50 protein-coding genes and 2 pseudogenes (2 of these 52 cut by a window edge) are annotated in these 57,324 nt (G+C 67.6%); 19 read left to right on the forward strand and 33 right to left on the reverse strand.

Annotation, left to right across the window (positions count from 1 at the left end; genetic code table 11):
* From ACWZHB_RS11895 to ACWZHB_RS11915, 5 genes are all read right to left on the reverse strand, one after another.
* A protein-coding gene (locus ACWZHB_RS11895) for a TetR family transcriptional regulator (RefSeq protein WP_427907994.1) crosses the window boundary here: on the reverse strand, window positions 1-171 show its 5' portion. The gene continues 498 nt to the left of window position 1, outside the view; only the first 171 of its 669 coding nucleotides appear in the window; its start codon is at window positions 169-171; the stop codon falls past the left edge of the window.
* 93 nt (window positions 172-264) lie between these two features.
* Window positions 265-1,590, reverse strand: coding sequence for a lipase family protein (locus ACWZHB_RS11900; protein WP_427907995.1), 1,326 nt, complete (start codon window positions 1,588-1,590; stop codon window positions 265-267).
* A 215-nt stretch (window positions 1,591-1,805) separates the two neighbouring features.
* Complete coding sequence (locus ACWZHB_RS11905; protein WP_427907996.1) at window positions 1,806-3,296, reverse strand: carboxylesterase/lipase family protein; 1,491 nt, start codon at window positions 3,294-3,296, stop codon at window positions 1,806-1,808.
* Entirely contained in the window at window positions 3,296-4,381 is a 1,086-nt protein-coding gene (locus ACWZHB_RS11910; protein WP_427907997.1) for an acyl-CoA dehydrogenase family protein, read from the reverse strand. The genes ACWZHB_RS11905 and ACWZHB_RS11910 overlap by 1 nt, the downstream gene beginning before the upstream one ends.
* Window positions 4,382-4,390: 9 nt before the next feature.
* Complete coding sequence (locus ACWZHB_RS11915) at window positions 4,391-5,536, reverse strand: acyl-CoA dehydrogenase family protein (protein ID WP_427907998.1); 1,146 nt, start codon at window positions 5,534-5,536, stop codon at window positions 4,391-4,393.
* Window positions 5,537-5,836: 300 nt separating this feature from the next.
* On the opposite strand from ACWZHB_RS11915, the gene ACWZHB_RS11920 reads away from it, so the two are divergent.
* Both ACWZHB_RS11920 and ACWZHB_RS11925 read left to right on the forward strand, forming a co-directional pair.
* Window positions 5,837-6,823 carry a lipase family alpha/beta hydrolase gene (locus ACWZHB_RS11920; RefSeq protein WP_427907999.1) on the forward strand — a complete coding sequence of 329 codons (987 nt, stop codon included), beginning with the start codon at window positions 5,837-5,839 and terminating at the stop codon, window positions 6,821-6,823.
* A 17-nt stretch (window positions 6,824-6,840) separates the two neighbouring features.
* Window positions 6,841-8,142, forward strand: a complete 1,302-nt coding sequence (locus tag ACWZHB_RS11925; protein WP_427908000.1) for a QsdR family transcriptional regulator — start codon at window positions 6,841-6,843, stop codon at window positions 8,140-8,142.
* Window positions 8,143-8,144: 2 nt separating this feature from the next.
* Here ACWZHB_RS11925 and ACWZHB_RS11930 read toward each other — a convergent pair whose 3' ends face one another.
* Complete coding sequence (locus ACWZHB_RS11930; protein ID WP_427908001.1) at window positions 8,145-9,713, reverse strand: MFS transporter; 1,569 nt, start codon at window positions 9,711-9,713, stop codon at window positions 8,145-8,147.
* Window positions 9,714-9,830: 117 nt separating this feature from the next.
* On the opposite strand from ACWZHB_RS11930, the gene ACWZHB_RS11935 reads away from it, so the two are divergent.
* Entirely contained in the window at window positions 9,831-10,841 is a 1,011-nt protein-coding gene (locus ACWZHB_RS11935) for a glutathione S-transferase family protein (protein WP_427908002.1), read from the forward strand.
* 107 nt (window positions 10,842-10,948) lie between these two features.
* Here ACWZHB_RS11935 and ACWZHB_RS11940 read toward each other — a convergent pair whose 3' ends face one another.
* From ACWZHB_RS11940 to ACWZHB_RS11955, 4 genes are all read right to left on the reverse strand, one after another.
* Window positions 10,949-11,869 (reverse strand): D-alanyl-D-alanine carboxypeptidase family protein, encoded by a 921-nt coding sequence (locus ACWZHB_RS11940; protein WP_427908003.1) that lies wholly within the window; start codon window positions 11,867-11,869, stop codon window positions 10,949-10,951.
* A gap of 164 nt (window positions 11,870-12,033) precedes the next feature.
* A complete protein-coding gene (gene rph, locus ACWZHB_RS11945) occupies window positions 12,034-14,628 on the reverse strand; it encodes a rifamycin-inactivating phosphotransferase (RefSeq protein WP_427908004.1) in 2,595 nt (864 codons plus the stop codon).
* Window positions 14,629-14,986: 358 nt separating this feature from the next.
* Window positions 14,987-15,409 carry a YybH family protein gene (locus ACWZHB_RS11950; protein ID WP_427908005.1) on the reverse strand — a complete coding sequence of 141 codons (423 nt, stop codon included), beginning with the start codon at window positions 15,407-15,409 and terminating at the stop codon, window positions 14,987-14,989.
* A 103-nt stretch (window positions 15,410-15,512) separates the two neighbouring features.
* Window positions 15,513-16,457, reverse strand: coding sequence for an RNA polymerase subunit sigma-70 (locus tag ACWZHB_RS11955; RefSeq protein ID WP_427908006.1), 945 nt, complete (start codon window positions 16,455-16,457; stop codon window positions 15,513-15,515).
* Between the two features lie 292 nt (window positions 16,458-16,749).
* Between ACWZHB_RS11955 and ACWZHB_RS11960 the strand changes: the two genes are divergently transcribed.
* A complete protein-coding gene (locus ACWZHB_RS11960; protein ID WP_427908007.1) occupies window positions 16,750-17,040 on the forward strand; it encodes a hypothetical protein in 291 nt (96 codons plus the stop codon).
* A 150-nt stretch (window positions 17,041-17,190) separates the two neighbouring features.
* Window positions 17,191-18,171 (forward strand): fatty acid desaturase family protein, encoded by a 981-nt coding sequence (locus ACWZHB_RS11965; protein ID WP_427908008.1) that lies wholly within the window; start codon window positions 17,191-17,193, stop codon window positions 18,169-18,171.
* A gap of 43 nt (window positions 18,172-18,214) precedes the next feature.
* Here the strand turns inward: ACWZHB_RS11965 and ACWZHB_RS11970 are convergent, their stop codons facing one another.
* Window positions 18,215-18,805: a TetR/AcrR family transcriptional regulator gene (locus ACWZHB_RS11970; RefSeq protein WP_427908009.1), complete on the reverse strand. Its 591-nt coding sequence runs from the start codon at window positions 18,803-18,805 to the stop codon at window positions 18,215-18,217.
* Window positions 18,806-18,912: 107 nt separating this feature from the next.
* Here ACWZHB_RS11970 and ACWZHB_RS11975 point away from each other — a divergent pair, with 107 nt between their 5' ends.
* Window positions 18,913-20,199, forward strand: coding sequence for an MFS transporter (locus tag ACWZHB_RS11975; protein ID WP_427908010.1), 1,287 nt, complete (start codon window positions 18,913-18,915; stop codon window positions 20,197-20,199).
* Here the strand turns inward: ACWZHB_RS11975 and ACWZHB_RS11980 are convergent.
* Window positions 20,177-21,436 carry a hypothetical protein gene (locus ACWZHB_RS11980; RefSeq protein ID WP_427908011.1) on the reverse strand — a complete coding sequence of 420 codons (1,260 nt, stop codon included), beginning with the start codon at window positions 21,434-21,436 and terminating at the stop codon, window positions 20,177-20,179. The genes ACWZHB_RS11975 and ACWZHB_RS11980 overlap by 23 nt on opposite strands.
* A 59-nt stretch (window positions 21,437-21,495) precedes the next feature.
* Between ACWZHB_RS11980 and ilvD the strand changes: the two genes are divergently transcribed.
* Both ilvD and ACWZHB_RS11990 read left to right on the forward strand, forming a co-directional pair.
* Window positions 21,496-23,187, forward strand: a complete 1,692-nt coding sequence (gene ilvD / locus ACWZHB_RS11985; RefSeq protein WP_427908012.1) for a dihydroxy-acid dehydratase — start codon at window positions 21,496-21,498, stop codon at window positions 23,185-23,187.
* A gap of 219 nt (window positions 23,188-23,406) precedes the next feature.
* On the forward strand, window positions 23,407-24,699 hold the full coding sequence (locus tag ACWZHB_RS11990; RefSeq protein ID WP_427908013.1) for a DUF1576 domain-containing protein: 1,293 nt from the start codon (window positions 23,407-23,409) through the stop codon (window positions 24,697-24,699).
* A gap of 2 nt (window positions 24,700-24,701) precedes the next feature.
* Here ACWZHB_RS11990 and ACWZHB_RS11995 read toward each other — a convergent pair whose 3' ends face one another.
* From ACWZHB_RS11995 to ACWZHB_RS12020, 6 genes are read right to left on the reverse strand one after another with little or no spacing between them, the layout of a single operon-like run.
* Window positions 24,702-25,388, reverse strand: a complete 687-nt coding sequence (locus ACWZHB_RS11995) for an urease accessory protein UreD (RefSeq protein WP_427908014.1) — start codon at window positions 25,386-25,388, stop codon at window positions 24,702-24,704.
* 40 nt (window positions 25,389-25,428) lie between these two features.
* A complete protein-coding gene (ureG, locus tag ACWZHB_RS12000) occupies window positions 25,429-26,151 on the reverse strand; it encodes an urease accessory protein UreG (protein ID WP_427908015.1) in 723 nt (240 codons plus the stop codon).
* Complete coding sequence (locus tag ACWZHB_RS12005) at window positions 26,144-26,800, reverse strand: urease accessory protein UreF (RefSeq protein WP_427909143.1); 657 nt, start codon at window positions 26,798-26,800, stop codon at window positions 26,144-26,146. Before ACWZHB_RS12005 ends, ureG begins: the two co-directional genes overlap by 8 nt.
* Window positions 26,801-26,805: 5 nt before the next feature.
* The gene (locus ACWZHB_RS12010; RefSeq protein WP_427908016.1) at window positions 26,806-28,515 is read right to left on the reverse strand and encodes an urease subunit alpha; all 1,710 of its coding nucleotides are present in this window, start codon (window positions 28,513-28,515) and stop codon (window positions 26,806-26,808) included.
* Window positions 28,512-28,796: an urease subunit beta gene (gene ureB, locus ACWZHB_RS12015; RefSeq protein WP_427908017.1), complete on the reverse strand. Its 285-nt coding sequence runs from the start codon at window positions 28,794-28,796 to the stop codon at window positions 28,512-28,514. The genes ACWZHB_RS12010 and ureB overlap by 4 nt, the downstream gene beginning before the upstream one ends.
* Window positions 28,793-29,095, reverse strand: a complete 303-nt coding sequence (locus ACWZHB_RS12020) for an urease subunit gamma (RefSeq protein ID WP_427908018.1) — start codon at window positions 29,093-29,095, stop codon at window positions 28,793-28,795. The genes ureB and ACWZHB_RS12020 overlap by 4 nt, the downstream gene beginning before the upstream one ends.
* A 292-nt stretch (window positions 29,096-29,387) precedes the next feature.
* Between ACWZHB_RS12020 and ACWZHB_RS12025 the strand changes: the two genes are divergently transcribed.
* Complete coding sequence (locus ACWZHB_RS12025) at window positions 29,388-30,389, forward strand: AraC family transcriptional regulator (protein WP_427908019.1); 1,002 nt, start codon at window positions 29,388-29,390, stop codon at window positions 30,387-30,389.
* On the opposite strand, the gene ACWZHB_RS12030 is transcribed toward ACWZHB_RS12025, so the two are convergent.
* Complete coding sequence (locus tag ACWZHB_RS12030) at window positions 30,379-30,570, reverse strand: hypothetical protein (protein ID WP_427908020.1); 192 nt, start codon at window positions 30,568-30,570, stop codon at window positions 30,379-30,381. The genes ACWZHB_RS12025 and ACWZHB_RS12030 overlap by 11 nt on opposite strands.
* 164 nt (window positions 30,571-30,734) lie before the next feature.
* Here ACWZHB_RS12030 and ACWZHB_RS12035 point away from each other — a divergent pair, with 164 nt between their 5' ends.
* Window positions 30,735-31,430, forward strand: coding sequence for a hypothetical protein (locus ACWZHB_RS12035; protein ID WP_427908021.1), 696 nt, complete (start codon window positions 30,735-30,737; stop codon window positions 31,428-31,430).
* Window positions 31,431-31,459: 29 nt separating this feature from the next.
* On the opposite strand, the gene ACWZHB_RS12040 is transcribed toward ACWZHB_RS12035, so the two are convergent.
* On the reverse strand, window positions 31,460-33,061 hold the full coding sequence (locus tag ACWZHB_RS12040) for an MDR family MFS transporter (protein WP_427908022.1): 1,602 nt from the start codon (window positions 33,059-33,061) through the stop codon (window positions 31,460-31,462).
* Entirely contained in the window at window positions 33,045-33,695 is a 651-nt protein-coding gene (locus ACWZHB_RS12045) for a TetR/AcrR family transcriptional regulator (protein ID WP_427908023.1), read from the reverse strand. Before ACWZHB_RS12045 ends, ACWZHB_RS12040 begins: the two co-directional genes overlap by 17 nt.
* Window positions 33,696-33,832: 137 nt before the next feature.
* Between ACWZHB_RS12045 and ACWZHB_RS12050 the strand changes: the two genes are divergently transcribed.
* On the forward strand, window positions 33,833-34,978 hold the full coding sequence (locus ACWZHB_RS12050; RefSeq protein ID WP_427908024.1) for an AI-2E family transporter: 1,146 nt from the start codon (window positions 33,833-33,835) through the stop codon (window positions 34,976-34,978).
* A gap of 15 nt (window positions 34,979-34,993) precedes the next feature.
* Here the strand turns inward: ACWZHB_RS12050 and ACWZHB_RS12055 are convergent, their stop codons facing one another.
* Window positions 34,994-35,677 (reverse strand): TetR/AcrR family transcriptional regulator, encoded by a 684-nt coding sequence (locus ACWZHB_RS12055; RefSeq protein ID WP_427908025.1) that lies wholly within the window; start codon window positions 35,675-35,677, stop codon window positions 34,994-34,996.
* 203 nt (window positions 35,678-35,880) lie between these two features.
* Here ACWZHB_RS12055 and ACWZHB_RS12060 point away from each other — a divergent pair, with 203 nt between their 5' ends.
* The 5 genes from ACWZHB_RS12060 to ACWZHB_RS12080 all read left to right on the forward strand — a co-directional run bounded on the left by ACWZHB_RS12060 (window position 35,881) and on the right by ACWZHB_RS12080 (window position 42,073).
* The gene (locus ACWZHB_RS12060) at window positions 35,881-37,290 is read left to right on the forward strand and encodes an NAD(P)/FAD-dependent oxidoreductase (protein WP_427908026.1); all 1,410 of its coding nucleotides are present in this window, start codon (window positions 35,881-35,883) and stop codon (window positions 37,288-37,290) included.
* Complete coding sequence (locus ACWZHB_RS12065) at window positions 37,283-39,073, forward strand: hydroxysqualene dehydroxylase (RefSeq protein ID WP_427908027.1); 1,791 nt, start codon at window positions 37,283-37,285, stop codon at window positions 39,071-39,073. Before ACWZHB_RS12060 ends, ACWZHB_RS12065 begins: the two co-directional genes overlap by 8 nt.
* Window positions 39,074-39,439: 366 nt before the next feature.
* Window positions 39,440-39,634 (forward strand): hypothetical protein, encoded by a 195-nt coding sequence (locus tag ACWZHB_RS12070; protein ID WP_427908028.1) that lies wholly within the window; start codon window positions 39,440-39,442, stop codon window positions 39,632-39,634.
* Complete coding sequence (locus tag ACWZHB_RS12075; protein ID WP_427908029.1) at window positions 39,631-40,470, forward strand: oxygenase MpaB family protein; 840 nt, start codon at window positions 39,631-39,633, stop codon at window positions 40,468-40,470. The genes ACWZHB_RS12070 and ACWZHB_RS12075 overlap by 4 nt, the downstream gene beginning before the upstream one ends.
* A 73-nt stretch (window positions 40,471-40,543) precedes the next feature.
* Window positions 40,544-42,073 carry an aldehyde dehydrogenase family protein gene (locus ACWZHB_RS12080; protein ID WP_427908030.1) on the forward strand — a complete coding sequence of 510 codons (1,530 nt, stop codon included), beginning with the start codon at window positions 40,544-40,546 and terminating at the stop codon, window positions 42,071-42,073.
* Window positions 42,074-42,155: 82 nt separating this feature from the next.
* On the opposite strand, the gene ACWZHB_RS12085 is transcribed toward ACWZHB_RS12080, so the two are convergent.
* From ACWZHB_RS12085 to ACWZHB_RS12105, 5 genes and pseudogenes are all read right to left on the reverse strand, one after another.
* Complete coding sequence (locus ACWZHB_RS12085; protein WP_427908031.1) at window positions 42,156-42,830, reverse strand: TetR/AcrR family transcriptional regulator; 675 nt, start codon at window positions 42,828-42,830, stop codon at window positions 42,156-42,158.
* 70 nt (window positions 42,831-42,900) lie between these two features.
* The gene (locus ACWZHB_RS12090) at window positions 42,901-43,785 is read right to left on the reverse strand and encodes an oxygenase MpaB family protein (RefSeq protein WP_427908032.1); all 885 of its coding nucleotides are present in this window, start codon (window positions 43,783-43,785) and stop codon (window positions 42,901-42,903) included.
* A gap of 116 nt (window positions 43,786-43,901) precedes the next feature.
* Window positions 43,902-44,648 (reverse strand): annotated as a pseudogene (locus ACWZHB_RS12095) (AMP-binding enzyme); the annotation flags it as partial.
* Between the two features lie 66 nt (window positions 44,649-44,714).
* Window positions 44,715-44,933, reverse strand: a pseudogene (locus ACWZHB_RS12100) (AMP-binding protein); the annotation flags it as partial.
* A gap of 34 nt (window positions 44,934-44,967) precedes the next feature.
* Complete coding sequence (locus ACWZHB_RS12105; RefSeq protein WP_427908033.1) at window positions 44,968-46,452, reverse strand: flavin-containing monooxygenase; 1,485 nt, start codon at window positions 46,450-46,452, stop codon at window positions 44,968-44,970.
* A gap of 107 nt (window positions 46,453-46,559) precedes the next feature.
* On the opposite strand from ACWZHB_RS12105, the gene ACWZHB_RS12110 reads away from it, so the two are divergent.
* Together ACWZHB_RS12110 and ACWZHB_RS12115 are read left to right on the forward strand one after the other, a co-directional pair.
* Complete coding sequence (locus ACWZHB_RS12110; RefSeq protein WP_427908034.1) at window positions 46,560-47,618, forward strand: AraC family transcriptional regulator; 1,059 nt, start codon at window positions 46,560-46,562, stop codon at window positions 47,616-47,618.
* 91 nt (window positions 47,619-47,709) lie between these two features.
* On the forward strand, window positions 47,710-48,858 hold the full coding sequence (locus tag ACWZHB_RS12115; protein WP_427908035.1) for an acyl-CoA dehydrogenase family protein: 1,149 nt from the start codon (window positions 47,710-47,712) through the stop codon (window positions 48,856-48,858).
* Between the two features lie 63 nt (window positions 48,859-48,921).
* On the opposite strand, the gene ACWZHB_RS12120 is transcribed toward ACWZHB_RS12115, so the two are convergent.
* Together ACWZHB_RS12120 and ACWZHB_RS12125 are read right to left on the reverse strand one after the other, a co-directional pair.
* Entirely contained in the window at window positions 48,922-51,087 is a 2,166-nt protein-coding gene (locus ACWZHB_RS12120) for a 3-hydroxyacyl-CoA dehydrogenase NAD-binding domain-containing protein (protein ID WP_427908036.1), read from the reverse strand.
* A gap of 37 nt (window positions 51,088-51,124) precedes the next feature.
* A complete protein-coding gene (locus tag ACWZHB_RS12125; RefSeq protein ID WP_427909144.1) occupies window positions 51,125-52,339 on the reverse strand; it encodes an acetyl-CoA C-acetyltransferase in 1,215 nt (404 codons plus the stop codon).
* A gap of 76 nt (window positions 52,340-52,415) precedes the next feature.
* Between ACWZHB_RS12125 and ACWZHB_RS12130 the strand changes: the two genes are divergently transcribed.
* Window positions 52,416-53,087: a TetR/AcrR family transcriptional regulator gene (locus tag ACWZHB_RS12130; RefSeq protein WP_427908037.1), complete on the forward strand. Its 672-nt coding sequence runs from the start codon at window positions 52,416-52,418 to the stop codon at window positions 53,085-53,087.
* Between the two features lie 2 nt (window positions 53,088-53,089).
* On the opposite strand, the gene ACWZHB_RS12135 is transcribed toward ACWZHB_RS12130, so the two are convergent.
* The 4 genes in view from ACWZHB_RS12135 to ACWZHB_RS12150 are tightly spaced (at most 46 nt apart) and all read right to left on the reverse strand, a layout consistent with a single transcriptional unit that may run on beyond the window.
* Window positions 53,090-54,007, reverse strand: coding sequence for a TAXI family TRAP transporter solute-binding subunit (locus ACWZHB_RS12135; RefSeq protein WP_427908038.1), 918 nt, complete (start codon window positions 54,005-54,007; stop codon window positions 53,090-53,092).
* Window positions 54,004-55,467, reverse strand: a complete 1,464-nt coding sequence (locus ACWZHB_RS12140; protein WP_427908039.1) for a sensor histidine kinase — start codon at window positions 55,465-55,467, stop codon at window positions 54,004-54,006. Before ACWZHB_RS12140 ends, ACWZHB_RS12135 begins: the two co-directional genes overlap by 4 nt.
* A 16-nt stretch (window positions 55,468-55,483) precedes the next feature.
* Window positions 55,484-56,143: a response regulator transcription factor gene (locus ACWZHB_RS12145; RefSeq protein WP_427908040.1), complete on the reverse strand. Its 660-nt coding sequence runs from the start codon at window positions 56,141-56,143 to the stop codon at window positions 55,484-55,486.
* Window positions 56,144-56,189: 46 nt separating this feature from the next.
* Window positions 56,190-57,324: the 3' portion of an MFS transporter gene (locus ACWZHB_RS12150; RefSeq protein ID WP_427908041.1), read on the reverse strand. Its footprint extends 236 nt past the window's final position; the window shows 1,135 of its 1,371 coding nt (coding positions 237-1,371); its start codon lies off the right edge, out of view; its stop codon occupies window positions 56,190-56,192.

Genomic DNA, 57,324 nt, shown 5'->3' on the forward strand with positions numbered 1-57,324 from the left:
GAGGACGAGCTCGTCACGGGTGGGGTACAGCTTGTAGACCGTGGTCAGCGAGACCTGGGCGACGCGGGCCACCCGGCGCAGTTGAACCGCGTCGTACCCTTCCGACTCGAGTAGCGCCAGAGTGGTTTCGGTGATCTTGCGCGCGGGTTCACCTTCGCCCTTTCTAGCCACTCCGCCACAGTAGTCCATCGGCTGGTGCTGCCACCGAACCGATTCGGAGGCGAGTTCCCACGTCCTCGCCGACCAGATTGTCCATGGCCCGGTTCAGTCGATGCTGCAGCCGGCGACCGGCTTGTCCTCGAGGCGGTCGAGAAGGTAGGTGAACGCATTGTCCGGACCGAAACCGTCGATGATCTCCGGCCCGAAATGATTCGGGATGGTGGTTCCGGGCAGGATCGGCGGAAGGTCGTTCGTGCGGAAGGTGACGGTCGCGCCCTTGCCGCACCAGTCGTCGGCGAGCTTGCGGGCCTGGCCGTACGGGACGGTGTCGTCGTTGAGGCCGCTGGTGATCAGGACCGGGGTGCGGGGGGTGGAGTTGCCGATGCGCAGTTGCTCGAGCACCGGTGCGGCTTCGGGCAATTCGGCGAGATGGGCGGACAGCGATCGACCGTCCCTGGTCAGCGACTCGGTCTTCATGAAGGGGTGATAGGTGATCACGTCGGCGATGCAGGAGTCGCTCAGCTTCTCGAGCATGGCGCGCCCGGCCGGACTGGTGACCTGATCGACCGCGCGCTGCAGTTCGGGGTAACGCGCCAGCATGCCGTTGACGGCGAACCCGATCGCGCCGCCGATCAGCGCGCCGTCGATCTTCTCCAGGATCGCGGCGAGATCGGCGACCGGTCCCCCCGCCCAGGTGCCTTTGAGATTCAGTTCCGGCGCGTAGGCCGGCTGCATCTCCGCGGCGGCCGCGGTGGCGCCACCACCCTGGGAGTAGCCCCAGAGCACGACGGGCGTCTCCGGTCCGACGCCTGCCAGGTTGTTGGCGGCGCGAACACCGTCGAGGATGGCGTGCCCGCTCTCGAACCGGTTGGCGTAGGTGTGGATGCCAGGCGTGCCGAGGCCGATGTAATCGGTGACCAGCACCCGTGCGCCAAGGCCGCTCCACACCGTCGACGAGGGCAGCTCCTGGTTCGCCGACACCCCCAGCGGCTCGGCGGACACCGCCACGCCCGTCGAGAATGCCCTCGACATCGCGCAACGGTCGCCCTGCCCCGAAGTCCCGGGTCCGATGACGACGGTCGGCCGTGGACCGGCTCCGCGCCACGGACCGGTCGGTTCGATGTAGGTCCCGCTCACCGCGACCGGCGACCCGTCCTGCAGCCGCGAGGTGTACATCACGTGCTGTGCCCGCCCCGGCCAACCCTGTTCGGTGGGCGGGGTCACGAACAAGGTCATCGGCGCGGTCTTGATGATCGCGCCCGGTTCCTGCGGAATCCGGTCCGGCGGCGTGTAGAACGAGCTCATCGGCTCGGCCGCGACTTCCCGCGCCTGGGTCACCACACCGGCCACCGCCGTCGTGGCAGCCATCACCAGCACCGCGACGATGCGCCCGGCACGCGGCCGCGCGCGTCGAAGATCTTGCCGCTCCATCGAGAACCTCTCCGTCGACATCACTGCCGGCATCGTCGCCGTAGTGACACAGGTCGCTGGGGTCGGCGGATCATGAGGCCTGTCACACCAGCGCCGACAGAGAGTAACACGGTTACTGGCGGGTTCAGATGCAGGGTCTCCGGTCGATTGCCCGCTCGAGGATCTTGCCCGTGGTGCCCTCGAGGGATGCCCGATCATAGCGGCGGCCTCATGGATCAGTCCTGTCGTCCTGGGTAGCGGGTCGCGCGCTCATCGGCGCGCGGATCGGCGACCAGCTCCGAGACGGGGTCGTCGAAGGTCATCACCAGCCGGTCCTCGGCGTACGGTGGCCAGCCCGGGTTGCCATCGGTGGCGAAACCGACCCAGGCCGAGTGCATTTCATCAGCGATCCGCTGCGGCGGATTCGGACCGGTGAGGGTGGTCGCGGCAGCCAAGGTATCGAACACGAAGGGCACTTCGAGTGCATGTATCGCGCCCAGATCAGCTCGCTGCCAGCCGAACTCGTACACAAAGGCCGCAGTGCCGACTGCTGCCTGCGATTCGGCGAGTTCCCGTGTCGGGCCGCGGAAGACGGCGTCGGTGACAATCGCCGCCAGCAGATCCCCCGCGGTTGCCTCCGGCCGGTTGGCTGCATACGGCATGATCGCCGAAGCTCCGATACCGAACCGTGCGAGCGCGAACGGTAGTGCGTCGACGGTGATCGTGTCCCCGAGTCCGGTAGGCACCGTGAACAACCGGAACTCCTCGGCGGTGCAGCCGGCGAGCAGGCCGATCCCGCGGGCTGATCCCGCCGCGATCGCCTCGGCGGGTACCGCGGAAAGAACGTCTCCGTCCACGACCGGAAAGAAGGCCATCCCAGCACCTGCCGCCAGCACCGACTCACCCCAGCGCGCCGGGTCCGGTTCGCGGGCGAAGTCCGCGCGCACCGACTCCTGCGCGGCCAGCAGCACCGACGGCGGCACTGCCGCAAACGCTTCCGCTGTCGCGGGCACTCCCAGCGCCTTGCCGAGTTCGCCGCTGAGCAAGCGCGCATCGTCGACCGTTGCCGCGACGCCACCGTTGCCGCTCTGCATGATCGCGCGAGCGAACAGACCGCTCGCCGCCGGCGAACCGAGCAGCGCGGCGACACTCATCGCACCAGCCGATTCACCGAAGATCGTGACATTGCCGGGATCACCGCCGAAGGCCCGCGCATTGTCGCGCACCCATTCGAGCGCGGACAGCTGATCGAGCAGGCCGCGATTGGCCGGCGCTCCGTCGAGTACCGCGAAACCCGACGCCCCGAGCCGATAGTTGATCGCCACGAGTACCACGCCGTCACGGGCGAAGGCGGCGCCGTCATACGCCGGTACCGCGTTGGAACCGTGCACGAACGCACCACCGTGGATCCACACCATGACCGGCAGGCCACCACCACCGGGGTCGGGCGTCCACACGTTCACGTTCAAGCACTCGGTGCCCGCCACCAGCGTGGTGCCCAGGATCTGTTCGATACCGGGCGGATACGGGCCCTGCAGGCATGTCGGTCCGAGCGCGGTGGCCTCGCGAGTCCCCACCCAGCCCACGACCGGTCCCGGCGCGCGGAAGCGGGCCCGGCCTACCGGGGAGGCAGCGTAGGGCACTCCGAGAAACGCACTGACACCGCCGACGGTCCGGCCCCGCACCTTGCCACCGGTGACCTCGACCACCGGCCGACCGGCGGGCATCACAGGTCGACCAAGTCGTACTCGGCGACCCGGTCGACCAGGTATCGCAGGTGGTCGTCGGAATTGCCGAGGGTCTGCTCGATGGCGGTGAGCCGTGCGAAGTAGCGCGATATCGGATGCTCCTTCGTCATTCCGATGCCGCCGTGCAGCTGGACAGCCTCTTGACCGACGAACCGCGCCGACCGTCCGACCCGGAGTTTCGCGCGCGAGGCCACCGTCGGGTCGATCAGGCCATCGGCCAACGCCGTCGAGGCGTACACCGACATACCACGGGCGAGTGAGACCGCGATGTACATGTCGGCGGCGCGGTGGGTCAGCGCCTGAAAGTTCCGCAGCGGTACATCGAATTGTTTTCGGGTGCACAAATATTCGGCGGTGATCCGCAATGCCTCGGTCATCGCGCCGACCGCTTCGGCGCACAGTGCCGCCTGGGCCGCGATCTGGGCGGCTTCGATCGCGTCCTCGGCCCTGCGCGAAGCGAGCGGTTCGGCCGCGGCCTGCTCGAGGACGATATCGGCCACGCGACCACCGTCGTGGGCCGCGCTGCCGCGCCGGGTCACGCCCGCGTCGGCGGGGTCGACAAGGAACAGCCCGATGCCATCGGGTCCTGTCGCGCTGACGACCAGCAGATCCGCTTCGTCACCGTGGAGCACAGGCGACTTGTACCCGCTTATCCGCCACGCATTGCCCTGTCGCACCGCAGATGTCGAGACTGTGTGCAGCGGCCACCGCGAGCCCCGCTCCTCGTGTGCGAATGCGAGCCGTAGCTCTCCGGCCGCGACCTTCGGCAGCAGTTCACGTCGTTGCGCAGGACTTGCGGCTTCGACCAGCAAGCCCCCTGGCAGGTAGGCGCAGTCGAGCACCGGGATCCGTGCCGGGGCGGCGCCGAGTTCGGACATCACGATCATCGCCTCGATCGGACCCGCACCCTGGCCGCCGTCGGATTCCGGGAAGGTCAGCCCGAGCAGTCCGAGGTCGGCGAAGGTGGCCCATAGGTCATCCGGCGCCCCGGGAACATGATCGGCCAGAACGTTACTGACGGTGTCGCGCAACATCGTTTGTTCCGCGGTCGGTTCGAAATTCATGGTCCGGGCTCACAATCCGAGGATCGTCGAAACGATGATGCCGCGTTGCACCTCGGTCGATCCCCCGTAGATGGATGTCTTACGGCAGTTGAGGTAGGCGGCGGTGCTGCGCCCGGCCCACTGGTCGACGTCGGACAGCAGCGCGGCCGGGCCGGCGACTTCCATCATCAGTTCGGTCGCGGCCTGCTGAAGTTGGCTGCCACGGAGTTTCAGAATCGATGACGTCGGGGCCTTCACTCCGGATGCTGCGCCGATCTGGATCAATTCCAGTGCGAGCGTCTCGTTTTCGAGTTCAGCCAGACGGGTGGCGAACAATGGATCGTCGAGCAGCGTGCTCTCGCCCACCCGGGTCTGCCTGGCGCGCGCTTTGATCGTCGACAGCGCGACCTTGGTGCGTCCCACGGCGGCCATGCCGGTGCGTTCGTTGCCGAGCAGGAACTTCGCGTAGGTCCAGCCCCGATTCTCCTGCCCGACACGATGTTCGACGGGTACGCGGACGTCATCGAGGAATACCTCGTTGACCTCGCGACTGCCGCCGATGAGCTCGATCGGCCGCACCGTGACACCGGGTGCGTGCATCGGGATCAGGAGCAGCGATATCCCCGCTTGCTTCTTGGCCGCGGCGGGGTCGGTGCGGACGAGGCAGAACATCCAGTCCGCGTGCTGTGCCGCGCTGGTCCAGATCTTCTGCCCGTTGACGACGTAGTGGTGACCATCGCGAGCCGCGGTGGTGCGCAGAGAAGCCAGATCCGATCCGGCTTCGGGCTCGGAAAACCCCTGGCACCACCAGATGTCGAGGTTCGCGGTGGGTGGCAGGAACCGAGCCTTCTGCTCGTCGGTGCCGAATCGGGCGATGACTGGGCCGACCATGTCGACGTTGAAGGTCAGCGGTTCCGGTACCGAGGCCAGGGCCATCTCGTCGTGCCAGAGATGGCGTTGAATCGGGGTCCAGTCCCGGCCGCCCCACTGCTGGGGCCAATCCGGCACCGCGATGCGGTGGGCGTTGAGAATGCGTTGCGTGGTGATGAGTGCCTCGCGGCCGAGTTCGCGGCCTTCCCGCACGCCATCGCGGATCTCGGACGGGATTTCGTCGCGATAGACGGACCGCAGCTGATTGCGGAATGCGAGCTCATCGCCGGTCAGTGCACATTGCATTGTCGGTATTCACTTTCTGCGCTGGTGGTCACAGGCCGGTAGCGGTGGCCACCACAACGGCGAGGTCGACGAGGTGATCGATCTGTGCGGTCGGTCGGCAGCGCTGCCGGTGTTGTGCGCTGATACCGGGTACACGTCAGAAGACTCCTGCGATGGAACGAATATGGATAAACGTTCCACTAGGTCGCAGGATCTGTCAATCATTGCCTGCAATTCTCCTGAACATTGCCCAAATCGGCTTTACCGTCGGTAATGCTGTGCTAGAACTCCTGGCAGAACAACGATGTCCTAGGAGTGCTCATGTCTTCTCCCACCCGAACCGCCGCTCTCTCCCGACGCCCCGGCTCCCTGAAGCGGCTGGTCCTGGCCGCGATGCTGGCCGGGGCCGCCGCCGCAGGCACACCCGCCTCCGCGCACGCCGCACCGCAATACCCCGTCCCCTACGGGCTGATTCCCGGAATCGTCCATTTCGTCGACCGGGCCTCTCCGCCCGGAGCCAACGACTGGAACTGCCGCCCGAGCGTCGAACACCCGGAGCCGGTTGTCCTGGTTCACGGTCTCACCGCCACGATGGCCGCCAATTGGACGACCCTCTCGCCGCTGCTGGCAAACAACGGCTACTGCGTGTTCGCCCTGAACTACGGGCTCGACCCGGACGCACCGCTGCCGTTGAATCTGATTCCGGGCACCAAGTCGATGCGGGAATCCTCGGCCGAGGAGCTTGCGCCGTTCGTGGATCGCGTGCTCGCCGCCACCGGGGCGCAGAAGGTCGATCTGGTCGGCCACTCGGAAGGGACCGTGATGCCGCGCTGGTACATCAAGTACCTGGGCGGGGCGGACAAGGTCGCCAAGTCGGTGAATCTGACCCCGCTCAACGACGGCACCAGAGCCGGCGGACAGGCACTGATCGCCCGCGCCCTCGACGCACTCGGAGTATGGGACGACCTCCAACTCCGTGCCGAGGCATTCGGATTCGGCGCGAGTCTGCAGATGACGAGCGGCTCCGACTACCTCGACGCGGTGAACTCCGGCAACGCTTACCCCGCCGATATCGCCTACACCTTCATCATGACCCGCTGGGATCAGGTGGTGGCTCCGCATACCAGCGGCATGGGACCGGCGGCCCCGAACGTCACCAATATCGTCGTCCAGGACCAGTGCCCGCTGGCGATATTCGAACACGCGGGCGCGGCCTCGGATCCGGTTGTCGCACAGCACGTTCTCAACGCGCTCGATCCGGCCGACCACGTACCCGTGAACTGCTTCGCCCACCCCCGCAACGGCTGACGGTAGTCTGCTGCATCATGACCAGGTCCGATCCGGAGCCGGCCGAGCCCCGGCCGCGCCGCCGATCCACGGCGGTGCGGCCGTCCGACGACACGCTGCTCGACGGAGTTCTGTCGGTATTCGCCACGCTCGGCTTCGACGACGTCACCATGGAGCAGCTGGCCGTCGCGGCCGAAACCTCCAAACCGACGCTGTACGCGCATTTCGGAACCAAGGAGCAGCTCTTCGACGCGTGTGTGCGCCGTGAGGCGTCGCGCCTGCTCGAGTGGATGCGGGAAAGCTACCGGCGCGCACAGGGTTTCGATCTCGACCGGCACGTCGCGACCACGACGCGCGCGCTGTTCGACTTCGCCGCCACCCACGCCGAGGGCTTCCACGTGCTGTTCGGGGCGCCGACGGCGGGGCGTTCACACGAAGTGCGGGCCGCCACGATCCGATCGGTGACCGACACCGTCGCCGAATTGATCCGGCACGAATACGGTGGCGCCGACCTGGAGTGGGGCGCAAGCGCCGATTTCTGCGCGGCGGCGATCACCGATATCGGCGTGCGTGGCGTGCAGCAAGCGCTCGCACAAGACCTCGACTTCACGGCGGCCGCGAATCTGACGATCTCGATCATCGTCGCGGCGATGCGCCACCTCGACCCCGCTGCTGTGCGAGCCGTCGATGCCGACGCCGAACCCGCTGCACCGTCGCGCCCTGCTGAGCCGACTGCGCCGACCGCCGACCGAACTCCGCCACAGCCCTCCCCCGCAACCCCTCGCAATGACGTGCTCGATACGGCGATCCGCATGTTCCTCCGCGGCGAACGGCTCGAATTGCACGCGGTGGCCACCGAGCTCGGAATCAGCCGTACCACGATCTACCGCCGATTCGGCACCAGAGAAGACCTGCTCGGCGTCGTCATCGCCCGCCAGTTCGAACACGTGATCACCACCATCGACAGCCGCTGCACCAGCCGCGGCGCCCACCGTATCTCCGAGATCTTCGATCGGACGCTACGCCGCTTGGCCGCCGACCCGGCGCTGCGCACCTATCTCCAGAACGAAGCACCGGCCGCCCTCCGCCTCGTCACGCAGACAGACGGACCGGTCCACCGCGGCAGCGTTCGGCTGGTCGAACGGCTCATCCAGCGCGCCCAGGAACAGGACGGATATCGACCGCCGATCGACCGAACCACTTTGGCTTTCGCCCTCGTGCGACTCGGCGAGAGCTTTCTCTACAGCAACGCTGTCGCTGATGTCGAAGGCGACATCGACCACCTCCTGCAAGTGCAGACGACCCTGCTCGGCGTCGCCGCCCCGGTTGGCGGTCCGTGAGTTCAGACCGCTTCGCTCGTGGGACGGGCGGGTGAGTCCTTCCGGCCGCGCGGCGCATCGAGTGCGGTGAAAGCCGCCGCGGCGAGGATCATCAGCGCCGACACGAGCAGGGCCACGTCGAGGCCGTGATGGAAGGCGACCTTGCCGGTGTTGAGGACCTCGGACACCTTCGACAGATACTTCAGATACGGGCCGATGTCGACGCCCTCGGGTATCTTGCCGAGTTCCACGGCTTGGATGGCGTCGGGCTGGAGTGACGTCGGCAGACCCAACTCGTTCATCCGCGCCTTCAGGTCCGCGGAGAGGAATCCGCTCACCAGCGCACCGAGCACCGCCACGCCGAAGGCCGAGCCGACCTGGCGCATCGTGTTGGTCACGGCGGCGGCCATTCCCGAGTGTTCGGCAGGGACACCCGACATCACCGCCGAGGTCAGCGGGACCACCGCGATGCCGAAGCCGAAACCCGCCACCCCCATCGCGGCCGCGATCGACGGGTCGTGCAGTTCACCGGACAACATGTAGCGGGTCAGCAGGATCCCGCCCGCACCGACGACACAACCGAGGATCATGGGGGCACGGGCTCCGCGCCGCCCCACCCACCAGCCCGCGACCAGTGACCCGATCACGATCGTGGCGGCCATCGGGGCGAAGATCGCCGCGGTACGCGCACCCGAATACGACTGCATCACTTGCAGATACAGCGCGGTGAAGAAGAAGATCGAGAAGATTCCGAAGTAGACGGCGAAGGCGACCACCAGCGCACTGCGCACCGCGGGCAGTCGCAGGTAGCGGAAGTCGAGCATGGGTGCGCGTGCTCGCGTTTCGACGGCGACGAAGGCGGCCAGCGCCACGGCACCGAACACGAACAGCGCGAGCACCGCGGGCGCGGCGTAGCCCTGATCCTGACCGAGGATCGCGGCATAGATCACCGAGCCGAAGGCCGCCGCGCCGAGCACGGCACCGGCCCAGTCGATCGGCTCGGGACGTGGGTCGGCGCTTTCGGGGATCGACCACAGCGCGGCGACCAGCGCCACCGCGGCGATCACCAGGTTGAACCAGAAGATCGAGCGCCAGCCGTACGCGTGGACCAGCACGCCACCCAGCACCGGCCCCGCCGCGAGCGCGAGACCCGACACCGCCGCCCACACGCCGATCGCCTTGGCGCGAGCGCGATCATCCGGGAAAACGTGGCGCAGCACCGACAGGGTCCCCGGCTCCGACGCCGCGGCCCCCAGGCCCATGATCGCGCGCCCGGCGATGAGCACCGCGACGCTGCTCGCCAGCGCCGAAACCACCGACCCCACGCCGAAGATCACCAGCCCGACGATCATCACCCGCTTGCGTCCCCACCGGTCGCCGAGCGATCCGCCCGCCAGCATCAGCCCGGCGAAGACGACGGTGTAGGCGTTGACCACCCACTGCAGCATGGTCACATCGGCACTCAGATCGCGCCGGATATCCCCCAGCGCCACACTCACGACCGTGGTGTCGAGGAACGTCACGAACACCACTACAGCAACGGCCGTCAGAGCGATGCGCGGACGCGCCGCCCCGCCCGGCGCTTTGTCCATCGGTATCACCGGGCACACGCTACTGGTGGGTTCACCGGCGCGCCAGACGTAAGCCGACCACCGCCAGGTGAACGCTCGCCCAACGAATTCGGTCCGCGAATATGCGAGACTGGGATGGTGAGCGATGCCGGTGCGGGCACTTATGTCGAGGCGGGCGAGTTTCGCCGCGACACCAACTACATCACCACGCGGATCACCGCCGATGGCCGTGACGGCTACTCCGTCGAGCCCGGTTGGTACCGGCTCGTCGCGGCGAGAGCCTGTCCTTGGGCCAATCGCACGTTGATCGTGCGCAGGCTGCTCGGGCTGGAATCGGTGTTGTCGCTCGGACTGTGCGGGCCCACGCATGACAAGCTCAGCTGGACTTTCGATCTGGATCCCGGCGAGGTCGATCCGGTCCTCGGCATTCCTCGGCTGCGCGATGCCTATCTGGCGCGGTTCCCGGACTATCCGCGCGGGATCACCGTGCCCGCGGTGGTCGACATCGCGACCGGACAGGTCGTCACCAACGACTACGCGCAGATGACCCTCGATTTCTCGACCGAATGGACCGCCTACCACCGGCCGGGAGCGCCGCGGCTGTATCCCGAATCGCTGCGCGGACAGATCGACGAGATCAACCGAGAAGTGTTCCGCGACATCAACAACGGCGTCTACCGGTGCGGTTTCGCCGGTGATCAAGCGGCCTACAACGCTGCCTACGTCCGGCTCTTCGCGGCGCTGGACCGACTCACCGTACGGCTGCGTGGCCAGCGCTACCTCGTCGGCGACACCATCACCGAGGCCGACGTGCGGCTGTTCACCACGCTGGTCCGGTTCGACCCCGTGTATCACGGTCATTTCAAATGCAACCGCACCAAACTCAGCGAGATGCCGGTGCTGTGGGCTTACGCTCGCGACCTGTTCCAGACCCCCGGCTTCGGCGACACCATCGACTTCGGCCAGATCAAAGAGCATTACTACGTCGTGCACCGCGACATCAACCCCACCGGAATCATCCCGGCGGGTCCTGACCTGTCGAATTGGCTGACCCCGCACCACCGCGAGGAACTGGGTGGCCGCCCATTCGGCGACGGCACACCGCCACCACCGCCGTTGCCCGCCGAACAGGTTCCCGCGATCGACTGACGCAGTACAGCGGGTAATCGGTCGAGGTGCCTTCGGAGTCCTGCGGCAACGCACTCATCAAAGCCCCACCGCGCGTTCGCATCTGATTCTCGAACTCCGCGCGATCCTCAGCCGCCGGCCGGTTGCAGGACACGCAGGATGGGGTCGTAGGCCCAGTTCAGCATGCGTGCCGCGTCGTCGCGCGCCGCGGCGCTGCTGTGGTCGGAACTGTGCAGCACCACGCCGATCAGCGGGATGCCCGCGCGCACCGTCTCGAACAGCAGGCAGTGGCCCGCGGCGTTGGTGTTGCCGGTTTTGATCCCGATGGTGCCGGGATACTCATCGAACATCCGGTTCGTTGTTTCCCAGTGGTGCTCGCGGTTGGCGGGTCCGGCGGGCACGTGGAAGTTTCTCGAACCGACGATCTCGCGGAACACCGGCAGGTTCATCGCGCGCACGCCCAGTGCCACGAGATCCGCCGGGGTGGAATAGGTGGAGTGATCGGTGGGGTACGGCATACCGGCCGGGTCACTGAAATGCGTTCCCGCCAAGCCCATCACGCGCGCGGTGTCGTTCATTCTGGCGAGGAAACCGCCCTGACCGGGGCCGAACGACTCGGCGACGGTGTAGGCGGCGTCGCAGCCGGACGGCAGGAGCAGCGCGTACAGCAATTGCCGGGCCGTGAGCACCTCGCCGGGAACCAGCCCCGCGGTGCTGCCGTTCTCCCTGGCGCAGTAGGCGCCTGCCTCCTGCGGCACCGTCACGGGCCGCTCGAGGTCGCCGGAGACGATCACGACCACTGCCGTCATCACCTTCGCGATACTGGCGATCGGGACCGGGGTGTTCGCCTCCCGTGACCACACCACCGTCCCGGTCAGCCCCTCCGCCAACGCCGCACCCGACGCCTGCACCCCGTCCGGCCCCGCGGCCGCCCACGGCAGCAGACCATCAGCACTCCCGGTGGGCGCGGCCGCCGCAACGCCGTGACCAGCAGCGACGATCAGAACCCCAGCAGTGACGGCATGCAACGTCTTCACGAGTGTCCGCATGGCGACATTCTGGCGCACAATTTCGCCGACCTGCGGGATTGAACCGCCGACATTCGGCAGAACCCTCGATTTCGGCCAACTATTGAGGAGGGACTGGTGGCTCCAGCCCACCGCGTCGAGGTCGCTACTCATCAGTGCGCCTCAGTCGTCGAACACGGCCACCCCTACTGTGGCGCGAGAATCTCGACGTAGCCGTCGGTGCCGTTCACCCGGATGCGCTGGCCGTCGCGGATCAGGTCGGTGGCGTGTTCGACGCCGACCACGGCGGGGAGGCCGTATTCGCGGGCGATCACCGCGCCGTGGGTCATCAGGCCGCCGACTTCGGTGACAAGGCCCGCGATGCCGACGAACAGTGGCGTCCAGCTCGGGTCGGTATAGGCGGTGACCAGGATGTCACCGGATTCGAGCGTGGCCTCGGCGATGTCGGCGAGCACACGGGCGCGGCCTTCGATCGTCCCGGCCGACACCGCCATACCGGGCAGTGCGCCGGCGGGCAGGTCTTCGCGACGGTACGCGCCGGTCAGGGCCTCGCCGTCGGAGGTGAGCACGCGCGGCGCGGTGAGGTGCTGATACGAGCGGAAGGCGTCTTTTCGTTCGTCGACGAGTGTCTGGTCCGCTCGCTGTGCGCGAACGAGCTCGTGCAGTTCATCGAACCGCAGGTAGTAGATGTCGTGGGGTTCGCTGAGCACACCGGCTTGCACCAGTCGTTCGGCCTCGCGGAGCAATGCCTGTTTGTAGACGAAGTAGCGGCTGACCATGCCGTACTTCGGGTACTCACGATATCCGGCGAACGTGCGGACGCGCGCGATCAATCGCTCGGTCTCGGCGGCTTTCTCGTCCCCGTCATGGAGTGCGCGCAGGCGTTGCAGGATTCGTTGTTTCTGCTGCTCGGCGTCACGTAGCCCGTCTTGGAAGCGCTGTGTGCCCGCGCCCGGCCCGAAGTTCTCGATATTGCCGAGGATTGCCGGCACGAGGGTGGCCGGGCTTTCGCTCCACCGCGGCCTGGTGATGTCGATTTCACCCGCGCAACGCATTCCGTATTTGTCGAGAAAGTCTTCGATCGCGGTCCGGACCTCGCCGGGACAGCCGGTCGACTCGTTCAGGACATCGTCGTCCTCGATCTGCTCCAGGTAGGCCACCATCTCGGGGTGCGGGCGGATCGCGTCGGCGACGTCCAACAGGGCCAGGCCCATTTCCGCAGTCACGTTACCGGGGATCGACTGACTGAGCGCGTCGGCGGCGTTCTTCTCCCCCAGCCATTCCCGGAGCCGATCGTTGAGCTGTTCCGTGGCGTCCATCGCGGCCATGATCACCTGTAAACCCCGCGGCGCGAACAGGACCCGCCGTAGCTCGCCTTCGATATCGGACCGGATGAAATCGAGCAGCGCCGGCCCGGACAGGTCGCCGATGTCACGCTGCAGCGCCGCGAGCGAAGCCTCGCTCTCGGCGATCAATTCGGTGACGATGCCGGGATCGGTCTCGATCGGCACCGGCGCGTTGCCCGACGACGCGGACGGTGCGCCCGAATCATCTTCTGGCACTTGATGAACGAAGCCGGCGCGGTCGAGCACGGTCCGCAGGGCGTCGCCCATCAGCGGATCGGACTTGCCGAGTCCGGCTGCCAGGGCGGCGCCGGTGGCGGGCGAGGACACCATCGCGGTGACGTCGACGAACAATCGCCCGCCCGCGTCGCGCATGGGCGCATTGCTCGTCAGCTGCCAGACCGAGATCCCCAGCGGCTTCATCGCGTCGGTCATCATCTGCTGATGGCCGACCGACACGTAGACGTGGTTCTGCCCGTCGGTGGCCACGGGAATCGGGAACAGGGTGGTGATCGGCCTGCTCTGGACGATGCGGAACTCGGTACCGTCGCAACACCATTCGATGTCCTGTGGGCGACCGAAATGCGCTTCGATGCGGCGGCCGAGTTGCGCGAGTCGCAGCACCTCGGCATCGGCGAGCACCGGCTCGTTGCGTCGCTCCGGTGCGATCTCGCACACCCGCGTGCCGCCCGTCGACATCGGCTCGATGGCGATCTTCTTCGTGGCGATCACCTTGGTGAGGATCTGGTCGGCACGAACCTGGTAGACGTCGGCGTTCACGAGTCCGGAGACGAGCGCCTCCCCCAGACCGAAACCGGCGTCGATGGAGACGACGGTCCGGTCGGAGGTGACCGGATCGGCCGTCATCATGATGCCCGCGGCGCGCGCGAAAACCATCCGCTGCACGACGACACCCATCTGAATCTTCTTCTGGTCGATGCCATTTCGCAGCCGGTAGGTGACGGCCCGTTCGGTGAACAGCGAACCCCAGCACCGGCGTACCTGCTCGAGGATCGCCGCCGATCCCACCACATTCAGGTAGGTGTCCTGCTGCCCCGCGAACGACGCGGTCGGCATGTCCTCGGCCGTCGCACTCGACCGCACGGCGTACGCGCCGTCGATACCGAGCCGAGCGTGCGCGGCGAGGATCGCGGCCGCCACCTCGTCAGGAATCACCAACTCCTCGACCGTGCGCCGCAGCTCCGCGCTCAGTGCGGAAATCCCCGCCCGATCCCCCGGCTCGAGCCGCGACAACTCCTCGATCCGCTCATCGAGCGCCGCCGCCACCGTCCGCGCGAATGCCGCCGTCGTCACACAGAATCCCGCAGGCACCTCGACACCACCGACGCGCGACAGCTCACCGAGGTTCGCTCCTTTGCCCCCCACGACCGCGACCTGCGCGGAATCGACCTCCCCGAACCCGAGTACATAAGCCATCCCGCTGCTCCTCACCTGGTGGTTTCGGTCTTTCGCGAGCGATTATGGACCACGAATCAATCTCTCATGATGGCCCGGAATCGTGTATACAGTGAAGGGGGAAGCACCTCGTAGCTGGTCATCTGCCGATCTGTGTCACCCTTCGGGCTGTGGTCGGGCGCCCACGTGCATTCGTTCATCGTGTTTGCCGAAGAGGCTGAGTATTTCAGCCGCCGGCTGCGCCGGACCGGTGGCGGGAGCCGCGCTCACCTCCGTCTGCGTGATCAGAGCAGTCCTCGCGGCGGCGGCTGTCCCGCTGATCCGGCTCGACAGCACCTGGCAGACCCGCGGGTAGCCCCGTCCGGTGCGGCGCGCGCGTCTACTCGACCGCAGTTGCCGGGTCGACGGCCCGGTTCGGGAACGAATGGTGTTCGTGGGCGATCACCCATCGTGTGCCTTCCTTGCGCAGGCCGAGGGTGAGGCGCAGACGGGTATCCGGTTCCGCGGCAAGCTCTTCCGGTGAGCCGCACCGGAGCAGGGCGTGCGCGAAGGCGACGTCGGCGCCGGCTCGCACCTCCAGTTCGACGATGTCGAAGGCCGCGCCGCCCGCGAGCCAGGTGAAGAACGGTGGCCACGTCCGGCGGTAGGCGTCGATGCCGCGGACGCCGTTCTGCGGTGGCGGTACGTCGAACATGACGATGTCGGCGGTGTGATCGGCCAGCACGGCGTCGAGGTCACCGGCGCGGACGGCCGCGGCCCACTCGTGGATCAGGGTGCGGATCTGGGCTTCAGCATGCGACATGACGGTCTCCTTCGGTGTGCCGAGCTCGGCGCTCGGCAGGTGGGGATATCCCACTACCGGTATGACCCCGCGATAGGTGCCGAAGTAATCGTCGGGCGGGAAATCAGCCGGCTACGGCGGCGGGCAGTGCGAATCGGCGAAACAGTGCCGGGTCGAGGAACGACACCACCTCGGTGATCGCGCCGTCACGCACTGTCAGCACGTCGAGCGCCACCGCGGCGAACACCGAGCGCTCGGCATCCCAGCCGTAGGTGCCGAACGCGGGTTGGCCGTTCGCCACGGTCGGCAGAAAGCGCCAGCGCCAGTGCAATGGGCCTGCCACCAGAAAGTCCCGGATCGCGGCGTGCCCGGCATACCATTCGGGCCGCGGTGGCATCGCGTATCGGGCGTCGGCGGCGAGCAGCGCGACGATGCCGGCCACATCGGCATCCTCCCAGGCAGCGGCATAGCGCTCGCCGAGTCGACGAACGTCCTGATCGTCGGGCGCCTGCGACGGTGTGCTCCCTTCGAGGCGGGTGCGGGCGCGTTGCAAGGCGCTGTTGGCCGAGGCGACGGTCACGTCGAGCAGCTCGGCGGTCTCACTCGCGGTGAATCCGAGAACATCGCGCAGCAGCAACGCACCGCGCTGCACCCCCGGCAGTTGCCCGACCATCGCCACGAACGCCAATTCCACCGACTCGCGCGCCGTATAGCGGGCTTCCGGTCCGGGCTCACCCACGCCGATGCCTGGATACGGTTCGAGCCAGACCCGTTCGGCCGCAGGCGAATCCGGTGCGGTGTCCATCGGGAGTTCGCGTCGGCCGCGCCGGTCGAGCATGGTCAGGCAGCGATTGGTGGCGATCTTGTACAGCCACGGCCGGAACTTGCGCGGATCGACAAGATTCTCGCGTGAGAGCCACGCGCGCAGCAACGCTTCCTGCAGCGCGTCGTCGGCGTCGTGGACCGAGCCGAGGAATCGGTAGCAGTGCACGTGCAATTCCGCGCGCAGCGGGCCGACGAGACGGTCGAACTCGGCGCGAGCGGAGGCGGAATCATCGACGCTGCCCACCCTCCCGATCATTGCACAGCCGCCCGTCCGGCATCGGTGGCAAACCCGAACCGCTGTCGGCTCCCGGTCCGCCGGTACTCCGATCCGTGTCGAATCGCGAGGGTTGCTGCTTTGTGGGACAACAGATCTCGACCACCGAGAGGCCGCCTGACGGGCCGCCCTGTTCATGTTGCCGACAGATTGCGGATGCCGAAGTTTTCACTTCCCGGGCCGATCCGAGCCGCCTGCGACCTCGAATAAGTGACAGATCAGCAAGTAGGCAGCATCCACCGGCACTGCCCGTGAGGACACTATGGCCACCGAGAATCACTGCGATTCCCCGCTCGCGCCGACTCCAGTCGAGAGCGAGCGTCCCATCGCCCCGGCACCGCCCTCGTGGGCCGCCCCTGCCCTGCTCCTCTCGATCCTGATGCTCGGCCTCGACCTGGTGGCGTTGATTCCGCTCGGCGCGTGGATGCGCGACTACGGCATCGGCCCGGTGTGCTCGGCCTATCTCGTGCACGTACTCGCGTCCACCGCACTGGCGGCCTGGACCGTGAGCCGACTGCCGATTCTCGCGCTGGATACCGACGAGCAGGACTAGGGCGAACTGCGCAACCCCGTTGCCGTCCGGCAAGAACGGCCCGACAGCCCTGCCGGGCATCGGGTGGGCGCCCGCTCGCGGAGCCGATTCTGAATTCTCGGCCAATTCCCGGTACAGCGCGCCTTCGGGCCTGTCGCCGACCGTGCGGTGATGGCACGATCGAGGTGTTGGCTGATCTACACGGAGCGGCGCTGCACCATGACCGAAACCCGCAGACCGGGCTCCTCCGGTGCCTCGCGAACGGTCGGCGGCGACCTGATGAATATCCGGCTCATTGTGCTGGCGTTGACAATCGCCGCGATCCAGCTGTTCGTGATCCCGCTGGTGTTGCTGCCGCGCGACATCGATGGGGGCTGGCTCCTGGTGCCGCTGGCGCTGACCACCACACCGTTCTGGTCGTTGATCCACGAGGCCGTGCACGGGTCGCTACTGCGGAATCGAACGCACAACGACCGGATCGGACGCGTTCTGGCAGTGGTGTACGGGTCACCGTTCGCGATGCTGAAAGTCGGCCACCTGCTGCACCATCGCTACAGCCGGGTCCGTGAGCGCAGCGAGATCTATGATCCGGCGAAAACCAGCAGGCAGCGCGCGGCTGTCCCGTTCTATCTCACGCTGTTCGGCGGCCTCTACCTGCTCGAGGTGATCGCGCTGCTGCTCGCGGCGCTGCCCGAACGCGCCATTCGCGCGCTGGGACGCCGCGCGGAGGCACCCGATTCGATCGGCGGTCTGGTGCTCGAACGCGTCGCCCGGCCGGTGGTGCTGGGGAAATTCCGCACCGATGCCGCCGCGATCATCGTCGTCCACACCGCCGCGTTCCTCGCCTACGGCGCCCACGGCTGGATGCTGCTCGCCGCGCTCGGCGCCCGCGCGCTCATCATCTCGCTCTCCGACAACGCCTACCACTATGGCACCGACCTCGAATCACCCAGGGCAGCAATGAATCTGCGCCTACCCCGGATCCTCGAACGTTTCGCTCTCAACTTCACCCTGCACGACGTGCACCACCGCCACCCCGGCCTGCGCTGGTACGAACTGCGCTCCCGATTCGACGCCGAGGGCGGCCGCTACCACCTGGGCTGGTTCAGCGCCGTCGCCCGCCAGCTCCGCGGACCGATCGAACTGACCTGATCTCGCCGGGTCGAACGGTCAGCCGCCATGACGCTGGTCGTCGTCAGCGCAGACTGGCGACGAGAAGCCGGACACTGTCGCAGGACTGGACGAGTCGGGCGCCCTGTTCGTCTCGGTCGGCGGCGGCGACCCAGCGAGAAGCGTCGACGAGCGCACCGTTGAGCAGTACCGCCAGTGCTGACGGCGACACCGACGAGGAGAGCAGCCCCACGCTCCGGCACCGGTCGATCAGCGCGGCGATCGAGGCGATGCAGACCGCCGTGGCGGCCGCCGAGTCCTGCGGCAGCACCGAGGGCGCGTCCTGGAACAGGATCTGCTGCACGTCGGTTCGCTGAGTGAGCTCGATGTAGGCCACGCTGCGGTGGGCCAGCTCATCGAGCGGATCGGCGGCGCGTTGGCCGATCTCCTCGAGCTGGGCATCGATCTCGGCATCGACGGCCGCCACCACAGCGGCGAACAAGCCGGTCTTGCCGCCGAAGTGGTGATACAGCGCCCCGCGCGTCAGACCCGCCGAGGCGGTCAGCTCGTCCATCGAGGTCGCGGCGTATCCGACGGTGCCGAAGTGTTCCCGCGCAGCATCCAGTAGCAGTCGGCGGGTCTCGTCGAGCATCTGCGCGCGCGATCGCCTGGTCATGACACCACCATAATTGACATACGCGGCGTATGCCAATTACGTTTCATTTGCATACGCACCGTATGTGAATGAATGCATGTGTGCCGCACCGACAGTGAGGACCTGCCATGTTCCACCGTTACCGAACCCTGTTCGCCAGACCCGGCACAGCGCCCATGATTTTTGCCGGAGTGCTGGCGCGCATGCCGCTGTCGATGGTGGGGGTCGGCGTGATCGCGACGATCGCCCAGACCCACGGCAGCTACACCCTCGCCGGTGCGGTCGCCGCCGTCTACGCGCTCGCCGCGGCGGTGGCCACTCCGCAGGTCGCGCGTCTGATCGACCGGTATGGGCAAGGTCGGGTGGTCCTGCCGGTGGCCCTGTCGAGCGCCGCCGCGATCACTGCCCTGGTAGTGACCTCTGTTGTCGGTGGACCGGATCTCCTACTGTTCGTGTTCGCGCTCCTCGCCGGGATAACCCCGAGCGCCCCGGCCCTGGTGCGGTCCCGGTGGAGTCATCTCCTCGACGACGCGCAGGACGTGCACACCGCGTACTCGTGGGAGACCGTCCTCGACGAAGTGTCGTTCATCCTGGGTCCGCCGGTGGCGATCGGGCTCAGCGTGGCGATCTTCCCGCAGGCGGGTCTGCTGGCCGCGGCGATATCGCTGCTCGCCGGGACCATCTGGTTGACCCGGCAGCGGACCACCGAACCCCCGGTCGCCACCTCGGATCCCGGCGACCGCGGCTCGTCCGCGTTGCGCGTGCTGACGCATCCGACGGTCGCCGCGGTCGTGGCCGTCATGACCGCGATGGGCGTGATCATCGGCACCGTCGACGTGGTGTCGGTGGCGTTCGCCGAACATCAGGGCGACACCGCGCTGGCAAGCGTGGTCCTGTCGGTCTACGCGGCGGGGTCGTGCCTGTCCGGGTTCGTCTTCGGCGCCCGGACCCTCACCTGGCCACTGGGTCGGCTGTTGCGGATCGGCTTGGTCGCCACCGGTCTGACCACCGTGCCGCTGCTGTTCGTCTCCTCGATCGCCGGCCTGTCCGTCGCGGTGTTCTTCGCCGGCGCGTTCTTCGCGCCCACCATGATCATGGCGGCTCAACTCATCGAACGGAACACGCCCGCGGCCTCGCTCACCGAGGCGTTGACCTGGTCCACCGCGGGTCTCGGGCTCGGCACCGCGATCGGGCCCGCCGTCGCCGGACCGATCATCGACACCTATGGCGCCGACAACGGCTTCTCGGTCGCGGTCACCGCGGGTGTGGTTCTGCTGCTGCTCGCCGCCGCGACCCGCCGTGCGCTCAGCCAACATTCGCCCGCGCCGATCCCGGAAAATCCATACACCCCCGCACGCCGGGTGCACAAGGTCGACCGCGCCCCCGAAGTGGTCAACGTAGGTCGAGGTCAGTGACGGTTTCGGGGCCGAGGGCGATGCGGGCGTGCCAGGTCGGCGGCTCCCACGGGTCCGGCTTCCCGCCCTGATAGTGGGCCTCGAGGTCGATGTAGCGGGCACCGTTCACCTCGGCGGCGACGAACCGGTAGTCGTACCAGGTGAGGGTCGATCCGGTCGGCACGTGAAGTTCGGTGCTGTCGCTGGTGCCGCTCGCGTCCTCGATATCCGCTCTGCGCTCGAGGTCGCGGATCAGAATCGGTACCGCGGCATAGAGTTCCAGGCTGGTGGCGGCGGTGAATCGGTCGGCCGGGTACGGGCCGTTCCAGGTTGCCGGATCGGCGAGCATCACGTCCTGAATCGGTTCGACGACAACGCGATTCGCCGGTGAAGCCGATTCCGCTGTGCTGCAACCGGATTGACCGCGCAGCAGCGCGTTCGGTGTCACGAAGACCGAGGTGGGTTGCCCGGTCCCCGGTGCCGCACCGGTCGACCAGTGGGGGCGGGTGTCCTCGTCTTGCCGGGACAGCAGCTCGATAACGGTGGCCACTTCGTGGCCGTCGATCGTCGCGCACAGCACCCGCCCGTAGCCGCCGACACCCAAGGGGCGCTGCGTCAGTGGCGTAGGGAACGGCCAACCGGTCGGGGCGGGCAGTGGTTCGCCGTCCTCCGGTGCCGCGGGCTGGAATGTGAGGTCGATGGCGGTCGGCGTGTACGGCGCACGCCGCTGCTCGGTGAGCTGTTCGTCGTCGGGCAAGGCGCGTAGGCGATCGAGCACGTCGGCCAACCTGCGCACCTCACCGTTGCCGGATCGCGACCCGGTCTCGGTGTCCAGGCCATAGACCGACACGCCGACCGGCCCATCGAAGTTCGCGTACACCGACGTGGTCGGCTGGTCCGTCGGCGGCGAGAACTCCTCGTAATGGACGTCGTTGAACGACAGGTCGTCGAACCACGTACGAACCTGTTCGATACCTTCCCCGGTGAGCCGCGCCCAGTAGACACCGAACAGGCTCTGCTCGGCGCCGTCGTCGACATCGGTGAAAACCGTACCGTCACGGCGCAATTCGAAGAACGGTACGCGCCGACTTCCCACTTGCCGGACATCCAGGAACCCCGGCGACTCGCCGACGGACACCAGCACATCCGCATCTCGCGCGGCAGGTGGGTCGCTCTCGCCACGGCCGAACAGCGTGCACGCGCACAGCAACGACATCGCGCTGAACATCGCACCGAGAACAACGGACCGCCGGGCCATATCCGAGCCTAACGCAGCCGTCGTAGCGATATCGCCGCCCGGGCTCGTAGGCTGGCGCTATGGCACACGACTCCGATCAGCCCGTGGACATCAAGCCGCGCTCGCGCGATGTCACCGACGGACTCGAGAAAACTGCCGCTCGCGGCATGCTTCGCGCGGTGGGGATGGGTGACGAGGACTGGGTCAAGCCGCAGATCGGCGTGGCCTCCAGCTGGAACGAGATCACCCCGTGCAATCTCTCGCTCGACCGGCTGGCCAAGGCGGTCAAACGCGGCGTCCACGCCGGCGGTGGCTACCCACTCGAGTTCGGCACGATCTCGGTGTCGGACGGGATCTCGATGGGGCACGAGGGGATGCACTTCTCGCTGGTCAGCCGCGAGATCATCGCCGATTCGGTCGAGACCGTGATGATGGCGGAACGCCTCGACGGTTCGGTACTGCTCGCAGGCTGCGACAAGAGCCTGCCGGGCATGCTGATGGCCGCCGCGCGCCTCGATCTGGCGAGCGTCTTCCTCTACGCGGGCTCGACCTTGCCGGGCAATATCGACGGCAAGGACGTCACCATCATCGACGCTTTCGAGGCCGTCGGCGCCTGTATCAAGGGCCTGATCACCCCGGCGGAGGTCGATCGCATCGAGCGGGCGATCTGCCCGGGTGAAGGCGCGTGTGGCGGCATGTACACGGCCAACACCATGGCCTCGGCCGCCGAGGCTCTCGGCATGAGCCTGCCGGGATCGGCTGCCCCGCCTGCCCCGGATCGTCGCCGCGACGACTACGCCGAGAAGTCCGGCGAGGCTGTCGTCGGGCTGCTGCGCAAGGGGATCACGGCCCGCGACATCATGACGATGGAGGCGTTCGAGAACGCCATCACCGTCGTCATGGCGCTCGGCGGGTCGACCAACGCCGTACTGCATCTGCTGGCCATCGCGCGCGAGGCCGGTGTCGGCCTCACCCTCGCCGACTTCAACCGGGTCGGTGACAAAGTGCCGCACCTGGGCGATCTCAAACCGTTCGGCCGCTACGTGATGAACGATGTCGACAAGGTCGGCGGCATCCCGGTCGTGATGAAAGCCCTGTTGGACGCGGGTCTCATGCACGGCGACGTCATGACCGTCACCGGCGCGACCATGGCCGAGAACCTCGCCCATATCGAACTCGGCCTCGACGGTGATGTCATCCGGCGCCTCGATCGGCCGATCCACCGCACGGGCGGACTCACCATCCTGCACGGCTCGCTCGCACCCGAAGGCGCCGTGGTGAAGAGCGCCGGTTTCGACTCCGACGTCTTCCGCGGCACGGCGCGGGTGTTCGACGGGGAACGGGCGGCGATGAACGCACTCGAGGACGGCACGATCGTGGCGGGCGATGTGGTCGTCATCCGCAACGAGGGCCCCAAGGGCGGCCCCGGCATGCGCGAGATGCTCGCCATCACCGGCGCGATCAAGGGCGCAGGTCTCGGCAAGGATGTCCTGCTGCTCACCGACGGCCGATTCTCCGGCGGCACAACAGGTTTGTGTGTCGGGCATGTCGCGCCCGAAGCCGTGGACGGCGGGCCGATCGCCTTCGTCCGCGACGGCGATCCGATCGTGCTCGACGTCGCCAATCGCGTCCTCGACGTCGAGATCGACGAGAACGAACTCGCCGCGCGCAAGGTCGGCTGGGAGCCGCTGCCACCCCGGTACACCTCGGGCGTGCTGTCGAAGTACCGCAAGCTCGTCAGCTCGGCTGCGCACGGCGCCGTCACCGGCTGACCCGCTCGGCCAGGGCGATCGCGTCCGCGGGCACGGTCTCGGTGCGCGGCCCCGTCCACCAGCCTGGGCAAGACTGCTGCTGTCGATATCTCCCGCGACCGCGCGATGATCGCGGCCGCGCGAAAGCCGCGTCGGTTACCGCAATGTGGCGTCCGAGCAGAGAGGATGAACGGGCTGCGACACGCGAGCAGGCGTGCTGATGCGGAGGAGGACCCAGTCATGGAGCTCACGGCCGGTCACCGCGACCAACGGGTGTTGTTCTGTGTCGTCGCGGGAATGTCGCTCGCGTTCGTCCTGTTCGGGTTCCTTGCCGACCCGCCGGGGCAGGTACTGCGCGGCGTCGGTGACATCGTGTTCGCACGCGATCTGGTGATCACCGATTTCGTCGGTGTCGGTGGGCTCGGTGGGGCGTTCGTCCAAGCCGGACTGGTGTCCTTGGTGGCGTGTGCGATCTATCGGGTGACAGGTGCGCCGGTGGACGGGCCCGCGGTGGCGTGCCTGCTGCTGGTGCTCGGCACCGCGCTGTACGGCAAGACCCTGGTCAATATCTGGCCGATTCTGGCGGGTGTCGCCCTGTACGCCTGGGTTCGCGGTGATCGATTGGCCGACCACGTCTCCACCGCGTTCTTCGCCACAGCGCTGTCACCGATCTTCTCGGTGCTGGCTTTCGGCACGTCGCTGCCCACCTGGGCCGGACTCGTCCTCGGCGTGGCGACCTCGGTCCTGATCGGGTTCGTGATGCCGCCGGTCGCGCGCAGGCTCTTCGAGGCGCATGCCGGATTCACCCTCTACAACATGGGTTTCGTGGCCGGAGTGGTCGGCGCGGTGATCGTCTCGGTCTACCGTGCGTTCGGACTCGGGCCGCAACCGGAGATGGTGTGGACTTCCGGCCACGACACGCCGTTGCTGATCCTGCTTGCCGTCCTCCTGGTCGGCGTGCTCGCCGCCGCGTTCGTCGGTGACCGCACACCATGGCGCAACCTCGGTCGACTCCTGCGCAGCGACGGGCGGGCACCGTCGGACTTCCTCGCGAGCGACGGAGCGGGCGCGGTGCTGCTCAATATGGCCGTGATCGGCACGCTGGCAACGGCGTACGTCCTGGTCATCGGCGCGCCGCTCAACGGGCCCGTCGTGGCGGGAATTCTCAGCGTGGTCGGGTTCGGCGCGTGCGGAAAACACGCGCTCAACATCGTTCCGATCGTCGCCGGTGTCGCCTTGGCCGGACTGCTCAAGCCGTTCGAGCTGACCGATCCGGGGCTGATCTGGGCAGCGCTATACGGCACCTGTCTGGCGCCGATCGCCGGGCGGTTCGGCCCGCACTGGGGTGTGATCGCGGGCTTCTTCCACGCCTCGACCGCCCAGGTCACCGGTGCGCTGGTGGCAGGACTCAACCTCTACGGCAACGGGTTCGCCGCCGGCTTCGTCGCGGCCGTGGTTGCCCCGGTCGCGGCGTTCCTCGCGCACCCGCGGCGGGCCGCCGACACACCCGACACACCCGTCCCCGCGGCCTGAGGTCAGACCCGCCACGCCTGCCACAGCGAATTCATCTCGTCCTCGATCGTGTGCGCCGTCGCGCCGAGCACGCGGGCCAGCGCACCGGGTCCGGCGAGCGAGGTCGCGCGCGGCCCCGGCAGTACGGCGGGTCGACGCCCGAGCACGGCGACGGTTCCGACCACGCGCAGCCCGCCCAGCATGCCGGGCAAGTCGCGCGCTGCCGGGTCGGTGAGATCGAGTTCCTCGACGAGCAACGGCATTCCGGCGTGCGTGACGTGCTGACGAGAACGCAACGCACCACCGGTTTCGCCACTGCGACCGAGCACCAGCAGTTCCGACAGCACCGCGCACCCGCCTTCGGCGAGCGTGATGTCGACCTCGCGAGTGAGGTCGGCTCCCGTGGCGATGACGAGCGGAGCGGCGAGCCAACTCAGGGTCGCGCCCTCGGCCACCGTGGCGCGCGCAGACCAACTCGCTTGCCCACCGCGCGCGTTGTACGCGACGGTGCCGGAGGGTTCGACGAGGTCGAGATGGACACCGGGACCGACGGTGATGTCGAGTTCGAGCCGGTCGCCCGCCACGAGCATGCCGCAACGCCCGACCAGCGCGACCCGCGCGTGCCGTCCGTGCGTGTCCAGCAGGCGCGGAACGAGGTAGTCACCGGCGTCCAGCGCGACCGCGGCGACACCGGAACCACGGGGCTGCACCGAGATTCGTGTCGGGCGAGAGGCTACGCCGGTGACCGGTTCAGTGCACGTGGACGTGATTGTGGTCATGGTCGTGCTGGTCGGCGTGGATGTGCGGCGCCATCGGGCCAGGGTCCCCTGGAACCAAGGTGCCCGCACGGTAGGCGCTCAGCACGCCGAGCACCCAGTCGACGAGGACGTCGATGCTGGCCGGAACCCGTTGGCTCACCGCGATCACCGGCAGTCCACCACGGACGGCGGCGGCGTCACGCACCATCTGATCGGGATCGACCTCCACATGCGGCCCGAGATCGGTCTTGTTGATCACCAGCAGATCCGCGCGTTCGATCCCCGGCCCGCCTTTGCGGGCGACGTCTCCCCCGCCCGCGACATCGATACAGAACACCTGTGCGTCGACCAGGGCCGGGCTGAACGTGGCGGTGAGGTTGTCGCCGCCACTTTCGACCAGCACGAGATCCAAAGGCGCGAACTGCTTTTCGAGATCCTCGACCGCCAGCAGGTTGGGGGTCACGTCGTCGCGGATCGCAGTGTGCGGGCAGGCGCCGGTCTCCACCGCGACGATCCGTTCGACCGGCAGCACGCCCGCGGCACGCAGCAGTCGCGCGTCCTCGTCGGTGTAGATGTCGTTGGTGACCACTGCCATCTGCAAGTCGGCGGCCAGCCGTCGGCACAGGGTCGCGATCAGCGTGCTCTTGCCGGTTCCGACGGGCCCGGCCACCCCCAGACGCAGCGGCCGCATCGGTTGATCGGTCGTCTCAGGCATGGAAGATCCTCCTTTGTCGATGCGAATGTTCCAGCGACCACTGCTCGACCAGCGGTGCCGTGAGTACGGGCAGATCAGCCGTCCCCGTGACGGTGACGGCGAGCGCGCCGACGCGTTCGACGGCCTCACCCAGGTCGAGCACCCACCGGACCGGCTCGATCGGGTCGATGGGGATCAGCTTGGGCGCGGCGCACGCGGCGGTCTGCAGGTCGTCGTAGAGCGCGGTCCGCGCGGTCTGGATGTCGTCGAGTCCCGCGACCGCCGCGACGACGCCGAGGGCGACCGGTCGGCACGGTGCCGCCATCGCCGCCAGTGCGCCGATCGGCGGTGCGTCCGGCCACAGCCGCAGGGCGAGCCGCGAGAGACCACGGCCCAGTTGCGCCGATGCCGCCCGCAGTGCGGCGCTGGATGTCCGCGCGTCGTAGGCCGCCTGCAGCTGAGCCAGGTCGACGGTGATCTCGCCGACCGCGGCGCGCCGCGCGAGAACCGCGGTCGCCGCCTCGACCCGGCCCACGGTGTGCAGCCGGGCCCGCAGGTAGCGCGGGATCTCGGCCGGTGCGAGTCCGGCGCGCAACGCCGGTTCGAGCCCGGCGGAATGCGCGTGACCGCCGGTGGGCAGCCGCCCGTCGGCCAGCAGCAAGCCGGCCACACCGGTCAAAACAGCAGGTAGCGTTGGGCGAGCGGCAGTTCGATCGCGGGTTGCGGCTGCACCGGTGCGCCGTCGATCGAGACCACGAAGGTTTCCGCGTCGACCTCGATCCGGGGCAGCGTGTTGTTGCGCGGCAGGTCCTTCTTCCCGATCTCGCGGGTGGGACGGACCGCCGCCAACCTGCGCGTCAGACCGAGACGCTGAGCGAGGCCGGTGTCAAGGGCGATCGGCGCCACCCACGTCGTCGACAGGTGCGCGGCGGCCGCGCCGTGCGCGGCCAGCCCGGGACGCATCAGCACCGGTTGCGGCGTGGTGATCGACGCGCTCGGGTCACCGAGCGGCCCGGCGACGACGGCGCCCGCCTTGATGACCGCCTCGGGCCGGATCCCGAAGAACGCGGGCTTCCACAACACGAGATCGGCGATCTTGCCCGTCTCCACCGAGCCGACCTCGTGATCGACACCGTGCGCCACCGCCGGGCAGATCGTGTACTTGGCGACATAGCGGCGAGCGCGCTCGTTGTCGGCGGGCAGCGCCGAATCACCGCGGCCGAACCGGGTTTTCATCACGTGCGCGGTCTGCCAGGTGCGGCAGATCATCTCGCCGATCCGGCCCATCGCCTGGCCGTCGCTGGACATGATCGAGATGGCGCCGATGTCGTGCAGGACGTCCTCGGCGGCCATGGTGGTCGCGCGGATGCGTGATTCGGCGAACGCCAGATCCTCGGGCACTTTCGGATTGAGCGCGTGGCAGACGATCAGCATGTCCAGGTGCTCGTCGACGGTGTTGACCGTGTATGGCATCGTCGGATTCGTCGACGCGGGAAGCACATTCGGTTGACCGGCGAGCACCATGATGTCGGGTGCGTGACCGCCGCCCGCGCCTTCGGAATGGAACGCGTGGATGCCGCGGCCCCCGATCGCGTCGATCGTCTCCTGGACGTAGCCGGTTTCGTTGAGGCTGTCGCTGTGCAGGGCGACCTGCAGACCGAACTCGTCGGCCGCGCGCAGGGCGGCATCGATCACCGGCGGTGCGGCACCCCAGTCCTCGTGGATCTTGTATCCACCCGCTCCCGCCAGTGCGTCCTCGCGCAACGCTTGCCGGCCGGCGGTGCTGCCCTTGCCGAAAAGCAGGATATTGACCGGCAATTCGTCCAGCGCGCGGTGGATCATCGTCAACGCCCACGCCCCCGGAGTCACCGAGGTCGCCTTCGTGCCTTTCGTCGGGCCCGCGCCGCCGCCGATCATGGTGGTCGTGCCTGCCGCGATGCCCTCGCGCACCTCGATCTCGGAGAGGAAATGCACGTGGGTGTCCACTGCGCCCGCGGTCAGGATGTAGCCTTCCCCGGCGATGACATCGGTACTCGGCCCGATCTCCATCCCGGGATCTATACCGTCCATGATCTCGCTGTTGCCCGCCCGGCCGACCCCGGCGATGCGCCCGTCACGGATTCCGACGTCCGCTTTGACGATCCCCCAGTGGTCGAGCACGATCACGTTGGTCACCACCACATCGAGCGCGCCCTGCTCCCGGCTGACCCGCCCCTGCCCCATACCGTCGCGAATCGTCTTGCCGCCGCCGAAGACGACCGCGTCGTGACGGTTGGTGCGGTCCTGCTCGACCTCGATCCACACATCGGTGTCACCGAGCCGGATCTGATCGCCCGTGGTCGGCCCGAACAGCTGGGCGGATCGGTCCCGTGAGATCGCGTTCACCGCGCGTCCTTTCGGCCGAAGCTGCCACCGAACTGCCTGCACGTCACGGTGCGGCTCACGCCGGGTTCGAAACGGACAGAGGTGCCGGCCTGGATATCGAGGTGGTAGCCGGTGGTCACGGCACGGTCGAACGACAGCGCCGCATTCGCTTCCGGCAGATGGAGATGCGAACCGATCTGGATCGGTCGATCGCCCGTGTTCACCATCACCACACTGACCCGGGCCCGGCTGTTTTCATCCGGCAGCTTGTCGTCGCCGAATCGGTACTCGCCCGGAATCATTGGATCGGCTCGGTGATCGTGACGAGTTTGCGGCCGTCGGGAAAAGTCGCCTCGACCTGCACGTCACCGACCATTTCCGGAATGCCGTCCATGACATCGCCTCTGGTCAGCACCTGGCGCCCCGCGCTCATCACCTCCGCCACCGACCTGCCCTCACGAGCACGTTCGATCGCCCAGCACGACAGCAACGCCACCGTCTCGGGATAGTTGAGCTTCACGCCACGCTCGTGCCGATCGCGCGCGACCATACCGGCGACGCTGAGCAGCAGCTTTTCGGTATCCGAAGGATTCAATCGCATATCGAGCTGTTCCGATCTCTGGAGACCAACACCCACAACCTGCGTTCGGGCACTCTATCAACCGATGTCGGCTCCGCCGCCGACCTGAGCAGCGCGGCGGCCGGAACCGCGCCGGCCATCACCGCCCGCCGAGGCGCCCCACGCCGAACACGGCAGCCATCGCCGCGCCGCACGGCCACCTCGGTTCGGCGCTGAATCGGCTCCGCGGCCAACTACTCGACGAACACGAAGGCGGCGACCACGCGGAACTGGTAGAACCGGATCACACCCGAGGTGCGGATGAGGAGACGTCATGGCTACCGACCAGAGCTTGCTGCACCGTTTCGTCATCTCCCAGTTCGGGGCCGCCGGGCTGGATCGTGCGCAACTGATCCGCGACACCGGAGTCCCGGATTGGTCGATGACCGGCCACGATGTGCATCTGCCGAGTTCGACGTTCTCCCGGCTATGGGAGGTCGGCGAGCATCGCCTCGGCCCCGATGTCGCCCTGCAGGTCGCCCGGCGCTACGAGCTGTCCAGCCTCGGTCTCTACGACTACCTGTTCGCGTCCGCGCCCACGCTGGGCGCCGGGCTGGCCACCTGTGGTCCCTACATCACCGCGGTCACCACCAATCACCGGTTCGACCTGGTCGCCGAGACCGAGGGCGAATCCACCCTCTACCTCGAGATGCTCGATGGCGAAGGCCGGGGAAGAGACCACACCCAACTGTGGGGATTATCGGCGGTGCTGAGCCGCGCGCGCCGAGCCGTCGACCATCCGTTGAACCCGGTGCGCGTCTCGCTGCGCCAAGCCGCTCCCGCGCGCCTCGATGGTTTCCGCGCCGTATTCGGTTCCGCCACACTGGAATTCGACGCACCCACCGATTCGATGACCTTCCGCTCCGCGGATCTGGAGCTGCCCCTGACCACCGCGGATCCCGTACTCGCCGCGGTCTTACAGCCGCTGGCCGCCGCGCTGGCACCCCCGCCGACCCTCGCCTCGGCCTGGCCCGAGCGGGTGGCCGCCGCAGTGGACGAGGCCATCGAGGCCGGGGTCGCCTCGCTCGACAGCGTCGCCCGGATCCTCAACATCAGCCCTCGAACCCTGCAGCGGCGGCTGGCCGAATCGGGCACGACTTGGCGGGCCGAACTGGATCGCGCCCGCAGCGCCCGGTTGTCGCGAGCGGTGTCCGCGGGGTCGGTCAGCGGCACCAGGCAAGCCGAACTACTCGGTTACTCCGACGCGGGCTCGTTGCGTCGCGCGGCCCGGCGCTGGTCGGCGGGTACCCATCCGTTGGGGACCGTTACGTCCTGAGGTAGGTCGAGGCGATCTGCCAGAACATGTCCCGTTCCAACAAGCGGAAGTCCCACCCGTCGACGAGATCGCGGAACGCGGCGACGATTCCGGCTACGTCGAAATCGTCCCGGGTCGCGGTGCCCTTCGATTCCAACGCGGTAATCACGTAGACGGTGGCGCTCTCCCTCGTAACCGGCACCGCGCTCTCCCCTCGTTCACACTCCGACATTACGAACGTAAGTCTCGAATGACGTCGGTGCCACGACAAGAACAGAACGCGCCAACCTCGCGCCGAACACGCCAATCGGGCTACGCTAAGAGAGAGCACTGATCTCGCAATGGTCGGTGCAGCTGAGGAGCGTCATGTCCGTCCCCGAGTCCACATCACCACAACGCCGCCGAGTCCGCAGGGGAGCCTTGGCATTCGCGTGCGCCGGCATCCTGTTCGTGATCTACGAAGCCGCCGCCCCGCGTGTCGGCGACCAAACCTCGCTCGAAGCCGCCCGGTCGTGGACAACGTCCGGCTGGTCGGTGGCGCATATCGCCGCGATCATCGGACTCATCCTCATCCCGCTCGGATACGGCGCGCTGCGCGGCTATCTCGACGGCACCTCCACCGAGAACACGGCCGCTGTCGCCGCGACGATCGGCTACATCGGTTCAGCGCTGACGATCTCGTACTACGGCGCCGAGGTCTATGGCCTCACAGCGATCGGGCAGCGGGCCGTTGCCGACGGGGATGCGACACTGGCCGAGGTCGGCAACGCTTTCCGGAACGATTCGACCGCGATAGCCGTCTTCGTGATCGGGCTCGCGCTGGTCGCGGCGACCGCGGTGCTCGCCGCTGTGGCGGTGTGGCGCTCGGGCACTCTCCACCGCTGGAGCGGCGTCCCACTGGCGGCACTGCTGGTCACCATGTTGCCCCAGTACTTCCTACCGCACGCAGGCCGGATCGCCTGGGGCGCACTGGTTGCGGTGGCGGCGTTGTGGCTGGCATCCGAAATGTGGAGGAGCACGCCGGTCGACCTCGAGAATGCCGGATCATCGGCCACGACATAGGGACCGACGCGAAGGCGCCGCCCGCTCGCTCAGCCCTCCTTGACCAGTTCCGGCTCGACGGGCTCCGTGTCTGCCATGACCGCCTCGCCGCGTGCGACCATGCCCGCTTCGTCGGACAGCTTCAAGTGTGGGATGAACAGCGCGAGCGCGAACGCGATAACCGCGCCAGGGATCAGGTACCAGAACCCGGGTACCAGCGCGTCGACGTAGGCGCCGACGATCGCGTCGTGCAGGTTCTCGGGCAGGTTCTTGACCACCGACGGGATCAGCGCGCTCGGGTCGATTTTCGCCGCCGCCGCTTCCTGCCAGTTCGCCTGGAACGCGCCGGTGAGGTTCTCGGTGAGCCTGCTGGTGAAGATGGAACCGAAGATCGCGATGCCCAGCGCGCCACCCATCTCACGGAAGTAGTTGTTCGCGCTGGTCGCCGTGCCGATCTGGTCGGGCGCCACCGCGTTCTGCACTACGAGCACGATGATCTGCATGATCAGGCCGAGCCCGGCACCCATCACGAACAGCATGGCCGAGACCAGCCACATCGAGGTGTTGGCGTCCAAACGGGTCAGCCACAGCATGTCGATGCCGATGAGCGCGGCGCCGATCGGCGGATACACCCGGTAGCGACCGGTTTTGGTGATCGCGTTCATCGAGGTGATCAGTGTGAGCATCATGCCGATCATCATCGGGATCAGCAGCAGACCCGACACCGACGCCGACGTTCCACTGGCCATCTGCAGGTAGGTCGGGATGAAGCCGATCGCGGCGAACATCACCAGGCCGACGAGGAATCCGATCAGCGAGGTCAGCACGAAGGTGCGATTGCGGAACAGCCACAGCGGCAGCATCGGCTCCGCGGCCCGCGATTCCACGAACACGAAGGCCGCGACCACGATGACGAGAGCGGCGATCATCGACACCATCACCGTCGAGCCCCACGCGTACTGCTTGCCGCCCCAGTCGGTGATCAGGATCAGCAGCGTGGTCGCGGTCGACATGAGCACGATGCCGAGGTAGTCGGGACGGAACTTGGGTCGATGGCTGGGGATGTTCAAGTAGCGGAAGGCGATGAACAGCGCGGCGATGCCGATCGGCACATTGATCCAGAAGCACCACCGCCAGTCGAGGTGGTCGGCGAACAGGCCGCCGAGCAGCGGTCCGGCGACCGAGGTGATACCGAAGACGGCACCCATCGGCGCCATGTACTTGCCACGATCCTTGGCGGGCACGACATCGGCGATGATGGCCTGCGCCAGAATCATCAGGCCACCGCCACCCACGCCCTGCAGGCCACGGAACGCGATGAACTCCCAGAACCCGGTCGACGCGGCGGCACCGATCGACGCGGCGGTGAAGACGGTGATCGCGAACAGGAACAGCCACCGCCTGCCGAACATGTCGCCGAGTTTGCCGTAGATCGGCATCACGATGGTGGTGGCGAGCAGGTACGAGGTGGCGGTCCAGGCCATGTGCGAGACCCCGCCGAGTTCGCCGACGATGGTCGGCATCGCGGTGCCGACGATCATCTGATCGAGGCTGGCCAGGAACATGCCCGCGATCAGCGCGGAGAAGATCAGCCAGATCCGCTTCTGCGTCAGGACGATCGGGGTGGGCGGCGAATCAGCCGTCGTGGTCATCGGAGCGTCTCCTTGTGCTGTCGTCCGGCCGGAACAGCCGGGCGGCCATGGCGCAGTGCTCGTGCAGCGCTGCCGCCAGCGACCCGTTCGGGTCGGCGGCCAGCGACATCGCTGCCCGCGTGGTGATGGTGGTCATGATTCCCGCGGTGAGCGAGGCGAATTCGGGGGCGACGTCGGCGCCGCACCTGGCCGTGAGGAGTTCGGCGATGGCGGCCTCCATCCGGGCACCGGAGGCGATGAACGCGGCGAGCACTCTCGGCTCGGCCATGACCAGTTCGGTGACCAGCGAGATACCCTCGCGCACTTCACTGTCCGGCTGGAAACCCGCGGCGTGCAGCCAGGTGAGGTCTTCGATGAGCACGCCGGTCGGTCCGCCTGCGATGAACTCTTGCCTGGCTTCGGGGGTACCTATCTCGCCGATCGGGCCGACCACCGCGTCGAGCTTGGTCTCGTAATAGTTGAAGAAGGTGCGCGGCGAGACGCCCACCGCCTTGGCGATGTCGTCGACGTTCGTCGCGTCGAGGCCGTGCTCGACCGCCAACCGCCGTGCGGCGAGGCAGAGGTCGAGCAGGGTTCGCTGCTTCTTCTGTTCGCGCAGTCCGATCGAGGCCTGCTTGACCGGCTGCTGTGTCACGCCCCATAAATTAGCACAAACTGCAATATTTCAGAAACTGCAAGTATTGGGCGAGTGCGTGCGCCGAGCGTTCGGCCAGGTCAACGCGACCGCGTTGGTGCCGGGAATTGGGCCGACCCGGGGCGACACTGAGAGTCGTGGACATCAACTCCCCGGACGCCGCTCCGCAGACACCCGCACGCACCAGGATGCCGAAGTGGCTACCTCGGGCGATGGTGCTGGCGCTGGTGTTCTTCGGGCTGTTCCTGATCGCCGACTGGGCGTTCCACCGGCTGACCGGCATCCTGATCATCTTGTTCGTCGCGTTCTTCATCTCGCTGGCGATGGAACCGGCCGTCGCGGTGCTGGTGCGACGCGGTGTGCCGCGGGGGCTCGCCACCGGACTGGTGTTCGTCGGCACCTTCGCCTGCGTTCTCGCCTTTCTCGCCGCACTGGTGACGTTGCTGGTGGAGACAGCCACCAACCTGGCTCATGAGACGCCGCGGCTGCTCGACGAGGGCGTGGACTGGGTCAATCACACGTTCGGCCAGCACTTCACGGTGCACGACCTGAGCCAGCGACTACTGCACGAGTCCACCCTCATCGAGAACTACGCGCACACCGCCGCCGACAACGCCTGGGGCGTGTCGACCACAGTCCTCGGCGGTCTGGCGCAGGTCCTGACCATCGCGTTGTTCAGCGTCTACCTCACCGCGGGCGGCCCGAAGGTGCGGCGCACCGTGTGCTCGCTGCTACTGCCCGCGCACCAGCAGACCTTCCTGCACGCCTGGGATCTCGCCATCGACAAGACCGGCGGCTACCTGTTCTCGCGGGTGCTGCTGGCGATCGTCTCCGCGGTCGTGCACGGGGTGTTCCTGTCGATCCTGCACCTGCCCAACCCGATCGCACTCGGTGTCTGGTTCGGCGTGATCTCCGCGTTCATCCCGACCATCGGCACCTACATCGCCGCGATCGTTCCGGTATTCGTGGCACTGACGGTCGATCCGATGGACGCGGTGTGGATCATCGTGTTCGCGGTCGCCTACCAGTGGTTCCAGGACTATCTGCTGCAGCCCCGGATCACCGCCCGCACCGTCGACGTCAACGCCGCGATCGCCTTGCTGGTGGTGCTGGCCGGTGGCGCGCTGCTCGGAGCGGTCGGCGCACTGCTGGCCATCCCCGCCACCGCGACGGTGCAGGCGTTCCTGTCCGAGTACGTGAAACACTATGCGGTGACCGAGGACCCGCGCATCGACCAGACGACCCCACGCCGGAAACGCACCACGTCCGCAGCCGACGACTGACCGACAAGGGCGCCGTCACCGCCGGGATGATCGTGCCTTCGGCGGCGAAGTCGCTCCGCGCTGAGGGGCGTCGCCGTAGATGACGAGCCAGATGGCGCGGCCCAGCGATTCGGCCAATTCCTCCTCGCCGATACCGGTTTCGGCGGCGAAGGCGACGGAGATCGTGCGTTCGACCATCGACGTGAGAACCAGCGCGGTGGCTCGGGGATCGAGCTGCGCGCCGACGCGGCCCGCTGCCTGTTCGGCCGCCAGCCGCGCACGCACCAGTTCGGCGAAAGTCGCGACCCTGGAACGCCAGTAGGCACCGACTTCCCGGTCGTAGGAACCCACTTCGGTGAGGGCTAGCAGTAGATAGCGATGGTCGCGGAAACCGCCGATCATCGCGCGCATGGCTCGAACGACACCGGCCTGCTGATCGGTGTGCTCGGCACTCCACCACGCCTCCGCCGCGGCGAACAGATCGGTGGTGGCCAGCTCGGCCATCCGGATCAGCAGGCTGCTCTTGTCCGGAAAGTAGCGGTAGAAGGTGGATCTTGCGGACCCGGAGGCCGCCGCGATCTTCTGCACGGCGATCTCGGTGAACGGCGTACCGTCGGCCAGCAGGTCTTCGACGGCGGCCAGCACACGACGCTCGAATTCGGCCCGCCGGTCGTCGGCGGGTTTGCGCGCCGATCGCGGGACACGGGTCAGCGAGGGCATCGGCGATCCGTCGCCGAGGCAGCACCTGACGCGCTGGCATTGACCATGGGATCCATTGTGCCCGTAGACCGGCGCACCGCCGTGGTGGCGGGGTACGGGCGGTGCCAATCCCCCTGTCCCGGTTCGCTGTTGACACCTGTACGCGGCCCGCCTCATCATCAATCGGACATACTGTCCGAGACTGAGTGACCGAGGCGGTACCCATGGTCGATTCCCCTGGCACTGCGGTCGAACGGGCCGATGTCGTCGTGGTCGGCGCGCGCTGCGCGGGATCGGCGACCGCGGCCACGCTCGCAGCGGCGGGCCGCACCGTCGTCGTACTCGACGCCGCGGCGTTGCCGTCGGACACGCTGTCCACTCATTTGCTCTGGCCGGCAGGACTGGCCGAACTCCAGCGGCTGGGCGCGCTCGCGGCAGTGGAAGCTCTCGGCGCGCCACGGCTGACCAGGGCCTACGCACAGGGCGCGGGCTACGGTGTCGGTTCCGGCTTTCCCCCGTTCGACGGCATCGACTACGCGATGTGCGTGCGCCGCACCGGGCTCGACGCCGTGCTGATGCGAACCGCCGTGCACGCGGGCGCCGAGGTGCGGCCGCGCTGCCGGGTCGCCTCGGTGGTGTGGGACGGAAACCGTTGCGCCGGTGTGCGTTATCTCGATGCCGCGGGCCAGGCCAGGGAGATCCGCGCCGCGCTCGTCGTCGGCGCGGACGGACGGCGCAGCACCATCGCTCGCGCGGTAGGCGCCGAGCGACCGTTCCTGACGGTACCGAGCGGGCGCGACTGCTATTTCGCCTACTGGCGTGATGTCGCCGACGCCCCGCGCCACATCGCCGCCCAGTGGCGGGTGGGGGCCGATCTCGGCACGGCCTTTCCCTGCGACGACGGTCTGGTGCTCAGTTTGGTGCAGCCACCAACGGTCGCCGATCGCGGTGCGGCGGAACGCCGTTACGCCGAGGCCCTCGCCCGGATTCCAGCGCTCACCGACCGGCTGAGCGGCTGTGAGCGCGTCGGCCGGGTCCGTTCCGCCACCGGCATCTCCTCGTACTTCCGGCACTCCGCGGGCCCGGGCTGGGCGCTGCCCGGCGACGCCGGACATTTCAAGGATCCCGTTACCGCGCAGGGCATCCGCGACGCCCTGCACTACGGCCGCACCCTCGCCGAGTCGGTCGGCGACGTCCTCGACGACCCGCGCGCACTCGACGCAGCACTGTCGGACTGGGAGCGCCGCCGCGTCGTCGAATGCCGCGAGATCTTCCACTGGACGAATCGGTTGGCACGCGGTGAAGTCATGCGCCCCTTGGAGATCGAGCTCTACCGCACCGCCGCCGGCGACCCGGAACTGGCGGAGATCACCGCGGGCATCTTCTCCCGCACCCATCGGCCCGCCGAGCTGTATGCCCCGGCGCGCGCACTGGGTCTCGCGGCTCGCGCCGCGTTCCACCAGCGCGCCCACCTGCCCGCCGTCCTCGCCGATGTGGCGCGCGAGATCCGCGACTCGGCCCGCGAACGGCGCATCACCCAAACAACCTTGCGCGGCACTGTCTCTCATGCCACCGCGCCACCGACCTCACCTTTCACCCTCACCACCGCAGGTCCAGGAGAACACCATGCCTGATCAGCCGACACCGTTGTCAGCACCGATCACCCGCCGCACCGCGTTGCGCGCCGGACTCGTCGCCGGAGCCGCACTCGCCGTCACTGCCCCGATCGCCGACGCCGCGCCGACGGCGAGGCGCTCACCGCTGTTGCGCTCCGGCGGCAAGTCGGTGGCGATCTTCGGTGGCGGCATGGCCGGGCTGAGCGCCGCCCACGAATTGGTCGAGCGAGGGTACGAGGTCACCGTCTACGAGCCCGCGTTCCTCGGCGGCAAGGCGCGCAGCATGGGTGTGCCGGGGACGGCGTCGCCCGGGCGTCAACCGCTGCCGGGTGAACACGGATTCCGCTTCTTTCCCGGCTGCTATCAGCATGTTCCCGACACGATGAGCCGAATCCCGTTCCCCGGCAACCCGAACGGCGTGCTCGACAACCTTGTGCGGGTCGAGGGTACGATCGCCGGATTCCAGGACCTTCCGCCGATCTTCGCTCCCGTCGAGCTCGGCGGGCTGAGTCAGTTGACGCCGGAACTGGTGCGCAACAGCATCGTCGGCGCGCTCGGGTTCATCCCCGACCTCCCACCCAACGAGCTGGCCTTCTTCGCCAAGCAGATGCTCGTGTGGTTCACCTCCAGCACCGAACGCCGCTTCGGCCAGTGGGAATACGTGACCTGGGAGCAGATCATGCAGGCCGAAGGCAAGTCGGTCGCCTATCGGAAGTACTTGGTGAACGCGCTCACCCGGATCACCGTCGCCGCGAAACCACAGACCAGCTCGGCACGAACCATCGGCACGATCGGCGAGGCCCTCGTCCTCGCCGCGTCTGGCGCCGCCCCGCAGTACGCCGGGGGCGTCGACCGTATCCTCAACCGCCCCACCAATATCGCGTGGATCGATCCGTGGGTCGAGTACCTGCGCTCGCTCGGCGTCCGCTTCGCCATGGGACAGGGCCTTGCCGCATTGCGGATGGACGGTGGTCGCATCACCTCGGCGATGGTCAGCGGAACAAGCGGGACGGCGGCGGTGACCGCCGACCACTACCTGTGCGCGATGCCGGTCGACCGCGCCGTCGATCTCCTCGACGACGCGATCATCGACGCCGATCCGCGCCTGGGCGGAATGCGAAACCTGGTGACCGACTGGATGGTCGGCATCCAGTACTACCTGCGCCGCCCGACCGATATCCCCGAGGGACACATCGCCGCACTCGGCTCCCCCTGGGCCCTCACCGCCCTGCGCCAGGCGCCGATGTGGGTGGGCGATTTCCCCGCCACCTACGGCGACGGGTCGGTGCTGGAATGCCTGTCGGTCGACATCTCCGACTGGGACACACCCGGAATCCTGTTCGGCCGCACCGCCAAGGAGTGCACCGCCGCCGAGATCGCCACCGAGACCTGGGCTCAGCTCAAAGCCTGGCTCAACACCGGCACCGATTGGCTACGCGACGACGACATCCATTCCTGGCATCTCGACCCCGGCATCACCTGGTCCGGCAACACCATCCACAACGAAACCCCACTGCTGGTCAACACGGTCGGCTCCTACGACAATCGCCCCGACGCGCACTGCGCGATTCCCAATCTCTATTTCGGCGGCGACCACGTGCGCAACCACATCGACCTGGCCACCATGGAGGGCGCCAACGAATCCGGCCGCGCCGCCGCCAACGCCATCCTCGATGCGGCCGACGACCCGAGCCCCCGCGCGCAGATCTTCCCCTTGGTTTCCCTGCCCGCGTTCGCGGCCGCCAAAGCCATCGATGCGGATCGCTTCCGCGCCGGTTTGCCCCACCTACTCGACAGCTGACCCTTGACCATCCGCGATTTCTGGTGCACGCTGACACCACATAATTGTGGTGTCAGTACGCACCACAATGAGGCAAGGCGGCCCGCACAGAATCGGACGAGGTAACGATGCCCTGCTGTCTGTTGGCGAGCTACCTCGTCGCGGGATTCCGCCGGCTGCGCCGCCGCCCACCCACGGAGACCGGAACCGCGAGTTTCGCCCCGCCCGCGCGACGACGAGGACCGGCCCCACGAACGGAGGCGGCGTGACGAGCGACGCGATCACGATGCCCGAGGTGACCGAATCCAGTCCGGAGGACCTGGCATTCCAGCGCTTCGTCCTGGACTCGGGCAGCACCACCACGCCCACCCGGGATTGGCGCACCCAGTGCCGGTCCCGCTGCTCGGGTGGGCATTCGTGGCGATCTTCGCCGTCGACGCCGTCATCACGCTCGGCGCACTCGCGTGGCAGATCGCCCATCGCAAACCGGCACGAGCGTTGTTCCCGCACTTGGTGATGGACGCCGCCACAGCCGTGATGGTCTGGCAAGCGCTGAGCTTCTTCGAACGGAGTCAACGATGACCACACCACTTCCCGCGCGCACCGCACCGCTCGATCCTCGATCGAGGAAGCTATCGATGCGCCGCCGACACGGGACCTCACTGCTTCGCCAATACGTCGGCGATCGGCGATTCCTGCTCGCCTTGCCGCGTGCGGTAGGGCTGCAGATTCTGCACCCGGCCATCGCGACGGCTCTCGACGAACACGTGGCGATGCGGCTGTGGTACCACAAGGCGCGGACCGTCTCGCAGACAGTTCAGATGGCCTACGACGACCGGGACCAGCGGCACCGCGTGGTCAACATCCACGGGCACATCGGTGGAACCGATGACCGTGGCGCGCGTTTCCACGCACTGAATCCGGACCTGTTCCACTTTCAGCACGCGACCTATGTGGAGACGCTGATGGTCGCGGTCAACACTTTCATCGCGCCGATGTCCGATCGCGACCACGAACGCCTGTACGCGGAGTGCTGCGAGTGGTATCTGCGATTCGGGGTGTCCGCGCGGGCCATGCCGCAGAACTGGGCGGATTTCGGCGACTATTTCGAGCGGGTGTGCGCACAGCAACTGCGCCTTACCGCAGCCGGCCGCACGCTCGCGCCCGAGGTCTTGCGTCCGACCAGCTGGGTCCCGCGGCTGCTGCCATCCGTCGCCGTCCGCGGGTTGCTCCACCCGCGCACCAAGGAACTGCTCGATGTGCGAGCCAGACCCGGCGATCGGGCCGCGTTCCGCTCGTACGCCGCTGGCCTCCGGATGGCGGCCCCGATGGTGCCGCCGCGGATTCGCTACGTGCCTTCGGCGCGCGCCGAGAGGTCGGCGTCTCAGCTCGGAGATCTGAGCCATCCGTCGAAATGACAGAATGATATACAAAGCGTCTCACTCTGCCTAAGGTTGGTCGGTAGACCGATACGGCTATCCAGGAGAAAATGTGTCTGATTCCGCAACACCCACCGTCGACGCCGCCGAACTCGCTGTTCGCAACCCGGCATCCGGAGAACTGGTCGGCACCGTCGCCGTGTCGACCCCGGAGGAGGTCGCCGCGGCCGCGGCCGCGCTGCGCAAAGCACAGCCGCGGTGGGCGTCGATCAGCGCGGCCGGACGGAAGCAGTGGCTGCTGAAGCTGCAGGATTGGGTGCTCGACCACGCCGACGAGCTGGCGGATTCGATTCAAGACGAGTCGGGCAAGCCCCGGGTGGAGGCCGAGGTCGAGGTCGCCTTCACCGTCGATCTTCTTGGTTACTACGCACGCAACGCCGCGAAGTTTCTCGCCGATACCGCAGTGAGCCCCCACACTCCGTTGATGCGGGTCAAGAAGTTGACCACCACCTACACCCCGTATCCGGTGGTCGGCATCATCACGCCGTGGAATTTTCCGCTCGCCATGCCCGCCTCCGATCTCGTTCCGGCGCTCGCCGCAGGCGCTGCCGTGCTGCTCAAGCCGTCGGAGGTGACCCCGCTGACGCCGCTCGTGCTCGCCCGCGGATGGGCCGAGATCGGCGCGCCGCCGGTGTTCACGGTGGTCTCCGGGTTCGGCGCCACCGGTGCCGCGGTTGTCGACAACGCTGATTTCATCCAGTTCACCGGCTCCGGCAACACCGGGCGCCGCATCGCGGTCGCGTGCGCGGAGCGCACCCGGCCCTACAGCCTCGAGATGGGCGGCAAGGACCCGGCGATCGTGCTCGCCGATGCCGACCTCGACCGCGCCGCCAACGGCATCGCCTTCGGCGCGCTGACCAACGCCGGGCAACTGTGCGTGTCGGTGGAGCGGGTGTATGTCGAGGCCGCGGTGTACGACGAGTTCGTGAACAAGCTTGTCGCCCATGTCAAGACGCTGCGGCTCGGTCGCGACGACCGCAGTGGCAACATCGACGTCGGTCCGCTCGCCAACGAAACGCAGTTGAAGATCGTCGCCCGCCACGTCGACGACGCCATCGCCCAGGGCGCGCGGGCACTCACGGGCGGAAAGGCGACCGGCGAGGGGAACTTCTTCGAACCGACCGTGCTGGTCGACGTCGACCATTCGATGTCGTGCATCACCGAGGAAACGTTCGGCCCGACCATCCCGATCATCAAGGTCGCCGACGAGAACGAGGCGATCCGCCTCGCCAACGACTCCGAGTACGGCCTGTCCGCCTCGGTCTGGACGGGCAACAAGTCCCGCGGGCAGAAGATCGCCCGCCGGTTGACCGTCGGCGCGGTGAACATCAACGACGCCACCATCAACCTGTTCAATTTCGCACTCCCCCATGGTGGTTGGGGCCAGTCCGGCACCGGATACCGATTCGGCGGCGCGGACGGCGTGCGCAAGTACTGCCGTAAGCAGGCGATCACGGCGCCGGCGCTGCCGACGCAGAAGTCCGAACTCGTCTGGTACCCGTACAGCCTGAAGAACTTCGGGTTCATGCGGAACGCGATGCGCGCGACCGGCGCTCGCGGTCGGCGCCGCTTCGGCAGGTAGGCGGGCCTCGCCGCGGACGGATGCCGCACCCGCCAGTGCCTCATCCGTCCGCGGCAAGCGGTAATCGCCCCGGGCGCGGGAACTAGCGAGGTGCGGCGCCGGTCGCCTGGGTCGTCGTGCGCACGTCCAGTGGACGGAACCCGGGTGCGATGTGATCGCGGGCGAACCGGCGCGCCGCGGCCTCGTCGTCGAGCGGGATGACCGTCGGCCTGGTCAGCACCAGCGACAGCGCGGTACGAGCCACCAGCTCGGCGACGGGGAGCGGGTCGTAGGCGGGAAGCTTGCCTGCCTCCTGCAAGCGAGTGATGAACTCGGCCAGGAAGTCACGACCGAGCTCGATCACCGGCGCCCCACCGGTGGTGAGGTAGGGCAGCACGGTGGCGGCGTCGGTGGCGAGGAGGCGGTCGAGCAACGGGTTGTCGCGCAAGCCGAGGGCGAAGGCGACGAACAGTTCGACGATCTGGTCTTCGGCGCTGGCACCCTCGTCGGCCTGCCGGCGCATCGAGGCGTCGGCCTGCTCCAGCAGGTGACGCACCTGCCAGAGCCCCACCGCCTGGACCACGTCGGTCTTCCCGCCGAATCGGCGGTACAGGGTCGCCAGGGACAGACCACCGCGGCGGGCCACCTCCGCCATGCTGGTGCGCTTGATCCCGAAGTCCAGAAACGCGGCCAAGGCGCCGTTCAGGACGTCGGCGTTATCGCGCTCGACACCGCCGTGTCCGCGAATCCGTGCCAGCAACCTGATCGACTCGGCCATATCCCATTCCCCTCAGCTGACAAGAGCCCGAACATAATGTGGTCCGACGGTAGCCCGCAACCTCGCCTTCTCAGACCAGTGGGCGGCCGAGCCGCTGACGCCGCCGCATGTCCCGGAGCACGGTCGAGTACGGCACGATCCGCGCGCGCACGGGTAGCCGCCCGTAGACGGCGCCGATGGCCCGGAACATCAGCCGATGCCGCCGCTCCTGCTCGTCGGTCCACGGGAGGTAGAGCTGTGAGCGCATCGTTTCGGGCAGCAGACCGGTCACCGCGAAACGATGAATATTCGCCAGCGGACGCGGTCTCGGAATATTGCGCAACCCGACCAGCTTGCGCAGGTACTCGGCGACCACGTCGTCGATCTGCATGTTCGCCAACCCGGATTCGAAGTAGCTCTCGAACGCCGCCAGGTCGGCGAACCACATCTCGGGCCGCATCTGCAACCCGGTGCCGAACCTGGCACCGTACTGCACGAAGACCTCCTTGGTGGCCTTGTCCAGCGGTCCGTAGAGGCGTTCGTGGGTGTCCATGACTCCCCAGCACAGGCAGACCGCGACCCACTTCTGCAGTTCGGGGTCGAACGCGTTGTACTTCACCTCGGCGCCCGGCGCCGACCGGACGCGCCGATGGACGCTGCCGACGGCCTGCCGGTACACGTCCCGGTCGTCCTCGGTGCCGAGCATCGCCACCGCGATGTAGGTCAGCGTGGTGCGCAACCGCTTCCACGGATGGACGTCGGCGCGGCCCGACTCGACGGTGCTCTCGACGACGCCGTATCCCACCGGCCGGTTCGCGAGCTGCACGATCACATTCGCGCCCGCCCCGGCGAAGGCTCCGATCCCGTCGAGAAATCGCTCGATGTCGAAGTCCTCGACGGTGCCGTATCGACACCGCAGAACCTCGCCGAGATCGCCCACCATCACAGGATCGGTCACCGTTGACACTTCACGCATGGTCCTGCGCCTCCTTCTGCTGAGAGCCTCTAAGACGATGATACAGTGAGATAATATTCAACTAATCGACTCAGCGTGGGCTTTCGGGCAGTGCCGCTGCGGGGCGTCGTGGTTGCTCAACGGTGGCGCGGGGTCAACCCGAACCGCAGCGCCTTGCGCACGATCTTGCCGGTGGGATTACGTGGCATCTCGTCGAGGAACACCACGTCACGGGGCACCTTGTACCTGGCCAGGTTGTCCTTGACATAGTTCTTGATCTCCTGCGCGTCCGGCTTCTCGTCCGTCGCCGCAACGATGAAGGCGCGCAATCGCTGTCCGAAGTCCGCGTCGTCGACACCGATCACCGCGACATCGGCGATAGCGGCGCGACCCGTCAGCAGATTCTCCACCTCCAGCGGATACACGTTCTCGCCACCGCAGACCACCATGTCGTCGTCGCGGCCGTTGATGAACAGCAGCCCGTCGGCGTCGAAGTGGCCCATGTCGCCGGTCGACATGTACCCGTCGATGATCTGTTCGGTCTTCCCGTCGGTGTACCCCTCGAACGGGGCGACGGTGCGGGCGAAGATCCGACCCGAGACGTTCGCAGCGGCGATTCGGCGATCGTCGCCGTCGTAGTGCGCGATGCGCGCGGTGACCGGTGCCCGCCCGACTGTGCCTGGCGCACGACGCAATTCGTGCGGCTGGGCGACGGCGGTGATCGCGACCTCGGTGGAGCCGTACCCGTTGTACAGCACGTCACCGAAGGCGTCCTGCCATCGGATCGCCAGGTCGGGCGGGAGCGGTGCGCCGCCGACGAAAACCGTGCGCAGCGTCGAGGTGTCGTACCTGGCGATCATGTCGGGACCGAGCGCGAGGAAACGGCACCCGGTCGACGACCAGCGCGGTGGCGAACCCGCACAGCGACTTCGGTGAGTTGCGGCTTGTCGAAAACTGGTGTTCAGCATGGCCAGCCGTAACCCGGCCTTGCCCGCCGCCACCATCGCCAGTATCAGGCCACGATGGTCGCGGGCCAGCACGCCGATCACCTCGCCGCCGCGCAGGCCCTGCCCGAGCAGCCCGTGGACCAGGGCGTTGGACTGCTCGTCGAGCTCGCGGTAGGTCAGCACCCCGCGTACGTCGGCCACGGTGCCGTTGGTCAGCTTCATCGATGAGCCTCTTGCGAGTTCCGGTCCGCGAATCTCACTGGCCCGCAGGCGTTGTCGTGCCGGCGTTCAGGTGATAGTGCTCGGGGCGCAGTGTTCGGGTCTGTAGTCGGTAGCTCGCGACCGCGCCCGGCCAGTTATTGGTGATCCGGCCCGCGGCGTTGCGATACCAGCTCGAGCACAGACCCCACGGCGTACGGTCCAGCCGCGCTTGCAGCTTCACGTCGTATTCCTCGGCGACCGCGCGCCGGACGTCGAGGGTGTGCGCCGGATGGCGGGACAATTCCTGCAGCGCCTGGCGGATGTAGCGAGCCTGCGATTCGATCATGTAGACGATCGACCCCACGCCCAGGTTCGTATTCGGTCCGTACACCATGAACATGTTCGGGAATCCGGGCACCGAGATGCCGTGGTAGGCGCGGGCACCGCCCTGCCACTCGTCCTCGAGCTTGCGACCGTTCGCGCCATGGATCGTCATCGGCCACAGGAATTCGGTGCCCTTGAACCCGGTTCCGTAGATGATCACGTCGACCTCGTGCAGCACGCCGTCGGCCGTTTTCACCCCGCTCGGCACGACTTCGGCGATCTCGGTCGTCTCCACCCGCACGTTCGGCTGGGTGAGTGCCGGATAGTAGTTGTTGGAGAACAGCCCACGCTTACAGCCGGCCGGGTAGTCAGGGGTCAGTTTCGCACGCAGTTGCGGGTCGGCGACCTGCTTGCGCAGATGGTTCACGGCGATCTTGGTGACGAATCCCCTGATCGCGGGGACGTCGGCGATGCCGAGCGACAGAAACTCACACAGCGCCCAGACCGCGAACCGCTCGGCGAGCCGGACCGGCGGCACCGCCGCGAACATCCGGTGATGCCACGGCTTATACTCGACGTCGGGCTTGGGCAGTACCCACGCCGCCGAGCGCTGGAACAGCGTCAGCGCCGCCACCCGCGGCTGGATCGCGGGGACGAACTGGATCGCGCTGGCCCCGGTGCCGACAACGGCTACCCGCTTGCCCGTCAGATCGACGCTGTGGTCCCACTCCGCCGAGTGGAACGCGGGTCCGGCGAACGAGCCGATGCCCGCGATGGCGGGCAGCGCGGGCCGCGACAGCTGACCGACCGCGGAAATCAGCACGTCGGTGGTCACCTCGAAACCGTCGGCGGTGCGCACCGTCCATCTCCCGCTCGCCTCGTCGAACTCGGCTTCGGTCACCTCGGACTCGAACCGGATCCGCTCGAGCAGACCGTTGTCGCGCGCCACGTCCCGCAGATAGGCGTGGATATCGGGCTGCCCCGAAAATCGCTTGGGCCAATCGGATTTCGGCACATAGGAATACGAATAGAGCGGGGAGGGGATATCGCAACCGGCACCCGGGTAGGTGTTCTCCCGCCACACGCCACCCACTTCCGCAGCCCGCTCCAGGATGACGAGATCGTCGACACCGTGGCGCAGTAGTTCCATCGCCATGCCGAGGCCGCCGAACCCGGTACCGATGATGACAGCGGACGGCATTGTCCGAGTGCGCATAGAGCTCCTCATGTCATTGCTGTGTCCGGTCAACGGTAGGTCGCCGTCGAGGCGGTGACGAGGATGCCCGCGGACAGAAAATTGACATTTCAGGCCATAATCGAGACATGCGCACACGACAGGAGCCGGCAGTGGACACATGGGACTTCCCCCGCGGTGTCGCCAGTGTCGCCGTGATGAACCGGTTCGCGGTCGAGCACGGCGCCGACGCCACGTCGATCCTCGCCGGTACCGGCCTGTCCGTCGCCGACCTCGACTCCGCCGACCGCCAGATCGATGCCCGGACCGAATTGCTGGTGGTTCGCAATCTGCTACGCGAACTCGGCACCCGGCCCGCGCTCGGCATCGAGGTGGGTCGCAGCTATCGCATCAGCGCCTTCGGCATCTATGGCTACGCCTGGATCACCAGCCCCACCCTCGGCGAGGCGATCTCCTTGGCGCTGAGCTACTTTCAGTTGAGCTTCGCCTTCTGCACACCGGTCGTGGAAATTCACGACCAGCGGATGGTTGCCCGGATCCGACACGATCGGATACCTGATGATGTCCGGCAATTCCTCGTCGAACGCGACACCTTCGCGATGCATCGGGTGCTCGCCGACCTCCTCGGCCGACCGGTGGATATCCACCAGGCGCGGTTCGCGTTCCCCGAACCCGGCTACGGCGACCACATCGCCACGATCCTGGGTGTACTCCCCCGCTACGGGCAGGCCGAAACCAGCATCACGATCACCGCCGAAACTCTGAACCAGCCACTGCCACAGGCGAATCAGGCCACTTTGGCCCTGTGCCTGGCGCAATGCCGTGAGCTGATCGACCGCCGGAGCACTCGCACCGGGATAGCGGCCGAGGTTCGCGACCATCTGCTGGCGGGCATCGGCACCGCGGGGATCGCGACACCGCCGTCGCTGGACAGGGTCGCCCACGACCTCGGCATCACCGGCCGCACCTTACGACGACATCTCGCCGCGGACGGGACCAGCTACCGCATCCTGCTCGACGAGGCACGGCACGGTCTAGCCGAGGACATGCTGGTCGCCACCACACTCGCGGTCGAGGAGATCGCCGCACGGCTCGGCTACACGGAGGCAGGCCCCTTCATCCGCGCTTTCAAGCGCTGGACGGCCACCACTCCGGCCGCCTACCGGCGCACCTGGGGTCGCCGCTGAGCACGACAACCCGCGCACTATTGACGTTCTGCCAATATATCTGACAATCTGTTTCCGCAGATTGAGGCAGATTGCGTCCTGGGAGGCACGGATGACCGCACAAGCGGGCTGGGTAGACGATGAGATCGAGGCCGTTCGCGAACTCGCGACGAAGTTCTTCGAGAAGGAGGTGCTTCCTGGCGCCGAGCGGTACAAGCAGCAGGGGCACCCCGACCGTGACCTCTACCTGAAAGCGGGCAAGCTCGGGCTGCTGGCGCCCTCCGTGCCGGAAGAGTACGGCGGCGGAGGCGGCACGTTTGCCCACGAGGCGGCGATCATCGAGGCCCAATCGAGGGCAGGCGACACCTCCATGGGCCTGGCGATCCACTCCGGGATCATCGCGCCCTATCTCGTCGAGTTCGCCTCCGAGGAGCTCAAGACGCGCCTGCTGCCCAAGGTGGTCAGCGGCGAGTGCCTGCTCTCGATCGCGATGACCGAACCGGGAACGGGATCGGATCTGCAGAACATTCAGACCAAGGCGGTGCGCGACGGCGACGAGTACGTCATCACCGGTTCGAAGATGTTCATCAGCAACGGCGCGCTCTGTGACGCGGTCATCATCGCCGCCAAGACCGACCCGGACAAGGGCGCCGCCGGGGTGTCGCTCATCGTCGCGGAGGTCGGTGACGACACCCCCGGCTTCACTCGCGGGCGGACCCTGTCCAAGATCGGTGGCACCGGCCAGGACACCGCCGAGCTGTTCTTCGACGGCCTGCGGGTGCCAGTCGGCAATCTGCTCGGCGAGGCCGAGGGCCAGGGCTTCTATCAGATGATGAAGCTGCTCCAGCAGGAGCGACTCGTCTGCGCGGTGATGGCCGTGGCGTCGATGGAGGCCGCGGTCGCGATGACCGTCGCCTACACCAAGGATCGGCAAGCGTTCGGAAAATCGCTGCTCGCCTTCCAGAACACCAAGTTCGAGCTCGCCGAGTGCGCCACCGTCGCCAGAATCAGTCGCGTCTTCCTCGATGACTGCCTCACCAAGCATCTGGTCGGCGAACTCGACGTGGCAACGGCGTCGATGGCCAAATATTGGCTCACCGATCAGTTGAGCGTGGTCGCCGACCGGTGCCTGCAACTGTTCGGTGGATACGGATTCATGACCGAGTACCCGATCTCGGAGATCTTCACCAGTGCGCGCGTGCTTCGCATTCTCGCGGGAACGAACGAGATCATGAAGGAACTGATCGCCCGATCCCTGTAGCCGCTTCAGCACAGAACCCCCGCCGCCCGGGGTTACCGGGCGACGGGGGTTCTGTCATGACAGTCAGCCGAGGGTTTCGCCGGCAGCGGCCTTGACCCGCAACGACTCCGGGACCTCGAACCGGTCGCCGTAGGCGGCCCGCAGCTCGTCGGCCCGCGCGACGAATCCGGCCAAGCCACCCGCGTACTGGTTGATGTACTGGATCACGCCGCCGGTCCACGCCGGGAACCCGATGCCGAAGATCGACCCGATGTTCGCGTCCGGCACGGTGCGCAGCACGCCCTCGTCGAAACACCGCACGGTATCGAGGGATTCGGCGAACAGCATCCGTTCCTGCATGTCGATGAACGCGATGCCGTGATCGTCGCGGGTGTAGTTCTCGACCAGCCCCGGCCACAGGCCGAGCTTCTTGCCGTCGGCTTCGTATTCGTAGAAGCCGCGACCCTCGAGCCTGCCCGGGCGCTCGAAGTCGTCGACCATCGCGTCGACGAGCGGGTACGCCTTCGAGTCGACCCAGTTCTTGCCCTCGGCGAGCAAGTTCTCCTTCAGGCTGCGCCGAATCTTCTGCGCCAGCTTCATATTGATCTCATCCGCCAGCGCCAGCGCACCGACCGGGTACCCGGCCTGGGTGGCGGCCTGTTCGACCGAGGCCGGATGCACGCCCTCGGCGACCAGCGAGATCGCCTCGTCCATGAACTGGCCGATCACCCGGCTGGTGAAGAAGCCGCGGCTGTCGTTGACCACGATCGGGGTCTTCTTGATGGCGAGGGTGTAATCGACGGCACGGGCGATCGCCTCGTCGCTGGTTTCGTCGCCGACGACGATCTCGACCAGCGGCATCTTGTCCACCGGGGAGAAGAAGTGCAGTCCGATGAAATCCTTCGGGCGCTTCACGCCGGTGGACAGGTCGGTGATCGGCAGGGTCGAGGTGTTCGACCCGAGAAGCGCGTCCGCGTTCACCAGGTGCTCGATCTCGCCGAACACCTTCTTCTTCAGACCCGGATCCTCGAACACCGCCTCGACGACGAAGTCGCATCCCGCGGCATCGGCCGGATCGGCGGTCGGGTGGATGCGGCCGAGGATCTCGTCGTACTTGTCCTGGGTGATCGCGCCTTTGCGGAGTGCCTTGTCGAGCAGCTTGCGCGAGTAGGCCTTTCCGCGCTCGGCCGCCTCGATGGTGACGTCCTTCAACACGACCTGCATGCCGGCGCGGGCCTGCACATAGGCGATGCCCGCGCCCATCATGCCCGCGCCGAGCACGAGGACCTTCTCCGGCGTGCGCACGGGGAAGCCTTCGGGGCGGCTGCCGCCCTTGTTGATCGTGCCCAGATCGAAGAACAGCGACTTGATCATGTTCGTCGAGACCTGGCCGCAGATCAGGTTGGTGCAGTAGCGGGTCTCGATCGCGAACGCGGTCTCGATATCGACCTGCGCACCCTCCACCGCCGTGGCCAGCACCGCGATCGGTGCGGGCATCGGCGAACCCTTGAGCTGCTTGCGCACATTCGCGGGGAACGCGGGCAGGTTCGCCGCCACCGCCGGGCTCGACGGCGTGCCGCCGGGGATCTTGTACCCCTTCACATCCCACGGCTGCGCGGCCTCGGGGTTGGCCGCGATCCAGGCGCGGGCTTTGTCGAACATCTCCTCGCGAGTGGTGGCGACGTCGTGAATGATGCCGACCTGCAACGCCTTCGCGGGCTTCATCCGCTGGCCCTGGCCGACGACGTTGAGCACCGCGTTGGTGATACCGAGCAGCCGAACCGTCCGGGTGACACCACCCGCGCCGGGCAGCAGCCCGAAAGTGACCTCGGGCAGGCCGAGCAGGCTGCCCTTGACGTCGATCGCGATCCGGTGATGGGTGGCCAACGCGACCTCGAACCCGCCGCCGAGCGCGGTGCCGTTGATCGCGGCCACCACCGGCTTACCGAGGGTCTCCAGCCGACGGAATGCCGCCTTGTAGGTGTCCAGTCCGAGCGCGATCTGCGGTGCGGACTCCGGTGTCGCGTTCATCAGCAGGTTCAGGTCACCACCGGCGAAGAAGGTGTCCTTGGCCGAGGTGAGGACGACGCCGTCGAAGGTGTCCTTCTCGGCCTCGAGCCGATCGACGGTCGCGGTGAGGTCACGCGCGAACGCCTCGGTCATCGTGTTGGTCGACTGGTTCGGGTCGTCCATCGTGAGCACGAGCACCCGATCGGCACCCAGATCCCAGGAAATCATGTTGTCAGTCATCGCTTTTCGTTGTTCCTTCGGTCTCGGAGTCCGACGCTCAGACGCGCTCGATGATGGTGGCGATGCCCATGCCACCGCCGATGCACAGCGTGATCAGCGCGCGGCGCGCTCCCCGGCGCTCGAGCTCGTCGACCATGGTTCCGGTGATCATCGCGCCGGTGGCGCCCAGCGGGTGGCCCATGGCGATGGCGCCGCCGTTGACGTTGAGCTTCTCGTCGGGGATGTTCAGCTTCTTCTGGAAGTTGAGCACCACCGACGCGAAGGCCTCGTTGAGCTCGAACAGGTCGATGTCATCGACGCTGAGCCCGGCCAGCGCCAGCACCTTCTCGGTCGCCGGGACCGGCCCGGTCAGCATGATCGTGGAATCGGCACCACTCACCGCGGAGGCGACCACCCGGGCGCGCGGAGTGAGACCCGCTGCGACACCGGCGGATTCGCTGCCGACCAAAACCAGCGCCGAACCGTCCACGATTCCCGAGGAGTTCCCCGCGTGGTGCACATGGTCGATCTTCTCGACATGGTGGTAGCGCTGCATGGCGACGGCGTCGAAGCCGCCCATCTCCCCCATCGCCGCGAACGACGGGGTCAACCCGGCCAGGCTCTCCACCGTGGTATCGGGGCGCATGAACTCGTCGTGATCGAGCAGCACCGCGCCGTTGATGTCCTTCACCGGCACAATGGATTTGGCGAAATAGCCACCCGACCAGGCAGCAGCGGCCTTGCGCTGCGACCGCACCGCGAAGGCGTCGACATCCTCACGGGTGAAGCCCTCGATCGTGGCGATCAGATCCGCGCCGACACCCTGCGGCACGAAGTAGGTGTTGTAGTTGGTGACCGGGTCCATCGCCCACGCGCCACCATCGGAGCCCAGCGAAATCCGCGACATCGACTCCACGCCACCGGCGATCACCAGCTGTTCCCAGCCCGATCGCACCTTCTGCGCCGCGGTGTTCACGGCCTCGAGGCCCGAACCACAGAACCGGTTGAGCTGCACGCCGGCGACCGTGTCGGGCAGCCCGGCGGCGAGCGCGGCGGTCTTGGCGATATCGGCGCCCTGGTCGCCGACCGGGGAGACCACGCCGAGCACGATGTCGTCGACCGCCGCCGGGTCGAGCCCGGGATGACGGGTTTTCAGTTCGTCGATCAGCCCGACCACCAGGTCGAGCGGCTTCACGCCGTACAGAGCGCCGGTCTTCTTGCCACGCCCACGCGGCGTGCGGATCGCCTCGTAGATGAATGCCTCGGTCATGATTCTCTCCTCGCTCGAATCTGACAATAGGATGCAGCAGATTTGGAAATCTGACAAGGCGTTGTGGCAGACTCGGCGCATGGTCAAGGATCGCGCGTACGCGGGCGTGCCCGCCGAACAGCGGCGCGCGCAGCGCCGGATCACGTTCCTGGAGGCCGCCAGGGAGATCGTCGGCACCCAGGGCTCGGCTCGGCTCACCGTCGGCGGCCTCTGCCGCCAGGCCGGACTGACCGAGCGATACTTCTACGAGAACTTCACCAACCTGGACGCCGTCGTCACCGAGATCTACGACCAGGTGATCGGTGAGCTGACCGCACTGATCGCCGAGCGGGTGCGCGCCGCCCCCGATCCCCTGCGCGACAAGGTGCACGCGGCCATCGCCGCCGGCCTGCAAATGGTCGCCGACGATCCCCGCCTGATCCGCATCGCCTTCACCGAAGCCCAGCTCAACCCCGTCCTCAACACCCGCCGCACGGCGACGATTCGCACTTTCGCCGCCCTCGTGCTGGCGACCGTGAGTAAGCAGCTCAGCCCCGAGAACCGAACGGCCGCAGGCGCTTACGGTGAGCTCGCCGCCATGCACCTCGTCGGCGGGCTGTACGAGACCGTGTACGGCTGGCTCAACGGAACTCTCGACCTGACGCGCGACGAGCTCGTCGACGAGTCGACCGAGATCTTCCTCGTGGTCGTCGACCAGATTCTGGGACCCGAAAGTCACCTGCGGCGGTCCGAACCCAGCCGGCTCACCTAGCGTCAGCCGTGCCAGCGGCGGTAGACCTCGGCCGCGCCGGGGTGCAGCGGGACCGTTCCGGTGCCGATCAGGAATCGACTGTCGAGAAACTGGGTGCCCGCGGCCTCGGCGGGGACAAGCGAATCGGCACGCCGGACCAGCAGTTCGACGATGGCGGCCGCTGTCTCGTCGGGCAGGGTCGCGGCGGCGAGCAGGAGATTGGCCACGCCGATGGTGTGGACCGCCGGGCTGCCCGGATAGGCGTCGGCGGGGATGGCGACCTGGTCGTAGACGGGACCGTACCGTTCGCGCATCGGTGTGACGAGGGCGCCGAGGTCGATCAGGCGCATCGGATCGGGCACGGTGAGTGCACCGGTCGGCACGCCGCCTGCCCACAGCAACGCGTCGAGGGTGCCGTCCGTCAGCGCCTGGGCGGCCTCACGGAGGGGTCGGTGCTCGACCAGGACGTCGACCGGATCGAGCCCGGCGGTCGCGAGCAGCCGCTGACCGGTCAACGCGGCTCCCGAGCCCGCGGCGCCCAGATTGACCCGGCGTCCACGCAGGTCGCCGACCTCGGCGATCGGACCGTCGGTGCGGACCGCCAGCTGCAGATAGTTCTCGTACACGCGACCGAGCGCCACCACCCGGCCACCGAAGTCACTCGCCGAATCCGCGAGCGCCAGTGCCGTGTCGACCTCGCCGTCGGCGACCATCCGCAGATTCTGTTGCGATCCAGCGGTTTCCACCGTTTCGATGCGCAGATCGTCGGTGTTGTTCGCGGCCGCGGTAGCCAGCAGTCGCGCGAAGGCGTAGTAGAAACCGCCGTCCTCGCCCGAGGCCAGTCGTACGGTCGCACGGTCGTTCGCGCCGCATCCGAACGCACCCATCGAGGCGAACGCGGCCAGTGCCATCATCCGGCGACGCGAGATCGGCGCGCTCATCGCGCCACCTCGGGTACTCGGACCGCCACGGCGAGCCCGTGCGGCCGCACTGCCTCGACTGTCAAAGTCCCGCCCCACGCCTTGGCCAACGCCTGCGCGATCGACAGGCCCAGCCCGGTACCGCCCGCGACCGCCGTCGAACCGCGGTAGAACCGGGCGGTGAGTTTGTCGAGTTCGTCCGGCGCGGCGCCGATCCCGTCATCGGTGACCCGGACCGTCACCCATCCGGGATCGGCCGACACTTCGACGACGGTGCGTGCACCGGATCCCGCGTATCGACACGAATTGCTCAGCGCCACATCGAGGATCTGCGCGAGAGCCGCCGAGCTGATCGCCGCCGAGGGGCGACTGCCGGTTATCTCGCCACTGGCAGGCCGAGCAGGAATCGCCGCGACGGTCTCGCCGGATCGGGGTTCGGCGGGTGCCGTGGTCAATCGCATCCCTGCCTCGTCGAACGCCGGCGCCCACGCGTCGATTCGGTCGGCCGCGACCTGCGCCGGGTCACAGAATTCCTCGGCGGACGCCGCGGTGCCGAAAGCCGCGGGCGCTTGGGCCACAGCCAGTTCCAGCAGGTCGTCGAGGAGCGCGGTCAGCCGTTCCACCTCCACGGTCGCCCCGCGGAAGGTCCCCGTGGCGCGTTCCGGGACGGCCGATTCCAGCGAGTCGAGACGAATCGTCAAGGCGGCGAGTGGGTTTCGCATGGCATGCGCGGTATCGGCGACGAGCTGATGCTGCGCGTCGGCGGAGTCGCCGACGGCGGTGGCCATGGCGTCGACCGATTCGGCAAGGTCGCGAATCTCAGGTGGGCCGCCGTATCTTCTGGTTATCGGGGCGCGGCCACGTGGCTTCGGCAGGGTCGCGGTGAGTTCGGCGACCGCCCCCGACATCGCGGCCAGCGGCCGCAGCACCCATCGACTCAGCACCAGCGCCAACAGGATGAACAATCCCATTGCGCCGAGCCCGCCCACCGCGATCACGGCCCACATCCGGGCGATCGACGAGCGCGCCGCGGCGGTCGACGCCTCGATCACGACGGCGCCGTTCACTTGCACCCCGGTGCCGACAGGGCGCGCGATGAGCATCACCGGCGCGCTCCACGGCGTCAGCCGATCCGCCTGCTGCGGGCGCTGATTGCGGCGAGCCGCCGCCACCGCGGCGCTGATTCCCGGATCGCTCACCTCGACCCCAGCATTGACGATCGGTGCCCCGCGCGCATCGACGACCAGTACGTTCTCCCCGTACAGCTCGTGATAGCGACCGACCTCGTCGGCGAGCGCCTGCGTCCCACCCGCCGACGCCGCCGCGCCGGCGAGGGTCGCGAATCGGTCGGCGTCGCCGGAACGGCCGAGCACCAACTGCTGCGTCCGGCTGGTGGCCACGGTCAGTGACAACGGCACCGCGAAGGCCAGCACCGCGAGCGCCGCGAAGACGGTGAGCGCCGTCAGCAGTCTGCGGCGCATGCCCGGCCTCCGGCGCTCACTCGCCCCACCGATAGCCATAGCCGCGAATGGTGGTGATCAGTCCTGGCCGGTTCAGCTTGGCGCGCAACCCGGTCATGTGGACATCGAGCGAGCGCGAGACCGCGACGAACGCGTCGCCCCAGATGCGGTCCATCAGCTGCTGCCTGCTCACCGCGGCGCCCGGGCGTTCCACCAGCACCTCGACCAGCTCGAATTCCTTCTGCGTGAGCGAGATCGGCGTACCGGCCACCTCGACGACCCTGGCGCGCAGATCCACCCGGACATCACCGGTGACGACCTCCGTCCTGGCCCGCTGGGCGACGGCCGCGGCCCGGCGCAGCACGGTCTCCAACCGCGCCATCAGCTCGGCGATCCGCGGTGGCTTGACCACATAGTCGTCGGCGCCGCCGCGCAGCCCGCGCACGATCGAGCGCTCATCGCTGCGGGCGGTCAGGATCAGCACCGGGACTGCGCTGACCTCGCGCAGCTGCCGCAGGACCTGGAGCCCGTCCGCGTCGGGCAGTCCGAGGTCGAGGAGCACGGCGTCGTAGTCACGATGGGCGATGAGCAGATCGGCGCCACGGCGCATGCGCTCGGCCCGGTAGCCGCGCGCGGTGAGCGCCTCTACCAGGGCGTCGCCCACACCGTCGTCGTCCTCGACCACCGCAAGCCGCACGCGCCGATCCTCCCATAGCGGAAGGACCGGCGCGTATTCCGGACGGTCAGCCACGCACGGCGGCCATCGCCCGATCCGGCTCGACTGCCTCCGCGTCGACGCCGCTTTCGGCGTCGATGGTCGACTCGGCCGACGTCTCCCGCATGAAGTAGTAGGTGAGCAGGGAGATCGCGATACACCCGGCGACGTAGAAGAAGTACAGGGACTCGAGGCCCGCCTTCTTCAGCGCGAGGGCGATCATCTCGGCGGTTCCACCGAAGATGGCGACAGTCAGCGCGTACGGCAGGCCGACGCCGAGTGCCCGGATCTTGGTGGGGAACAGCTCGGCCTTCACGATCGAGTTGATCGAGGTGTAGCCGGTGACGATCACCAGTGCGGTCATCATCAGGCCGAAGGCCGCGAGCGGGTTGGACGTGTGCGCGAGCGCCGTCATGATCGGCACCGTCAGCACAGTGCCCGCGACACCGAAGAAGATCAGCAGCTTGCGTCGCCCGACCCGGTCCGACAGACCGCCCGCGATCGGCTGGAGCACCACGAAGACCAGCAGCGCGACGAAGTTGATCCAGGCCACGGTGTCCTTGGAGATGCCCGAGGTATTGATCATGAACTTCTGCATGTAGGTCGTGTAGGTGTAGAACGCCACGGTTCCACCCAGGGTCAGGCCGACCACCAGCAGGCATTCGCGGGGGTACTGCAGCAGGACCCGCAGCGAACCACGTGAACTGCCCGCGGCCGCCTTGCCTGTTTCGGATGTCTTCTCCATGGCCTTGAACGAGTCCGACTCGTCCATGCCGCGTCGAAGCAGCATCACCACGATCGCGCCACCGGAACCGATCAGGAACGGAATACGCCAGCCCCAGCTGTACATCTGCTCGGACGAGAGCATCTGCTGCAGGATGATCTGCACGCCGAGCGCGACGAGCTGGCCCGCGACCAGCGTCACGTACTGGAAGCTCGAGTAGAACCCGCGCCGCCCCGGGGAGGCCACCTCCGACAGGTAGGTGGCGCTGGTGGCGTACTCGCCGCCGACCGAGAGTCCTTGCAGCAGCCGCGCCATGAGCAGCAACACCGGCGCCGCGATGCCGATTGTCTGGAACCCGGGAGTCACCGCGATCATCAGCGACCCCGCGGCCATCACGGTCACCGACAGGGTGAGCGCGGCGCGGCGACCGAACCGGTCG

Source organism: Nocardia sp. FBN12 (assembly GCF_054031145.1).

What these genes read in the sequence shown, in the direction of transcription:
- ACWZHB_RS11900 (WP_427907995.1), bottom strand. Translation starts at nt 1,590, where the DNA reads ATGGAGCGGCAAGATCTTCGACGCGCGCGGCCGCGTGCCGGGCGCATC.
- ACWZHB_RS11905 (WP_427907996.1), bottom strand. Translation starts at nt 3,296, where the DNA reads ATGCCCGCCGGTCGGCCGGTGGTCGAGGTCACCGGTGGCAAGGTGCGG.
- ACWZHB_RS11910 (WP_427907997.1), bottom strand. Translation starts at nt 4,381, where the DNA reads ATGAATTTCGAACCGACCGCGGAACAAACGATGTTGCGCGACACCGTC.
- ACWZHB_RS11915 (WP_427907998.1), bottom strand. Translation starts at nt 5,536, where the DNA reads ATGCAATGTGCACTGACCGGCGATGAGCTCGCATTCCGCAATCAGCTG.
- ACWZHB_RS11920 (WP_427907999.1), top strand. Translation starts at nt 5,837, where the DNA reads ATGTCTTCTCCCACCCGAACCGCCGCTCTCTCCCGACGCCCCGGCTCC.
- ACWZHB_RS11925 (WP_427908000.1), top strand. Translation starts at nt 6,841, where the DNA reads ATGACCAGGTCCGATCCGGAGCCGGCCGAGCCCCGGCCGCGCCGCCGA.
- ACWZHB_RS11930 (WP_427908001.1), bottom strand. Translation starts at nt 9,713, where the DNA reads ATGGACAAAGCGCCGGGCGGGGCGGCGCGTCCGCGCATCGCTCTGACG.
- ACWZHB_RS11940 (WP_427908003.1), bottom strand. Translation starts at nt 11,869, where the DNA reads ATGCGGACACTCGTGAAGACGTTGCATGCCGTCACTGCTGGGGTTCTG.
- rph (WP_427908004.1), bottom strand. Translation starts at nt 14,628, where the DNA reads ATGGCTTATGTACTCGGGTTCGGGGAGGTCGATTCCGCGCAGGTCGCG.
- ACWZHB_RS11950 (WP_427908005.1), bottom strand. Translation starts at nt 15,409, where the DNA reads ATGTCGCATGCTGAAGCCCAGATCCGCACCCTGATCCACGAGTGGGCC.
- ACWZHB_RS11960 (WP_427908007.1), top strand. Translation starts at nt 16,750, where the DNA reads ATGGCCACCGAGAATCACTGCGATTCCCCGCTCGCGCCGACTCCAGTC.
- ACWZHB_RS11965 (WP_427908008.1), top strand. Translation starts at nt 17,191, where the DNA reads ATGGCACGATCGAGGTGTTGGCTGATCTACACGGAGCGGCGCTGCACC.
- ACWZHB_RS11970 (WP_427908009.1), bottom strand. Translation starts at nt 18,805, where the DNA reads ATGACCAGGCGATCGCGCGCGCAGATGCTCGACGAGACCCGCCGACTG.
- ACWZHB_RS11975 (WP_427908010.1), top strand. Translation starts at nt 18,913, where the DNA reads ATGTTCCACCGTTACCGAACCCTGTTCGCCAGACCCGGCACAGCGCCC.
- ACWZHB_RS11980 (WP_427908011.1), bottom strand. Translation starts at nt 21,436, where the DNA reads ATGGCCCGGCGGTCCGTTGTTCTCGGTGCGATGTTCAGCGCGATGTCG.
- ilvD (WP_427908012.1), top strand. Translation starts at nt 21,496, where the DNA reads ATGGCACACGACTCCGATCAGCCCGTGGACATCAAGCCGCGCTCGCGC.
- ACWZHB_RS11990 (WP_427908013.1), top strand. Translation starts at nt 23,407, where the DNA reads ATGGAGCTCACGGCCGGTCACCGCGACCAACGGGTGTTGTTCTGTGTC.
- ureG (WP_427908015.1), bottom strand. Translation starts at nt 26,151, where the DNA reads ATGCCTGAGACGACCGATCAACCGATGCGGCCGCTGCGTCTGGGGGTG.
- ureB (WP_427908017.1), bottom strand. Translation starts at nt 28,796, where the DNA reads ATGATTCCGGGCGAGTACCGATTCGGCGACGACAAGCTGCCGGATGAA.
- ACWZHB_RS12020 (WP_427908018.1), bottom strand. Translation starts at nt 29,095, where the DNA reads ATGCGATTGAATCCTTCGGATACCGAAAAGCTGCTGCTCAGCGTCGCC.
- ACWZHB_RS12025 (WP_427908019.1), top strand. Translation starts at nt 29,388, where the DNA reads ATGGCTACCGACCAGAGCTTGCTGCACCGTTTCGTCATCTCCCAGTTC.
- ACWZHB_RS12035 (WP_427908021.1), top strand. Translation starts at nt 30,735, where the DNA reads ATGTCCGTCCCCGAGTCCACATCACCACAACGCCGCCGAGTCCGCAGG.
- ACWZHB_RS12040 (WP_427908022.1), bottom strand. Translation starts at nt 33,061, where the DNA reads ATGACCACGACGGCTGATTCGCCGCCCACCCCGATCGTCCTGACGCAG.
- ACWZHB_RS12055 (WP_427908025.1), bottom strand. Translation starts at nt 35,677, where the DNA reads ATGCCCTCGCTGACCCGTGTCCCGCGATCGGCGCGCAAACCCGCCGAC.
- ACWZHB_RS12060 (WP_427908026.1), top strand. Translation starts at nt 35,881, where the DNA reads ATGGTCGATTCCCCTGGCACTGCGGTCGAACGGGCCGATGTCGTCGTG.
- ACWZHB_RS12065 (WP_427908027.1), top strand. Translation starts at nt 37,283, where the DNA reads ATGCCTGATCAGCCGACACCGTTGTCAGCACCGATCACCCGCCGCACC.
- ACWZHB_RS12075 (WP_427908029.1), top strand. Translation starts at nt 39,631, where the DNA reads ATGACCACACCACTTCCCGCGCGCACCGCACCGCTCGATCCTCGATCG.
- ACWZHB_RS12085 (WP_427908031.1), bottom strand. Translation starts at nt 42,830, where the DNA reads ATGGCCGAGTCGATCAGGTTGCTGGCACGGATTCGCGGACACGGCGGT.
- ACWZHB_RS12090 (WP_427908032.1), bottom strand. Translation starts at nt 43,785, where the DNA reads ATGCGTGAAGTGTCAACGGTGACCGATCCTGTGATGGTGGGCGATCTC.
- ACWZHB_RS12105 (WP_427908033.1), bottom strand. Translation starts at nt 46,452, where the DNA reads ATGCGCACTCGGACAATGCCGTCCGCTGTCATCATCGGTACCGGGTTC.
- ACWZHB_RS12110 (WP_427908034.1), top strand. Translation starts at nt 46,560, where the DNA reads ATGCGCACACGACAGGAGCCGGCAGTGGACACATGGGACTTCCCCCGC.
- ACWZHB_RS12115 (WP_427908035.1), top strand. Translation starts at nt 47,710, where the DNA reads ATGACCGCACAAGCGGGCTGGGTAGACGATGAGATCGAGGCCGTTCGC.
- ACWZHB_RS12120 (WP_427908036.1), bottom strand. Translation starts at nt 51,087, where the DNA reads ATGACTGACAACATGATTTCCTGGGATCTGGGTGCCGATCGGGTGCTC.
- ACWZHB_RS12130 (WP_427908037.1), top strand. Translation starts at nt 52,416, where the DNA reads ATGGTCAAGGATCGCGCGTACGCGGGCGTGCCCGCCGAACAGCGGCGC.
- ACWZHB_RS12135 (WP_427908038.1), bottom strand. Translation starts at nt 54,007, where the DNA reads ATGAGCGCGCCGATCTCGCGTCGCCGGATGATGGCACTGGCCGCGTTC.
- ACWZHB_RS12140 (WP_427908039.1), bottom strand. Translation starts at nt 55,467, where the DNA reads ATGCGCCGCAGACTGCTGACGGCGCTCACCGTCTTCGCGGCGCTCGCG.